This window comes from Dorea sp. MB18-49 (assembly GCF_023669465.1).
Lineage (GTDB): Bacteria > Bacillota > Clostridia > Lachnospirales > Lachnospiraceae > Dorea_A > Dorea_A longicatena.
Map to the genome: position 1 here is coordinate 1 of NZ_JAMOYX010000020.1, position 48,202 is coordinate 48,202.

A 48,202-nucleotide genomic window follows, 5' to 3' on the forward strand; every position below is an offset into this window, starting at 1 on the left:
CGTTCCATGCCTTTAACGGAGATTTGAACACCCTAAGTTTTTCTAAACATCACTCCATATACGCGACAAACAGAGCACCAAGTCTTTCTCATGTCGTGCTTGGCCAATGATAATGAATTCAATAGAGGGTTGTAACCTTTGTGTGCAGCCGGAAAGTTGAGGTGGAAGCCTTGATTTTCCGGATTTTTTGTACACTTTCGGTATCACGCCGGTTACGCTTCCACCATTGAATCATTACAGTATGCGATAACGTAAGGAAGAAAAGGAAGAGAGTCCAGCTGCGTGCATATGAGATCATGGTTAGTATTTCTTAAGCATCAAAATTGGCCGTTAGCAGTCAAAAAATCATTGTCTGAGCTTGCGAGTTATGTTTTTTTGACTGCTGCTTTTAGGACAATTTTTATGCTTTAGAAATACTCCATGATTGAATCAGCACGCAGCTGGACTCTCTTCCTTTTCTTCCGGCCGGGTATCAACCGCTTAATGCATTAAATAGAAAATTGCCCCTGTGGTTTCCACGAAAAAGATGGTATAATTGACATACGAATATACGCACACGGAGGAAGTATGCATGAGTGAATTTGTGACTTTGAAAGATGTTAAGAAGATATATCAGATGGGCGAAGTTGAGATCATGGCGGCCGCAGGAATTGATTTTGAGATTAAAAAGGGAGAATTTGCAGTTGTTGTTGGTCCGAGTGGAGCCGGGAAAACCACAGTTCTTAATATTCTTGGCGGCATGGATACGGCATCTGAGGGGCAGGTGCTGGTAGATGGGCAGGATATTGCTACGTATTCAACGAAGCAGCTGACTGCATATAGAAGAGACGATATCGGATTCGTGTTCCAGTTTTATAATCTGATACCGAATCTGACAGCACTGGAGAATGTGGAGCTTGCACTCCAGATATGTAAGAATCCGATGGATGCAAAAGAGGTATTGGAAGAAGTAGGACTTGGAGACCGTCTGGATAATTTTCCTGCTCAGTTATCAGGAGGAGAACAGCAGAGAGTGTCGATTGCAAGGGCACTTGCGAAGAATCCGAAATTATTACTCTGTGATGAACCAACGGGAGCGCTTGATTACAATACAGGCAAATCCATTTTGAAATTACTTCAGGATACATGCCGGAACAATGGTATGACAGTTATACTGATCACACATAACTCGGCAATAGCACCGATGGCAGACCGGGTGATCAAGATCAAGAACGGACGGGTTGATAAGATCATCGAAAATCCGCAGCCGGTTCCGGTTGAGACCATAGAATGGTAAGACAAAGAGGTGAGGATAACAGATGGCAAGAAAGATAACACGAAAGAATTTTTACATGGAGATCCGACGGAATTTTGGCCGTTTTATTTCAATTCTTTTTATTGTTGCTTTGGGTGTTGCGTTCTTTTCTGGAATCCGGGCATCGGAACCATCTATGAGAATTACGGGAGATGCGTATTTTGATGAATCGGATCTGATGGACATTAAGGCTGTCAGTACGCTTGGAATTACGAAAGAGGATGTAAGTGCGGTCGGAAACGTAAAGGGAGTGGGAAAGGCTGAAGGTGCCTACAGTGCAGATTTCCTGAATATAAAGAATAAGAAACAATATGTACTTCATGTGATGTCAGCGATGGAGGATATGAATAAGATCACGGTAAGGGAAGGACGTATGCCGGAAAAAGCAGGGGAATGTCTGGTTGATGACCAGATGAATTATAAAATCGGCGAGACGATAAAATTAAAGTCCGGAACAGATGACAAGGTGACAGATACATTGAAGACGGACGAATTAAAAGTAGTCGGAAAAGGAAATTCCCCATACTACATTTCACTGAGCCGAGGAAGCACAACCATTGGAACCGGTACGATAAGCGGATTCGTAGTGGTTCCGGAGAAAACCTTTGATCTGGATGTGTATACGGAAATGTACGTACAGGTGGCAGGTGCAAAAGATCTGACTGCTTATACGAAGGCATATAAAGAGAAAGTAAAGACCGTCCAAAAGAGAATCGAAGCAATCACAGAAGAAAGAGGAAAGATCCGGAAGTCGGAACTTGAAGATAAGGCAAATGAAAAACTTGCGAAAGCGCAGAAAAAGCTGGATGATGGCAAAGCGGAATCGAAGCAGAAGCTTGAGGATGCCAAAAAGCAGATTACCGATGGAGAGACGCAGGTTTCGCAGGCAAAAGAAAAGATCGCGAGTGGAAAGTCGCAGATTGCAGCAGCAAAGCAGACGATAGATACAAAACAAAAAGAATTGGATCAGGCGAAAAAGACGTATCAAAATGGACTGAAAGAGCTTTCCCAGGGAAAGAAACAGTACGAACAAGGAAAAGCTGCGTATGATTCCCAGTATGCAGAAGCGCAGGCAAAGATTCAGGCAGGAGAGGAAGGCCTGGTTACATACAGAGCCGAACTGGATAAAGGCTGGGCGGGATATCAGACTCTTCTGAATACGATTGAGGCACTAAAAGCACAGGCAGCAGGCGGTTCGGGACAGAATCCGGATCAGGAGAATCCCAACCAGGATCAGGAGAATCCCAACCAGGATCAGGAATTATTACAGAAGATCCAGGTAATGGAGCTGCAGGCGCAGGAGACCAAGAAGACACTGGATGCAAAAGAACAGGATTATCAGACCCAGAAGGCCGGACTTGATGCAGCAAAGCAAAAGCTCGCAAGTGGGAAAGCCGAGCTTGACCAGGCAAAAGCGAAGCTGGACGCCAGTGAAGCAAAGCTTACCAGTGCAGCCGCAAGTATAGAATCCGGACAGAAACAATTAGATGCCGGTAAAGCAGAGTTGAAAGCACAGGAACAGACATTGCAAAATGGCGAGACAGAAATTGCTCAAAATGAAGCCAAACTTGCCGATGCGAGAAAAGAATATGAGGACGGAAAAGAGACGTCTGAGGAAGAAATCGCAAAAGGTGAGAAAAAGCTTGCTGATGCAAAAGAACAGATTAAGAAGATAAAAAATCCAAAATGGTATGTATACAATAGAAGTACACTGGTAGAATATGATGGATTTGGGGAAAATGCAAACCGTATGCGTGCAATCGGAAAAGTATTTCCTGTGATGTTCTTCTTAGTTGCAGCTCTGATCAGTCTGACCGGTATGACCCGTATGGTGGAAGAGCAGAGAATTGAGATCGGTACAATGAAAGCACTGGGATACGGTAATTTTTCTATTGCTTCCAAGTATCTGGGATACGCGTTTCTTGCAACAGCGGGAGGAAGTATTCTGGGAGTGCTGACAGGAGAAAAGATCTTGCCGTATATTATCATTTATGCATATGAGATTATGTATCCGCATATTCCGAAGATTTATGTACCATATCATATGAGTTATGCGGTGATGGCATCGGCCGCTTCGATCGTGTGTACCATGGGAGCGACACTTGCATCCTGCTATAAAGAACTGGCTGCAGAACCGGCTGTGCTGATGCGTCCGCCGGCACCAAAAAAGGGAAGAAGAGTGTTCCTGGAAAGAATCGGATTTATCTGGAAACGAATGAATTTCACATGGAAATCAACAATCCGAAACCTGATGCGTTATAAAAAACGTTTCTTTATGACGATATTCGGAATTGGCGGCTGTATGGCACTGATGCTGGTTGGATATGGAGTAAAGGATTCGGTATATGAGATTGCAGATATTCAGTACGATGAGATCCAACTGTATGACGGGCACATTTTCTACAAGGATGATGTAACAAAGACAGAGAAAGAAGAGTTGAAGGAATATCTGAAAGAAGATACGGATATTCAGACTTATATGGATGCGAGGATGCAGAGCGTGACGGCATCAAAGGAAAATAAAAAACGCAGCGTTTATCAGTGCGTACTTGGCAATCCGGATATTGTCGGAAAATATGAAGATTTCCATGACAGGAAGACGAAAGAATCATACAAACTTACAGACAATGGTGCAATTGTCAGTGAGAAGACGGCAAAACTTCTGAATGTAAAAGAAGGAGATACGATAAATCTTAAGGACGGTATGGCAAAAGGTGTCACAGTAAAAATTGCGCATATCTGTGAGAACTATATGGGACATTACATATATTTTACGCCGCAGTATTATAAGAAAGTATATGGAAAGACAGCAGAATATAACTGTATCATGTTCCGGGCAAAGGATGGATATTCAGAAGAACAGGTGAAAAAAGCCGGAGAAAAAATCCTTGCGAAAGATCAGGTACTGACAATCTCTTATCTGCATGATATTAAGGATCAGCTGGATGATATGCTTGCCAGCCTGAATCTGGTGATCATAGTCCTGATCGTTTCGGCGGGAATGCTTGCATTCGTAGTACTTTATAATCTGAACAGTATTAACATTACAGAGCGTCAGAGAGAGCTTGCAACTTTGAAAGTGCTTGGCTTCTATGATGTTGAAGTAGCGGAATATGTATTCCGGGAAAATATCCTGCTGACGCTTATTGGAGCTTTCGTAGGTGTGATATTCGGTAAAGTCCTGCATCTGTTCGTAATTCAGACGGTGGAAGTGGATGCGGCGATGTTTGGACGAAGCATTTATCTTCCGAGTTATATCTACAGCTTTTTATTTACGATAGGATTTTCATTATTCGTAAACTGGGTAATGTATTTCAAGTTAAAGAAAATTGACATGGTAGAATCATTGAAAAGCATAGAGTAGCCGGGAAAATGGTACGGCACATATAATATTAATATAAGGATATTCGGCGAAAATATCATAAAAATATCAAAGTTTATAAATGGTTTATAAATTTCATAGAATTGTTAGCACTCTTTTTGAAAGAGTGCTAATTTTCTATTGACTTTTAAAATATGCAGTATTATCATATCTGTTAGATGAAAAATGTAACAAAAAGATGTGGGCCAGTCGGCAATACGGCATCTTTTGTCACTAATATGATAGAAATATAAAAGTAGAAATAGGAGTGATTTACAATGGCAGCAAAGAAAGGTAGTTTGTCAATCAGCAGTGAAAACATTTTCCCGATCATTAAAAAATGGGTATATTCCGATCACGATATTTTCGCACGTGAGTTGGTTTCCAATGGATGTGATGCGATCACAAAACTGAAGAAGCTGGATATGATGGGTGAATACCAGTTACCGGATGATTACAAACCGGCGATCAAAGTTGAGGTTAATCCAGAAGAAAAAACTCTGAAATTTACAGATAACGGTCTTGGAATGACAGCCGATGAAGTAGAAGAATATATTACACAGATTGCATTTTCAGGAGCTACACAGTTCCTTGAAAAATATAAAGATAAGACAACAGAAGATGATATGATCGGACATTTCGGTCTTGGATTCTATTCTGCATTTATGGTAGCAGATGAGGTGCATATCGATACACTCTCTTACAAAGAAGGCGCAAAACCGGTACACTGGGTAAGCAACGGCGGAACTGAGTATGAGATGGAAGAAGGCGACAAACAGGAAGTCGGATCTACAATGACCCTGTATCTGAATGAGGACAGCCTGGAGTTCGCTAATGAATACAGAATGAGAGAAGTTCTGGAGAAATATTGTTCATTTATGCCGGTAGAAATCTTCCTTTCCAAGGCAAATGCAGAGCCTGAATATGAGACGATCGACGAAGCAGATCTGAAAGATGATGATGAAGTAATCGAGCATATTCACGAAGATGCCAAGATGGAAGAAAAAGAGAATGAAAACGGCGAGAAAGAAATGGTAGAGACAGAACCTGCCAAAGAAAAAGTAAAGATCAAAAAACGTCCGGTTTCATTAAGTGATATCCACCCACTGTGGACAAAGCATCCGAATGAATGCAGTGATGAAGATTATCTGAACTTCTACCGCAAAGTATTCATGGATTACAAAGAGCCACTGTTCTGGATCCACCTGAATATGGATTATCCATTTAATTTAAAAGGAATTTTGTACTTCCCAAGAATCAACACAGAGTATGATTCTATTGAAGGAACAATTAAGTTATACAACAACCAGGTATTTATCGCGGACAATATCAAAGAAGTCATTCCGGAATATCTGATGGTATTAAAGGGAGTCATCGATTGTCCGGATCTGCCGCTTAACGTATCACGTAGCGCATTACAGAATGACGGATTTGTGAATAAGATCTCTGAATACATTTCCAAGAAGGTTGCAGACAAGCTTTCCGGAATGTGCAAGACAAAGAGAGAAGACTATGAGAAATACTGGGATAACATCAGTCCGTTCATCAAGTTCGGATGCCTGAAAGATGAAAAGTTCTGTGACAAGATGAAAGACGCGGTTCTGTTCAAGAATCTGGATCACAAGTATCTGACACTGAAAGACTGTATCGAGGCAAATGGTGGAACCGTAGAAGATCCGAATGCCAAGACAGAGGACAACAAAGCAGATGATCAGAACACAGAGAAGAAAGAAGAAGACAAGACGATCATCTACTATGTAACAGATGAGATCCAGCAGAGCCAGTACATCAATATGTTTAAGAAACAGGGCATGGATGCAGTAATCCTCGGCCACAATATTGATTCACCGTTTATTACACAGTTAGAGCAGCGCAATCAGAATATCAAGTTCCAGAGAATTGATGCAGATGTAACAGCAGGAGCAAAAGAAGAAGTTGCCGAAGAGGAAAAAGAAGCATTCCAGAAGACATCTGACAGCCTGGTAGAAATCTTCCGTAAAGAGCTTGGTGACGAGAAACTGGATGTTAAGATCGAAAAATTAAAAGATGAAAATATAGCTTCTATGATGACATTATCTGAAGAGAACCGCCGTATGCAGGAAATGATGAAGATGTACGGCATGAGCGGAATGGATATGGGTACAACAAGTACACTGATCCTGAATGCAAATCATCCGCTGGTTCAGTATGTAGTTGATCATAAGGACAGCGAGAATACAAGTATTATCTGCAAACAGTTGTATGATCTGGCAATGCTGGCACATAAGCCATTGAATCCTGAAGAGATGACAGCGTTTGTAAAGAGAAGTAATGAGATTATGATGCTGCTTACGAAGTAAGTCTGGCAGAGAGTTGAAGTAAAGAAGACCATGCAGCTGTGGAAAGAAAAATCCATAGCTGCATGGTTTTTGCTTGTATTCTAGTATTCGCCTTCGATATTTTTGGATTTTAAGATGGATTTTACTTCGGTATCCCATTCTCTTTCGATGGACTTATCCATAGAAAAGGTTTTGAGGGAAGTGCCGGTGATGCATTGGAGGGTGCTTCCATCGTAGTGGAAATTGAGGTAGAGTCCCTGAATGTCTTCCGGGCGGTAAGTGGTCAGGCCGTGGGCTGTCAGGAAGGCAGGAATCTGATCGTCCGGGAGAGCAAGGACAATCTTGAAGTTCAGAGGAGTGCGTTTGCCACGGATGATCTGGAAGCAGAAGTCACGGATCTTTTCCCAGCGGGAGTAAGTCTCTTCCAGTTTTTCGTCGAAGAAGTCTTCCTGGAGATAACCGCTTATGGTGAATTTGTTAAATGTAGTGAATTCTCCTTCGATAAAGAGAAATGTATCAAAAGTATCCTTTAAAAGAAGATGGGACATACAATTTTTGGCTGATAACTGGTATACGTTCATAAGGAATAACCTCCGGATAAAAATAAATGTAATCTGTATTATAGCACAAAAATTGATATAAATTGACATGGGAATGAAAAAACAGTAAAATAAGTTGAATATATATTTATCAACAAAAAGAAATGTAGAAGAGAGGAATTTTTTTGGAAATAGATAATAAAAATTCTGAGGAGAAGGAAGCTAAACAGCCGGCAGAGATTCCGGAAAAAGAAAAGGATCATGTGCTTAGGACTGCAGTAATTCTGGCAACAGTGATCATTGTGCTTGGAGGAATCGTTGTAGCAGTAAGGCTTAATAATCCAAAGCAGGACACAACGAAAGGCAGGAAGATCCTGAGTGAGATGGATCGTACGGATGTCGGAAAAGTAAATAAAAAAATCCAGAAACTTGAAGAGGAAGAACGTGTGAAGGAAGAAGCAGCAGATAACAGATCCGTAAGCGAAAAGTTTGCGGATTGTCTGATCCTTGGAGATTCGATCACACAGGGCTTATATGAGTACGGAGTGCTGGATGAGGCGAATGTACAGGCAGACCGCGGAACGGAAGTTTCGGAAGTCAGCAGTAAAAAGATTGAGGAACATATAAAAAAAGCCAAAGAGATGAAGCCGGAAGTGCTGTTTCTTGCCTATGGAATGAATGATATCGAAGCACAGAATGGAAATGCGTCCGGATTTGTGAAAGCATATAAAAATGTTATAGAGGATCTGAAAGAGTCCCTGCCGGATACGAAGATTTATGTCAATTGTATTCTTCCGGCGGCGCAGTCGGCGATTGAAACAAGACCTTTATTTGCCAATGTTCCAAAGTTCAATCAAAAACTGAAAAAATTATGTAAAAAAGAAAAAGTGACATTCATCGATAATACAGATCTGGTAAAACAGGAGTATTATGCCGATGATGGGATCCATATGTCACCATCTTATTATACGAAATGGGTAGATCATATGGCGGAGGCAGCAGGATTATAATGAGAAAAGGAAGACTGGATATTATTAATACATGTAAGTATCTGATGGTGATCGCACTGATTGCCTATGTGGTATTGCTGGTTTCCGGAGAGGGAGATAATACCGTATCCGTAGATACGATACAAAAGAATATTGAAAAATCTGTTTCTCTGAAAGGCATGAATAAGGGAAGTTCTCAGGACCTTAAGAAGTATTATGGTCTGAATGCCAACGATTATGCCGGAACAATGTTGTATATACCGGATGATGTCATGAGTGTAAATGAGATACTGGTAGTAAAAGTAAAAGATAAGAGCCAGGTAGAAGATGTGGAGAAGGCTGTAGAGGAGCGTTTGTCTACACAGAAGAAGAGTTTTGAGGGCTATGGTGTAAAACAGACCAGGCTTCTTCATTCTGCAATCGATGAAACCAGGGGGTATTACATATTATTAGCTGTTTCAAAAGATGCGGATCGCATAGAAGCCGCATTTAAGAATAGTATTTATTAGAAGGCAGAGGAATTAGAAAGATGTTATTTAGCAGTATTGTTTTTTTATTTACATTTTTACCGGCTGTGTTGGTGTTGTATTACCTGCTGCCGGAGAGATTCCACAATCCGGTTTTGCTGCTTGCAAGTCTGATTTTTTATGCATGGGGGGAACCGGTCTATATTTTCCTGATGCTGTTATCCATTTTGTTCAATTATTTCAGTGGACTTGATATAGCAAGAAATCTGACGGACAGAAGGCTGGCAAAAAGAAGCCTTATATTCAATATTGTGGTGAACATTGCAATCCTGGGATTTTTCAAATATGAAGGCTTTGTGCTGGATTCACTGAATGCGGTGCTGCCGGTGCATATTACATATCATCCGCTGGCACTGCCGATCGGTATCTCATTTTATACATTCCAGATATTGTCTTATATTATAGATGTTTATCGGGGAAATGTTAAAGTTCAGAAGAATATCCTGAACTTTGCATTATATGTAACAATGTTTCCGCAGCTTATCGCAGGACCGATCGTACAGTATGCAGATGTTGAAGAGCAGCTTGTAAACCGCAAATCATCATGGAACAAGTTCGGAGAAGGGTGCATGTATTTTATACGTGGACTTGCAAAAAAGGTATTGCTTGCGAATACTTCCGGTATGATATTTACGGAAGTAACCGGACTTGGAAAGGGCAATGTGTCGGTACTGAGTGCATGGTTTGGTGCTTTTGCCTATATGTTTCAGATTTATTTTGATTTCAGTGGTTATTCGGATATGGCAGTGGGACTTGGAAAGATGTTTGGATTTGAGTTCTGTATGAATTTTAATTATCCGTACATAGCGAAAAGTATTACTGAATTCTGGCGCAGATGGCATATTTCTCTGAGCAGCTGGTTCAGGGATTATGTATACATTCCGCTCGGGGGCAACAGAGTATCGAAGAGCCGGCATATCTTCAATCTAATGGTTGTGTGGTTTCTGACCGGATTATGGCACGGAGCTGCATGGAATTTCGTGGCATGGGGATTGTATTACGGGATCATACTGATCATTGAAAAATATATCCTGTCACCGGTACTGGATAAACTCCCTTCGGTTGTACGCCATATTTACAGTATTGTGCTGGTTGTGATCGGATGGGTATTATTCTTTAGTCCTTCACTTGGAGGGGCGGCCAGATATCTGGGAATGATGCTTGGAGCAGGAGCACACGGAGTGGCAGACAGGGAAAGCCTGTATCTGCTTACAACGAATCTGGTATTGTGGATCATTCTGATCATTGGTTCTACTCCGCTTACAGATGTCAGATATCAGCATATGCTGCGCCAGAAGAAGTGGAATACGACGCTTCTGAATGGAATCGTATATGCGGTACTGTTCATTTTGTGTATCGCATATCTGGTGACAGAGACATATAATCCGTTCCTGTATTTCAGATTTTAGGAGTAAAAATGAGACAGTCAAGAAAAAAATGGGAAAGAAGAAGAGAAGTGCATAGAAATAAATTAGCAGCGGTGATATTTGTCATAATGATGATCGCTTTCTGTGTTGTGAATTTGGCAACGGGTGACCGGGAATTCTCGGCGACAGAGAACCGGGCACTGGAACAGAGACCGGAACTTACAATTTCAGGAATAGAAAGCGGAAGATGGATGGAGCAGTACGAATCCTATGTATCAGATCAGTTCGCGGGAAGAGATTTCTGGGTAATGCTAAAAAGCAGGGTGGATCTGCTGGCAGGAAAGAGAAAAGCGAATGGCGTGTTCAAAGGAAAAGACCATTATCTTCTGGAGGATATTGCAAAACCGGATGAAGATCAGATGAAAGAAAATCTGTCTGCAATGAAAATGTTTCAAAAACAATATAAAGATATACCAATGTACATGATGCTGGTTCCGAATGCGGCTAATATCGAATCGGATAAACTTCCGGGATATGCAGTTACAGAGAATCAGGAGAAGCAATTTAAAGCAATTCACAGTACACTGGGATCTGTTTATACATGGGTGGATGTCAGTGATATTTTAAAAAAACACAGATCAGAAGAAATCTATTATCACACAGATCATCACTGGACAACACTTGGCGCGTATTACGGTTATCAGGCTCTTTCAAAAAGCATGAAGCTTGATACATCTAAAACCTCTGACATGAAGCCTTATGCGGTGACCAATGCATTTAACGGAACACTGGCTTCGACGAGCGGATATGAAACGGGATATGACGAACCGATATATATCTATGCACCCGACAATCTTAAGAATGCAACAGAGGCTGTAGTAAATAATGTAAATGAAAAAAAGAAGACGGCAACTCTTTATGATACTTCCAAGCTTAAAGGAAAAGACAAATATGCACTTTTTCTTGGCGGAAATTATCCGATCCTTGACATCAAGACGACGGCAGATTCGACAGACAGGCTTCTGATCATCAAGGATTCTTATGCCAATAGTCTGATTCCGTTTCTGATACCTTATTACAGGGAAATTGTGGTTGTCGATCCAAGGTATTATTATGATGATATTGAAAAGGTCATGAAGAAGGATAATATCACAAGTGTATTATTTTTATATAATGGAAATACTTTTGTAAAAGATAACAGTATCAGCGGGGTGTTACGGAATGATTAGGCTGAATAAATATTTAAGCGAAGCCGGTGTGTGCTCAAGAAGAGAGGCGGACCGGCTGATAGAATCCGGCGTTGTAACGGTGGATGGAAAAAATGCCGTACCCGGAATGAAGGTTGAAGACGGACAGGAAGTCTGTGTGGGGAAAAAACGGATAAAAAGCAAGACAAAAAAGACAGTCCTGGCGGTATATAAACCCGCTGGGATTGTTTGCACAGAAGATAAAAGGGAAAAGAAGAATATTATCAGATTCCTGAATTATCCGCTACGCGTGACCTATGCGGGAAGACTGGATAAAGATTCGGAAGGACTTCTGATCATGACCAATGATGGTGATCTGATCAATGGCATGATGCGTGCAAGATTCTCCCATGAGAAAGAATATAAGGTCACAGTTAATAAAGAAATCACACCGGAGTTCATAGAAAAAATGAGTCGCGGAGTACATATCAGAGACAGGGAGAAGAACCTGGATGCGGTGACCAGGCCGTGTAAAGTGAGAAAGAATGGAAAATACACATTTTCCATTATTCTGACGCAGGGCCTTAACAGACAGATCCGCAGGATGTGTGAGGCACTTGGCTATAAGGTGACAACACTGAAGAGAATCCGCATTATGAATGTAGAACTAGGTAATCTGAAACCGGGAGAGGTAAGAGGATTAACAGAACAGGAGTTAAAAGAATTATATGGGACAGTCAAAGAACGAGAGAATGAAAGAACTGGTCAGCCTTCTGAATAAAGCTTCCAGAGCATACTATCAGGAAGCACAGGAAATCATGAGTAATTATGAATATGACAGATTGTATGATGAACTTAAGGAGCTTGAGGATGAGCTTGGTATTACCTTGTCAAACAGTCCGACGGTAAATGTCGGATATGAAGTGGTAAGCGAACTGCCGAAAGAAAGACATGAAAGCCCGATGCTTTCTCTGGATAAGACGAAAGAAGTAGAAGAACTTAAGAACTTTGTGGGAGATCAGAAAGTTCTGATGTCATGGAAGATGGATGGTCTGACGGTTGTACTGACTTATCGTGATGGAAAGCTTTATAAGGCGGTCACCAGAGGTAACGGAGAAGTCGGAGAAGTGATCACGAACAATGCGAAAGTATTCAAAAATGTGCCGGTCCAGATTGCATATCAGGGAGAACTGATCTTAAGAGGAGAAGCAGTCATAGGATATAAGGATTTTGAAAAAATCAATCAGGAGATTGAAGATGTAGATGCCAGGTACAAGAATCCAAGAAATTTGTGCAGCGGTTCTGTCAGACAGCTGAATAACCAGATCACGGCTAAACGTAATGTAATGTTCTATGCATTTACACTGGTGCAGGCAGACGGAGTTGATTTTCAGAATTCTAGAGCCTGTCAGATGGAATGGCTGAAGTCACAGGGATTTACAACAGTGGAGTATTATATGGTGACCAGAGATACTGTTGAGGACGAAGTTGCTAAATTTTCGTCTAAGATCAGTGAAAATGATTTCCCGTCGGATGGACTTGTGTTAACATATGATGATATAGCGTATGGACGGTCGCTTGGAAGAACTGCAAAATTTCCGAGGGATTCTTTTGCGTTCAAATGGCAGGATGAGATCAGAGAGACAGTATTAAGAGAGATTGAGTGGAGTCCGTCGAGAACCGGACTGATCAATCCGGTTGCAATCTTTGATCCGGTAGAACTTGAGGGAACAACAGTAAGCCGTGCAAGTGTTCACAATATCAGTATTATGGAAGAACTGGAACTTGGGATCGGTGACAGGATTGAAGTATATAAGGCTAATATGATCATCCCGCAGATTGCAGAGAATCTGACAAGAAGCGGAGTAAAAGATATTCCGTGTAAATGTCCTGTCTGTCAGGGAGAGACAAAGATCCGGCAGGTCGGCAACGCAAAAGCATTGTACTGTATGAATCCGGAATGTCAGGCGAAACACGTCAAATCATTTGCACTGTTTGTCAGCAGGGATGCACTTAATATAGAAGGATTATCAGAAGCAACACTGGAAAAATTCATTTCCAGAGGATATATTCATACATTTGCAGACATCTTCCATCTGGCTCAATACAAAGAAAAAATTCAAAAGATGGAAGGATTCGGAGAAAAATCATATAAAAAACTGACAGAAAGTATAGAAAAGGCAAGAACGACGACCCTGCCGAGAGTCATTTATTCTCTGGGAATTGCAGGAATCGGACTTGCCAATGCAAAAGTTATTTGCAGAGAATTAAAATATGATGTAGAATCTCTTCTGAAGGTTTCGGAAGAAGAATTAAATGAGATTCAGGGAGTCGGAGAGGTTCTGGCAAAAGCGTTCGTCGGATATTTTGCAGATGCAAAACATGTGGAGAATTTCAGAAGGCTTTTAAATGAGCTGACCATTCCGGAAGAGACTGTAACAAAACAGCAGATTTTTGAAGGCGTTAATTTTGTAATTACCGGAAGCGTAAAGCATTTTGCCAATCGTGGAGAAGTAAAAGAGCTGATTGAAAGTCTGGGTGGAAAAGTGACTGGATCAGTCACATCAAAGACAAACTATCTGATCAATAATGATGTGACGAGTACGTCATCCAAGAATAAAAAAGCGAATGAGCTGGGAATACCGATTATTTCAGAAGAGACATTTCTGAAACTGGTAAATCAGGGGGAAGCATAAAAGCAGGATAAAAGTCAGAGTGAAATGCGTAAACTACGTTAAGAAGGAGAGAATAATGGCAAATCAGGATGATAACAACAATCAGGAAATTGAAAAAGTAGAAGATGTAGAGGTTGAGACAACAAAGAATACATCTGATACAGATAATAAGAAACAAAATAATGACGATGAATATGAAAAAGTCTGCTTTATCTGCAGACGTCCAGAGAGCGTTGCAGGAAAAATGATTGAACTTCCGAATCATATCTGTGTCTGCAATGACTGTATGCAGAAAAGCTTTGATGCAATGTCAAATGGCCCGATTGATTACAGTCAGCTGATGAATATTCCGGGAGTACAGGTATTTAATATGGCTGATATGGAACAGAGTATTCCAAAGCAGCAGAAGATCAAAAAGAAAAAAGAGGGCGAAGAATATAAACCATTAGTAGATATCAAGAATCTTCCGGCACCACATAAGATCAAGGCAAAACTGGATGAGTATGTGGTAGGTCAGGAATATGCAAAGAAAGTTATGTCTGTAGCTGTTTATAATCATTATAAACGTGTGGCTACTGATTCTATGGATGATATTGAGATTGAAAAGTCCAATATGCTCATGATCGGACCTACAGGTTCCGGTAAGACGTATCTGGTAAAAACACTGGCAAAGATTCTGGATGTACCGCTTGCGATCACAGATGCGACTTCACTTACGGAAGCCGGATATATCGGAGATGATATTGAGAGTGTGGTTTCCAAACTGCTTGCAGCTGCAGATAATGATGTAGAGAAGGCAGAACAGGGAATCATCTTTATCGATGAGATCGATAAGATCGCAAAGAAGAAGAATTCAAGTCAGAGAGACGTAAGCGGTGAGTCGGTACAGCAGGGAATGTTAAAACTTCTTGAAGGAAGCGATGTAGAAGTACCTGTCGGCGCAACCAGTAAAAATGCCATGGTTCCGCTTACAACCGTGAATACAAGAAATATTCTCTTCATCTGCGGCGGAGCGTTCCCGGATCTTAACGGAATCATCAAAGAGCGTCTGACCAAACAGGCAGCAATTGGTTTTGGAGCAGACTTAAGAGACAAGTATAATAACGATAAAGAGATACTGAAGAAAGTAACAACAGAAGATTTACGTGCATTTGGAATGATTCCTGAGTTCTTAGGACGTCTGCCGATCGTGTTCACTTTACAGGGGATGAGTGAAGAGATGCTGGTAGAGATTTTAAAAGAACCTAAGAATGCAATATTAAAACAGTATCAGAAACTGCTGGCATTGGATGAGGTAAAACTGGAATTCAATGACGATGCTCTTCATGCAATTGCGAAGAAGGCATTGAAGAAAGATACCGGAGCAAGAGCACTTCGTGCGATCATTGAAGAATTCATGCTGGATATCATGTATGAAATCCCGAAGGATGACAATATCGGAGAGGTTATCATCACGAAGGAATATATCGAAGGAACCGGAGGACCGGTAATTATGTTGAGAGGTCAGGAAGTACCAAGACTTCAATAATACATTTTACATATAAACAATTATATAATTTTTTTACTAGGAGAAGAATGGAGGAAAGACAGCGATGGGGGAATTATCAGCTATTCCAATCTGGCTCTGCATACCCTTTGCAGGGCTGTTGCTTAGTATTGCGGTAATGCCGCTGATCAAGCCAGACTGGTGGGAAAAACATCAGCCGCTGGCAGTTGCATTCTGGTCAATATTGTTTATTATTCCTTTTACAGCGAAATATGGAATATTTACAATGAGTGAGACTGTTCTGGAATGTGTGGTAAATGATTATCTGACATTTATCGTTTTACTGTTTGGATTATTCTGTGTAGCAGGTAACATTACGATTGACGGTGAATTTGCCGGATCACCGAGGATTAATACGGCGTTGTTTGTTTTTGGTACACTGCTTTCCAGTGTGATCGGAACTACAGGATCAAGTATGCTTCTTGTACGTCCGTTTATTAAGATGAATTCATGGAGAAAGAGAAAGAGTCATATCATGATCTTCTTTATCTTCCTGATTTCTAATATGGGAGGATGTCTGACACCGATCGGAGATCCGCCGCTTCTGATGGGATTCATGCGTGGGGTACCTTTTTTCTGGAGTATGAAGTTATTCCATATTCTGGTTTTTAATATGGTGATCCTTCTGGTGATATTCTATTTCCTGGACAGAAGAGCATACAGAAAAGATATTGCAGAAGGAAGAAAACCGGATATCAGAGAGCCGGGAACACATTTTAAAATTGTAGGACTTCATAATCTTATCTATGTAGCGATGATCGTCGGAGCCGTGATCTTAAGTGGAACACTTCCGGGAATGTCCGCATTCCAGAATGCAGACGGAACCGTAAAAGGACTTCATATCCTTGGAGAAGTTACACTTGGATTCCCGTCAATAATTGAGGTTGTGATCATCCTTCTGGCTGCATTCTTATCGTTTAAGACGACGAACGAAGAAGTCCGTATCCGTAACCACTTTACCTGGGGGGCGATCCAGGAAGTTGCGGTTCTGTTTATCGGAATCTTTATTACTATGCAGCCGGCACTTATGATCCTGAAAGCGAATGGAGCGGAGCTTGGAATCAGCAAACCATTCCAGATGTTCTGGGCTACAGGAGCTCTGTCAAGTTTTCTTGATAATACGCCGACATATCTTGTGTTCCTTACAACAGCAGGAGCACTTGGATTCAAGGGCGGTGTGGCAACAACGCTTGGTGCTGTTCCGGTTAAGATGCTGGAGGCAATCTCGTGCGGTGCTGTATTCATGGGAGCAAATACATATATAGGAAATGCACCGAACTTTATGGTAAAATCTATGTCGGATGAAAACGGTGTGCGTATGCCGTCGTTCTTCGGATATATGGCATGGTCACTGACATTTTTGATACCGGTATTTATTATCGATATGTTGATATTCTTTTTATAGAAGGGGGTGCGGAAAATGCAGGAGAATAAGAATAAATATTATGACATTGCAGAACGGATCTATGATCTGGACGGAGAAGTATATGAATGTGTAGGATCTTCTCTGGGCCGTACCTTTACAGGAGATAAACGTGCCTGTGTGGACAATTTGGTTATGCTGATGCGTACCAAGCCGCAGGGACATCTTCTTAGAAGTGAGCTGGCATTGATCAGTAACATGGCACGTACGATCCGAAAGGATGAAGACCGTTCCAGACTGATGAAAAAATACGATGAGATATTAAAGGAAATAGCAGAGCTTCCTGCAAGTTTCGGTAAGGTTGAAATTCTGGATGAAAACAGGGCGAAGTTGAATACAGCGAATCTGCGTCAGAAGTTTTCAAAAGACGATCATCTTATTATTTGTATCGGAAGAACGCAGGGGAGTGCCGGAAATGATATTGGATTTGCACTGGCAGATGCACTTAGAATCAACTACTATGATGCAGAAATCTTTAATGAAGTATTAAGAAGACTGGATGCGGAGAAGGATTCTGTGACAGATGTGGCGGATCTGGGAACGGATCTGATCGAGAACAAATATCAGGGATCTGGAAGGACGATCAAAGAGCGTCTGAAAGACTTTGACCGCTATCATGGATTGACAAGAGAAGACGCAATCTTCTTCAATCAGAGTGACCTGATCTGCAAAATGGCAAAAGAAGAAGATTTTATTGTAATGGGTAGATGTGCAGATGTGATACTTGCGAATAACCATATTCCACATATCAGTATTTTTATTACGGCACCGTTCGAACAGCGTGTGCATCGTATTATGGAGGTCAATGATCTGGATCAGAAGAAAGCGGTACGTCTGCTTAAAAAGCTGGATCGTCAACATGCAAGATATTACAATTATTATACCGGTCAGAAATGGGGAGATGCTATGAACTATGATATCTGTTTTAACAGTGCAAGTTATGGTATTGAAGAGTCGGTAGACATTATTGAACGTATGCTGAACCAGAATACGAATTCATAATAAAAGATTAATGAATGACAGGGAACCTTTCATATACATAAAACAAATGTATATGAAAGGTTTTTTTGATTTGGAAGAGAACTGTAAAGAAAAGATTATTTCCGAAGATTACTGGGATTTTATTATTCCATTATACAGAGATGAGGAACTTAAGGAAGTGAATCCGGAAAATGTGTGTATTCAGGAGATGGATTTTGGATATAAAAGTGTATCTGTAGACAGAAGGATTCTGCTTCCATTATCGTTCAGAGAATATTGGTACAGTACGATCCCAAAATGTTATGCACTTCTGGATATGCAGCCGTTAGATGCAGCAGGAATTATTACATTGCAGAACTATCCGACACTTCAGCTGATGGGGGATGGGATCATGATCGGCTTTTTAGATACCGGGATAGATTATCAGAATCGTGTGTTTCGCAATCTGGATGGGACGACACGGATTGTGGGAATCTGGGATCAGACGATTCAGACAGGAAGAACACCACAGGGGCTTTATTATGGAACGGAATATACGGAAGAAATGATCAATGCAGCACTTAGATCGGAGGATCCGCTTCAGATAGTACCGAGTGTGGATACAGACGGACATGGAACATTTGTTGCAAGTGCGGCTGCAGGAGGAGCAGAAGTTGGAAAACGGTTTCTCGGGGCCGCACCGGAGGCTTCTATTGCAATGGTCAAATTAAAGCCGGCAAAAAATTATCTGAAAGAATTTTTCGTGATAGCACAGGATGCCGTATGTTATCAGGAAAATGATATTATGCTGGGACTCCGCTATCTGAATGACCTGGCAAGAAAACAGGGAATGCCGTTAGTGATCTGTGTAGCCCTCGGAACAAGCTTTGGAGGACATAACGGAGATTCTCTTCTGGCAGATATATTGGACATTTATGCGACGGTAAGAAACAGGTGTGTTGTAGTCGGAACAGGCAATGAGGCGGCCAGAAGACATCACTATTTTAACCGTTTTACGGATGCACAGGATATGAGGACAGCAGAAATCCGGGTAGGAGAAGGGACACAGTCTTTTGCCGTTGAATTATGGAGTACACTTCCGAATATCGTAATGGTGTCGGTTACTTCGCCGTCTGGAGAGCGTACGGGGATGATTCCGATACGTCTGGGGTATCTGTTTGATTTTTTATTTACATTTGAACGGACAACGATTACTGTGGAATACAGATTATTACAGGAGAATAATGATGCACAGCTGGTATTTATAAGGTTTCAGAATGCGGTTCCCGGAATATGGAAAATAGATATAAAGCCGGCGATGCAGACAACCGGAGATTTTCACATATGGCTTCCGATGGAAGAATTCCTGGAGGGAGAGGTATATTTTCTGGAATCAAATCCGGACACTACATTTACAGAACCTTCAGGAGGAAGAAATACAATGACTGTGGCTTTTTATAACAGCAGGGAGAATGGAGTTGATATTAATTCGGGCAGGGGGTATACTAGAGATGAGAAAATAAAACCGGATTATGCTGCGCCGGGAGAAACGGTCACAGGAGCAGTACCTGGCGGGGGATTTAAGAATCGGACCGGTTCGAGCGCCGCAACAGCGATTGCAGCAGGCGGATGTGCCCTGATCATGGAATGGATCAGTGAGCAGCCGGGGGCAAGAGGAGTGTCGTCCAGTCAGGTCAGAAATATTATCGTGATGGGAACACAAAAGCTTTCGGGAATAGAATATCCGAATACACAATGGGGATATGGGACGATGAATTTGTACCGATCATTGGATATTTTAAGACAGCTGTAAAGAAGAACGAGATAAGGAGAGGATACTAATGGCAGATTTTTTTGAAGAATTCGGCAGAATGGTTTCAGATGTTGCTAGTGACATCACAAAGAAGACAGGAGATACTCTGGAAATCCAGAAGATTAAAAGCAATGTTCGTTCGTTAAAGAGAGCGAATGAAAGAGATCTTGCAGATATCGGACGTATGGTATATGAAAAATTCCAGAGTGGAGAAGTGTCAGACATGGATTATGTAACGCTCTGCGAAGAGATAGAAAAACGTGACGAAGAGATAGAAAAACAGGAAGAAGAGATCGTAAAGATCCAGGGAGAAGTATAAATGCGTACACGCATACCCGGTGCGGTCGGAACACTGTTCGCTCTTGATATGGCTGTAAAACAGTACATAGAAGAGAATGTAAGCGAGACGGAAGAAAAAAGTCTCTGTGGGACAGGGATTCTGATCAGAAAAGTATATAATAAAGGATTTGCATTTAACTCTATGGATTCCGAACCGGAAAAAGTAAAGAAAGCGTCGGTGATGACGACAGCAGCGATCGGACTTCTGACAATTATAGAAGCTTTTAGGGAAGGGCATATGCTTAGTAAGATAGCCCTGACATTCTTAAGCGCAGGAGCTTTAAGCAATACTTATGACCGTGTTGTCAGAGGAAAGGTAGTGGATTATATCGGTATTAAATCCAGTCACAAAATACTGGGCAATATAACCGCCAATCTGGCAGATATCTATATTTTGCTCGGTTCTGTATTTGCATTTTTGAAAAAGAAAATAGATTAGGGCTCAGGGAACAATCTGGACAAATAACGAACCCTGTCATCTTCCGGGTGTCTTCACTAACTTTATGTGAAGACACCTGAAAGATGACAGGGTTCGTTGTTTGTCGCCATGCGGTTCGAAAGAAGCCGCCAGATAAATCTAAAATAGAGCATGAAAAAAGCGGGTGATGGGAATCGAACCCACGTATCCAGCTTGGAAGGCTGGTGTTCTACCATTGAACTACACCCGCATAATACATTATAAATCGGGGTGACAGGATTCGAACCTGCGACCTCCTGGTCCCAAACCAGGCGCTCTAGCCAAGCTGAGCCACACCCCGTTATTTGACGTGTCCTTAAGACAAGTAGTATGATATCATGATAAAATATAAAAAGCAAGTAAAAAATGAAAAAAAATTGAAAAAAGTCATAATTATATAAAAAAACGACACAAATACGAAAAGTCAGAATCAATATTAAGGAAATGATAAGTTGTATCCGCTGGAATGCTGTTGTATAATTAAGAACGATGTCGAGAAAATAGATTATTATTAAGAGGACTGAATTGATAGATGAAGGAGACTAATAACGTAGAACAACGACCAAGCACTTCTCTTTCAAAAGGTGCAAGAAGAAATCAGATATTAAGGCGTATAACAGTAGTCGGTGTGATAGCAGCAGTAATAACTGCTGCTTTTGCTGGCTATTGTCTGCACCGTGAACGTGTAGAAGAAAAACAGAAAGCAGAAGAGCTCAGAAAAGAAAAGCAGGATAAAAAAGAGGCGGAAAAAGTAAAGTCAAAGCCGGAAACTGCCGAACAGAAATTGGAACGTGTACGAAAGCAGGCAACGGAACACGGATATCCGAAAAATGTGATCGAACTGTTGGATAAAAATGTGGAAACAGTAGATTTTGTGGCCGATTATGAAAAGAAAAAAGATAAGCCGTATGCAGATACGATAGGAAAAGATCTTTCGCAGGGAGGGATACCGGAACTTTTGCAGTGGGATGAACGATGGGGGTATGCTCCATACGGAACCAGTATAGTAGCGGCAAGTGGATGCGGACCGACCTGTATGGCGATGGTAGCAGCCGGACTGAATCAGGATGCGTCGATCACTCCGGCAAAGGTAGCTGCTTACGGAACGGAACATGGTTATGTGGACGAAGAGAATAACACGTACTGGAGATTCATGGATGAAGCCGGAGCAAACTGGAATCTTAACAGTACTGCAGGTCTTTTGTCAGAAGAGCAGGTAGCTTTAGAACTTTCGCAGGGACATCCGATCATATGCAGTGTCGGTCCGGGAGATTTTACCAAGATTGGACATTTTATCGTACTGACAGGTTATGAGAATGGCAATGTGAAAGTGAATGATCCGTTCAGCATAAAGAATTCGAAAGCAACATGGGTATTTGCCAATATCAAAGACCAGATAAAAGCGATGTGGGTATTTTCAAAAAAATAGCGATCAGACGGCAGGCGCCGGTGGAAGATCGTTTTCGGGAAACAGGAGAGAAAGATATGAGATATGATTTTACAAAGATTATAGACAGGCATGGAAAAGATGCGATTGCAGTAGACGGACTTGGAAAGAATCCGGGATTTGCACCGGAACCGCCAAAAGACGGATTTGATGTGATCCCGATGTGGGTGGCAGACATGAACTTTGAAACTGTCCCAACGATTCCAAAAGCGATCATGGACAGGGCAGCACATCCGGCATATGGATATTTCAATCCGGTGGAAGAGTATTATGATTCGATCATACGCTGGCATAAGATCCGCAATAATGTAGAAGGACTGATGCCGGAATATATCGGATATGAGAACGGAGTATTAGGCGGAGTAATCTCTGCTCTGACAGCTTTTGCCGCACCGGGAGATGCTGTACTTCTTCACAGCCCGACTTACATCGGATTCACCAAATGCATTACAGAGAATGGATACAAGATTGTACACAGTCCGCTCAAAAAAGACGAAAAAGGAATCTGGCGGATGGATTATGAAGACATGGATGCCAAGTTAAAGGCAAATAACATCCATGTAGCAATCTTCTGTAGTCCGCATAATCCGACCGGACGTGTATGGGAGCGCCGAGAGATTGAAGAGGCGATGGAAGTATATAAGAACAATGAATGTGTAGTGATCGCAGATGAGATCTGGTCAGATCTGATCTTAAAAGGCAGCCAGCACATTCCGACACAGTCGATCAGTCCGGATGCAAGAAACCGTACGATTGCATTGTATGCACCGAGTAAGACATTTAACCTGGCAGGTCTGGTAGGAAGTTATCATATAATCTTCAACAAAATGCTGCGTGACCGGGTGGAGGCAAAATCAAGAAAATCACATTATAATACAATGAATGTATTATCTATGCATGCGCTGATCGGGGCTTACGAGGCAGAAGGATATACCTGGGTCAATGAGCTTTGCCAAGTATTATCTGAAAATGTTGATTATGCAGTGAATCATATCCGTGACTACTACAGAGGAATTGAAGTAAGTAAGCCGCAGGGAACTTATATGTTGTTCCTGGACTGCGAAGACTGGTGTGAGGAAAATTATAAGTCACTGGATGAGCTGTTAAAAGCAGGATGGGACGTAGGCGTTGCTTGGCAGGACGGAAGACCGTTCCACCAGAAATATGGAATCCGTATGAATCTTGCATTACCGCTTGGCAGAGTAAAAGAAGCATTCGAGCGTCTGGATGAGTACGTATTTCATGTGTAAATATCTGGAAAATATACAGAAATAAAAAGTATAATGCTGTAGATTCCAAAGGAAAATACAGCATTTATTAAGAATGAGAGAAGTGAGAAAATTTGGATAATATAATTGTATCGTTTAATGTAATTGCACCGGTATTTTTTCTTATGGTATTAGGATATTTTCTGGTCAATTATACATCTCTGGCGGACGGAAAGCTTACAAAACAGGCAAATGCCATTGTGTTTAAGATATTTTTACCATGTATGTTATTCTACAATGTCTACCAGAGTGATATCGGTTCTGAGATACATAGCAGGATCAGGCTGTGCATCTGGGCAGCAGGGGGACTTCTGATACTGTTCGTATTGTTGTGTCTGATCGTTCCAAGGATCGTAACACAGGAAAATCAACAGGGTGTAGTTATCCAGGGAATTTTCCGGAGCAATTATGTGATCTTCGGAGTTGCAGTCGTACAGAATATGTATGGACCGAAAAGTACGACGACAGCGGCAATTTTAAGTGCCATCCTGGTACCGATGTATAATTTCCTTGCAGTAGTCGCGCTGTCAATCTTCGGTGAAAAAAGGGAAAATGACTGGAAAAAGATCATTCTGGATATTATAAAGAATCCACTGATCATATCTTCGGTATTAGGGATTATATTTTCACTTCTTGGGATCAGACTTCCGACAGCTGTCGATACAACGGTTCAGGATCTGGCCAAATTATCAACACCGATTGCGTTTATGATTCTGGGTGGTGATCTGGACTTTTCAAAAGTAAAAGGAAACTTAAAAACAGCATTTGTGGTATTGACGATCAAGCTGGTAATCTTGCCGCTTATCATGATTCCGATGGTGGTTATGATGGGTTACCGGGATGCGGACCTGTTGTCCGGGGTGCTGGCATATCAGACGCCGGTTGCAGTATCCAGCTATATCATGGCGCAGCAGGCGGGAGCGGATGGACAGCTTGCCGGGCAGCTGGTTGTGTTCTCATCGGTGCTTTCGATATTTACGTTGTTTGTGACGATATTCATATTGCGGACGATGGGGCTCCTTGCGGTTTAGTACCATAAAAGTAATCACTCTCTTTCAAAAAAATCTTCCTGAAAAGTTGATTTACCAGGTTAATAGGAATAGAATTATAAAATGAGTATTTCTAAAGACAAGGACGTTACAACATGGAGAGAGATTTAACAACAGGAAGTGTATTTAAGACAGTCATTTATTTTTCACTGCCATATCTGTTATCGTACTTTTTACAGACGTTATATGGTATGGCAGATTTATTTATTGTCGGTCAGTTTGGCGGGGTCAGCAGTACGACGGCGGTATCGATCGGAAGCCAGATCATGCATATGCTGACAGTTATGATTGTAGGGCTTGCGATGGGAGCGACGGTTATGATCGGGCGCTGCATCGGTGCAAAAGATTATAAGAAAGCATCGGAGACAATTGGAAACACGGCAACGATGTTCATGGGAATTGCGATCATACTTATGATCGTATTACTGGCGGCAGTCAGACCGATCGTCAGTGTGATGTCGACACCGGCCGAGGCAGTAGAAGGAACGATCCGTTATCTGACAATCTGCTTTATCGGGATTCCTTTTATTACAGCTTATAATATTATCAGTGCAATCTTCCGTGGAATCGGTGATTCCAAAAGTCCAATGTACTTTATTGCAGTAGCATGCGCAGCGAATATCGGTCTGGATTATCTGTTCATCGGAGTCATGGGACTGGATGCGGCCGGAGCAGCACTTGGAACGACCATCGCACAGGCAGTCAGTGTCATTGTTTCACTTACCGTGGTCATAAAAAAGGGCACAGGGATCAAATTAAGAAAATCGGATCTTCGTCCGAAGAAACATACGATGAAAAACATATTGAAAGTCGGTGTGCCGGTTGCACTGCAGGATGGATTTATCCAGATATCGTTTATTGCAATCACAATATTTGCCAACCAGCGTGGATTAAATGATGCGGCGGCGGTAGGTATTGTGGAAAAGATCATAGGGATTCTGTTCCTGGTACCGTCTTCTATGTTGTCAACGATATCGGCACTGGCATCGCAGAATATTGGTGCAGGCAAGCATGACCGTGCACGCCTGACATTGCGGTATGTATTATGTATGACAGTAGGATATGGATTAGTTGCGGCAACGATTGTGCAGTTTGTATCTGTTCCGTTTGTTGGACTATTCACGAATGACGGGGCAGTACAGATACTTGGAGGACAGTATTTACGAAGTTATGCATGGGACTGCGTATTTGCAGGAGTACATTTCTGCTTAAGCGGATATTTTTATGCATATGGCTTGTCTATCGTATCATTTGTCCACAATTCCATATCTATCGTATGTGCCAGAATTCCATTGTCTTATTATGCGGCAACGCATTTTCCGGATACATTATTTCCGATGGGATGTGCGGCACCGGCAGGATCGATCATCTCAATCATTATCTGTGTTGGCGTACTGATATGGATGAATAAACACACGGAAAAATATATGGAAAGAACGTAGTGATCGGAGAGAAAATATATGACGATCGGAATTATAGAAGACGACACATTATTACATCAGGCACTCAAAACAGCACTGCAAAACGCAGGCTATCAGACCGTATCCGCATATACAAAACGAGAGGCTCTTACTACAATTACAGGCAGTGAGAGCCTTCTTCTCATTGACATTGGACTTCCGGACGGCAATGGACTTGCATGTTACAAAAAGATCCGGGAAAAGGCAGAGATACCGGCCATTTTCCTGACAGCAAGAGACGAAGAAACGGATATGTTGACAGCATTTGACACAGGAGCAGACGATTATGTGGTAAAACCATTTTCCATGAAAGTGCTTCTAAAGCGCATAGAGGCAGTGATCGGACGGAACAACAGAGAAAAACAACTGGCATGCGGAGAAATAATATTATTTCCTGATAAGAAGCAAGTATACAAGAACGAAAAGGAAATTATCCTTACAGCCAGAGAATATCAGTTACTGGAATATCTGATGTACAATCAGGGAAATGTACTGACGAAAGAAAATATCCTGGAATATGTATGGGGACTGGATGGCCAGTTTGTAGTGGATAATACCGTCAGTGTTACGATCAACCGGCTGCGGAAAAAGATAGAAACAGATGCAGGATCACCGATATATCTGAAAAATGTATTTGGATTGGGATACAAGCTGGAGTGCGTCTGAAAAAGTAATGGCAGATACAAAAAGGAAGAGAAAAGAATGAATATCATAATAATCGTAGTGGCAGTAACGGCAGGAGTAATTCTGGGTGGAACTGCCATATATGTTTATCAGGGAAAATGCAGACAGAAAGAACTTAAGTTATTGGCAGAATGTATGGAAAAGATATTGCGAGAGGAAAAGATCCGGGAAACAAAAGCAGGAGAAGAGACATTATATGCAAGACTGGAATCCAGACTGGTAAGGATCCAGGAAATGTTAAATGGACGGACAGAAGCTGCGGAGAAGAGTAAAGATGAGATCCAGAAGCTGATTTCAGAGATTGCACACCAGATGCGGACACCCCTTGCCAATATCAGGACATATCAGGAATTATTAGAGGAAGAATGGAGTAAAACCGGGACAAAGACGGATGAAAATGTGGATAACTATCTAAATGCAATGAGATCCGGAGAACAACAACTGGAATTCCTGACAGAAGGATTCGTGAAGATGTCCAGACTTGAGCAGAATATGATTCAGATACGGAAAGAAGAGACAGATCTGTTAAAGACCGTGAGAAACTGTCTTGGAAGAATTCAAAAGCAGGCAGAAGAAAAACGGATTGCATTCCGAATAGAGCTGCCGCAGGAAGTCAACTGTCCGCATGATGCCAACTGGCTCGGAGAAGCAATCGATAATATTCTGGATAATGCCGTGAAATACAGTCAGATTGGCGGAACCATAGAAATGATAGTCCAGAAGAATGAAATGTGTGCAAAGATTCTTGTAAAAGACAACGGACTTGGAATTGAAAAAGGAGAAGAGCATAAGGTATTCCAGAGATTCTACAGAGGCAAGAACGTGACGACACAGAAAGGCTATGGAATCGGGCTTTATCTGGCGAGAAAAATTATCGGCCTTCATGGCGGATTTATGATTGCAAAAAACAGATATTCGGAAAAAGGTCTGATGATCGAGATAAATCTTCCAGTCTGTTAGAAGTTTGTTAGATTTGTCCTGTATGCTGTATGAGACAAGTGAAAGTTCCGATACGAAACGGACACAATTATAAGCAAGGAGAAAAAATCTTATGGAAATGATAAAAGCAGCAGGATTAAAGAAATATTATGTGACAGATAATTACGAAGTCCATGCGCTGGACGGAGTGAGTCTGTCCGTAGAAGAAGGGGAATTCCTGGCAATCATCGGTACATCAGGAAGCGGGAAGACGACATTACTTCAGATCCTGGGCGGCCTGGATGAACCCACTGCAGGTGGCGTCTGGATACGCGGCAACAGTCTGAAAGATATGACGGAAGATGAACGCACGATATTCAGGAGAAGGAATATCGGATTCGTATTTCAACAGTATAATCTGATCCCTGTTATCAATGTATATGAGAATATCGTACTTCCGCTCAGACTGGACGGTGCAGAGATTGATGAAAAATTGCTGGAAGATATTGTCAGAACGTTAAAGATTGGAGAAAAGTTAGAGAATCTCCCGGAAGAACTGTCCGGCGGACAACAACAACGAGTGGCAATTGCAAGGGCGTTAATGGTAAAGCCGGCAGTACTTTTGTGTGACGAGCCAACAGGAAATCTGGACTCTGTCACAAGTATGGAAGTAATTTCATTGTTGAAGACTTGTGCAGCAAGATTCCACCAGACGGTGATTGTTGTGACCCATCAGGAAGCGATCGCACAGATGGCAGACCGTATCCTGCGCGTAGAAGACGGGAAATTATACAATGCGGAGGTGTAATGAAATGAATGGATTTACACCGAACAATAATACGAACGTGATCCGGCTGCTTTCGGAAGCTATCAGAAAATGTAATAAAAGCAGAAACCGGATTCTTATGGGAGCAGTCGTTTTATGTATTCTTACACTGACATTTGTCTTTGGAACGGCTTACGGAAAAATAAATGCAGAATATACGAAAAATATTCGGATGGATGGAACAACGGCATCCACTTACATAGAAGAGGGAACAAAGCAGCAATATGAAAAAGCACGTTCCTTAGGATATGTAAGAGAAACCGGAAGAAGAATGAAAATGGGTGAAGCCACAGAATCCGGAAAGAAAGAATCTATCTGTTCCATACAAGTGCTGGATCAGACTGCATGGGAAAAGATGATGAAGCCCGCCTATACCGGTGTCCATGGAACCTATCCCAAAAAGCAGCAGGAAATCATGCTTCCGGTAAAGACATTAAAAAAGCTTGGAATTGATAATCCGAAAAGAGGGATGAAGATAGCACTTGATATATTGATCAGCTTTTTTCAGACAGAAAAAGAAGAGTTCAAATTATCAGGCTGGTACAGTGCTTATACAGAAGATAATGGAAGAAGCAAAGCAATCGGATATGTGTCAGAAAAGAAACTGAAGGACTGGGGTTATGATATTAAAGATGGTTCGGATATTCTGATCTGTCCGTCGAATGACATGGACTGGAAAGATACAGAAGAAAAATTATATGAAGATGTACCGATGAAAGACAATTCCCAACAGATCATTGCGACAGATACAGCGAAGAACCGGGCTGTAAAAGAGGTGACAGGAAGTTACGGGATGGCAGCAGTGGAGGCAGTTGTGATTATCTGCGGAATGTTTTTGCTTGTCTACAATGTGATGCAGATCTCCATGGCAGGCGATATCCGTCAGATGGCGCTGCTCCATACGATCGGTACAACGAAAAAGCAGCTCCGTAAGATCTATATCCGGCAGATCATGCGGACGATAGTGCCGGGAGGTATTGCAGGTATAGGTTTGTCGGTTGTGTTATTGCGATATCTGATACCGCAACTATTGGGCAGACAGTATCTGAATGGATATGGAGGCGCAGAAGAACTGCAGATCTTTCGGGTGGAAATCTTGTTGTTAGCGGTAGTCTTCACGTTGTTGGTAATCTTGGGTGCATCGGAACAGGTGATCTGGCAGACTGTAAACAGAACCTGTATAGAGGGAATGCATTACACGGAGCAGAAGGGAAGCAAGAAACAACAGCATGGAAAAGCAGGTCATGCAGATAAAGGAGCAGTCTTAAACAAGAAAAAAAGAAGCGAAACACAGGAACTGTGCTTTATGGCATGGAAGAACGTCACAAGATACAGGCAGGGATTTGTCATTACAGTTAGTTCATTGTTCCTCGGAATAGAAATGTTCCTGATTGTCATGGTGATCACAGATGGAAGTGATTATGCGAATATCATTAATCAGAGACCGGATTTCCTGATCGCAGGGGAATTCAGTGAGTCTGCACAAAAAGATGGAAGCGGGACAGAATATCAGACACAGTCGCCGGATCAAGATCCACTGAGATCAGAAGGAAATAATTTCGAATTATTATATGACAATGACTACGATGAGTTTTCACCGATATCAAAAAAAGTGCGGAAACAATTATGGAATCTTGACGGTGTGAAGAAGAAGGAATCCTACATAACCGAAGGAGCATACGTGCTTTCTGTCATATCCAGAGATGGAATACGCCCGCTGGAAGAGGATACTTATCTGGGAAACAATGTAGAATATGCGGAAGAAATCAGTATTGATTATGCTTCCGGGGCAAAGATGATCAAAGGCCTGGATGCTGATACCGTTCAGATTGTCAGCGAAAATGAGATAAAAGCATTAGAAACATATGTAGAGGAAAACAAGCTGAAAGTCGATATGGACAGTCTGAAAAACGGAACAGGAGTAATGATCATCCATGATCATAAGCTGTCACAAAAGCAGGAAAAACAGGCAGAAAAAGCAGTGGGAGAAACGGTATGTTTATCTCCGTTAAAGAACAAAGAAGCATGCATCCGGTGGAATTCCATGACGGACAAAGAAAGGGATAAGGAAGATGAGAAAATAAAGGCAGAAACGCCGTCTACAGAATATACGTTAAGCGGCTATCTGGATAATCAGGCAGATGGCTTCCCGGAGATTCACCAGACCTGGCATGGTGCAGAAGGAGATATCTATTATCTGGTCAGTGAAAAAGGATTTAACCGTTTATCTACGAAGAGAAAGACATTTTGCATGGAATTAAACGTAGAGAAAAAGAAAGAAAAAAAGATTATGCATGAAATCCAGAAGATTCTTTCGGCAGAAAACCAGCGGCGGAAAAGCAATACACAGACAAGCCCGGACGGCGAAGGAGAAGCAGGCATTTTCTACATTGCAAGATCAGATCTTATGCAGAAAAATGCAGACTACATCCGGGGAAACAGAATTATGTTCGGAAGTATCAGTGTAATATTATTGTGTGTCGGACTGGTTAATTATTTTAATATTATGTTTACGGGAATTGTGGGCAGGAAAAAAGAACTGGAGATTATGAGAAAGATTGGAATGACACGCCGGCAGGAAAGAAAGCTGTTATTGCTGGAAGGCAGCTATTATGTACTGCTTGTCGCAGGCCTTGTAGCGTCAGTTGGATCAATCATACTAAAAGGAATCAACGTTTATATGAGAAAACAGCTTTCTTATTTTACCTTTCATTATCCGGTAGGAGCGATTGCAGGAAGTATTGTAATTATGGAAATAGTGTGCGTTATAATTTGTAACTTACTTATATTGAAAAAAAATGAAAAAGTAGGTTAAATAAATAATTTCACCAACCGCGTTTTATCCAGCACAAAAATCGATACATCCATAAAAAGATGCGCCAGTAGCGTACTAAGGATCACACCGTTGGAAGTCAACAGGAATCCACAGTGGAATCCATACCAGCATACGATGGCGGAATAACTTCCCATCAGTACCAGAAGCGGCAGATTTCTTGCGACACCCTGCAGTGTTTCTTTGATATCTTCCAGTGTAGAATCAAAGTACAGGAAACGGCCGACTGCCAGTGTGATAAAATACATGATCAGTGAATCATAGTTCGAATCATGGTAGATGAACTTGATATATAATAAGATCAGAATAATATAAAAGGCAGAGATCAGCCGCACGGACGCCTTTTGTCTGGTCGGAATTGCAGTTAACGGAACGAACAGGATATCGAACCAGTTTGTCATAAATACAGAAAATACCAGAAATAAAAGTAAGATAATGTTCTGGTATTTCTGCCAGTAAAAGGCAGCCTGTGGGATCCGCTCATCGATAATATAATAAAGAGACAGGAACAACAGTACCGAAGTACTGGAAAATACCATCTCATAAAAGCTTTCAATAAGCGAGATTTCTTTTACTTTGTGGATATGGTTCAGTTTCCGGATCTGTTTTGGCGTCAGATCCTGTGTATTAAGTTTATAGTGTTTCTTAAGCTTTGCTGCCAGAATAACGATCGCAAGCACTGCGATCAGGCAGAGCAGGGAGACAAGCATGAAGCCTCCGGCATTCTTAAAGTTAAAATAATGAATCAGATAATATTGGAACATATCATATACCTTCTTTGATGTAATATTTTTTCGGTTACATATTGTAGCACTTTGAAAAAATATTGCAAATAGGAGAATTGCCAGTGGCATGTCCTGTAGATGTGAAATTGAGTTAAGTGTCAAAAAAATTAAAAAAATTTAAAAAAGTGCTTGCATTTTAGAAAACATCATGCTATTATAAATGAGCATTGTTGATGCGGGTGTAGTTCAATGGTAGAACACCAGCCTTCCAAGCTGGATACGTGGGTTCGATTCCCATCACCCGCTTTTTTGCTACCCTTTTTTATGAAGGGAGATATGTTGGCATTTACGGCTATGATTTCCTGGGGCTTCTATTCCGCAATCATCAAGAAAATCGGTGAATGGATGTGACAGTATTTAAAAAGCCGGAGATTATACTTAATTTTCTGTTCCTTGGAGTCGGAGCAAGTGCTTTGGGTTTCTTCTTATGGAATCTTTCTACCAAATGGATCGGTGCGATCAAGACGAGTGTATATATTTATGTGTCACCGGTTGTGACGGTTGTGCTATCTGTGGTGATACTGCATGAGAAGATGACGTTCGTATCTGTGACGGGAGCTCTGTTAATTCTGCTGGGACTGATCGTATCGCAGAAGAAAATTAATCAGAAAAAATAAGAGATTATAAGAAGCTTTGAATCCGGTGGATTATTGTGCCGGATCCAAGGCTTTTTTGCCGTTGATCGCTTGAAAGAAGCTGCAAAAGAAGATGCCGGTAAGAAATTCTGCAGATAATAAGCTGGATAAGAAATGAAAATGTGGATATCGGGTTCTGCGGTCAGCTGGAAATATACAGATATATATGAAAAAATATACAATAAAATATGGAAATATTCCTGTGACAAAACAGAAAGTTTGTTGTAAAATAACCGGTACAGTTCAAAAAACAATAATTAAGAAATGGAATATTTCAGATGAAATCATAGTGGAGGTTTACAGATATATGGAAAACGAACTTTTTGAAAAAGCGCCGGTACATAAGGCATATTTTAATATGGCATTACCGCTGGTATTCAGTATGGTCATTTCACTGGTCTATAATATGGTAGATACATTCTTCATTGCAAGAACGGGAAATACGAATCTGGTAGCAGGTGTGTCACTTGGAGCACCGATGTTCACGGCTATGATCGCACTTGGAGATATCTTCGGACTGGGTGGAAGTTCTGTGATCGCAAGATTATTCGGACAGAGGAAAGATGAGGATGCAAAACGCATCAGTTCCTTCTGTTTTTATGGAGCAATTATCTGCGGAGTGATCGTAACAGTATTACTTCTGATCTTCCGTGCACCGATGCTGCATTTATTAGGAGCGGATGCAAATACTTACAAATATGCATCACAGTACTATACATATCTGGTGCTGGGTTCTGTATTTATTATTGTATCATTTACACCGAACAACCAGCTCAGGTCAGAAGGATTTTCGAAAGCATCCATGGAAGGTTCCGTCCTTGGTGCAGTAGTGAATATTATATTAGATCCTATTTTTATTTCGGTACTGGGTATGGGAGCCGGTGGAGCCGCGATTGCAACAATCATAGGGTATATTGCGACGGACGTTTATTATGTGTGGATATATTTGAAAAAGAGTAAAAAGCTGTCGATTGATCCGGGACATATGCATATTAACATGCAAGAATTCAGACAGATTCTGGCAATCGGAATTCCTGCATCGATCACGAACTTTATGCAGAGCTTTGCAGTTACTGTTACAAACAGGAGTCTGCTTGTATATGGAAACAATAAAGTTGCGGCGATGGGAATCGTGATGAAAGTAAATATGATCGCGGCGTTGATTCTGGTTGGATTTGCGTTCGGATGTCAACCGTTGGTTGGTTATAATTATGGGGCAAGGAATAAGAAACGTCTGAAAGAGATTCTCGCATTCTGTTATAAATTCGAATGTGGTCTGGCAGTTATACTGGCAGTAATCTTATCCGCCGGTGCAAGACCCTTGATCTGTGTATTCATGAAGACACCGGAGATTGTAGATTCGGGTGTGCTGATGTTACGTCTACAGCAAGCAGGAATGATGTTTATGGCAGTCGTTCTGGTTACGACCTGTGTATTCCAGTCGGCGGGAAAAGCAATGGGAGCATTCTTGTTATCAGTCAGCCGTCAGGGTGTGATCTATGGAATTGTGATCGTTATTGCTTCGCATATGATCGGATATCATGGTGTGTTGGCCGCACAGGCTGTTTCTGATTTCCTGACAGCATTGATGGCTGCTATCCTGCTGAAACATGAGTTGTGGAGTGAATTAACCGATATAAAAAGGAATGAAGAAGCAGTATAGAAGTAGTATAATAAAAAGAAAATATAGATGCAGGAAGGAAGATATGGATCATGTCATTAGAAAAAGCAAAGAAATATCTGGAAGAAAAAGGTTATGCAGATCACGTGATTGAACTGGAAGAATCAAGTGCGACGGTACAGCTTGCAGCAGAAGCTCTCGGTGTAGAGCAGGGAATGATCGCAAAGACGATGTCATTTCTGGTTGATGGAGAACCAATCCTGATCCTGACAGAGGGAACGGCGAAGGTTGATAACCGTAAATATAAGGATCAGTTTCATGTGAAGGCGAAGATGATTCCATTCGATGAAGTAGAAGAATATATCGGACATGCCCCGGGCGGTGTGTGTCCATTTGGAATTAAAGATGGAATTAAAGTTTATCTAGATGAATCTCTGAAACGTTTTGAGACGGTATATCCTGCAGCTGGTAATGACCACAGTGCAGTCAGACTTACGATTGCAGAACTGGAAGACGTTGCCGGGGCATGTGGATGGATTGATGTATGTAAAGAAATGTAAAGAAAGAGAGAAAGTGGATTGTCGGTAGATGATTCGCTTTTTTCTATGCATTTGCAAGGAACTGCCAGTGGAAGGTTATGTAGGTGCCGGATTCGCTGTATCTTTGAAAGAAGTATTGACATGATGTCAGAAAAGAATTACACTACAGGTAGTGACAACGTGTCAGAATGAAAGAAGGGATAGATTTGAAGACAGGTTACCGCCTGTATCATATCCGGTTTGAACAGTGATAAGTTCGAAGATGAACAGTCTGAATGTCAGAAAACATAAACATGGAGGAAAGAGGCATATGGAATATACGAAACTTGGAAATACAGATATCGAAGTATCAAAATTATGTGTAGGCTGCATGAGCTTTGGAAAAGCCGGAACGATGCATGACTGGACACTGGATGAGAAGCAGACGGATGAGATGGTGGCACATGCACTGGATCTTGGAATCAATTTTTTTGATACAGCAAATGGATATTCGGCAGGAACAAGTGAAGAATACCTTGGAAAAGCATTAAAGAATCATACAACAAGAGACAAAGTAGTGATTGCATCGAAAGTATATTTTAATGAAGGAAGACTTTCCAAAGGAGCTATCTTCCGGGAAATCGATGGAACATTAAAACGTCTCGGAACCGATTATCTGGACATTTATATCATTCACAGATTTGACTATGAGACGCCGATTGAAGAGACGATGGAAGCGCTTCATGATCTGGTGAAGATGGGGAAGGTACGTGCGATCGGAGCATCTGCCATGTATGGATATCAGTTCCATAATATGCAGCTTGCGGCAAAAGAACACGGTTGGACACCATTTTCTGTAATGGAGAATCATTATAATCTACTGTACCGTGAAGATGAAAGAGAATTGATTCCTATCTGTAAACAGATGAATGTCTCACTGATGCCATATAGCCCGCTTGCAGCAGGACACCTTGCAAGAACGACATGGAAATCCGAATCTTTAAGAGGAAGAACGGACAGAGTTGCGGTTGGCAAATATGACCGTATGGAAGACGCAGATATGAAGATTGTCACCCGCGTACACGAACTTGCAGAAAAGTATCAGTGTAAGATGTCGCAGATCGCAATCGCATGGCAGTGGGCAAAAGGTGTTACTTCGCCGATCATCGGTGCAACGAAGATGCAGTATCTGGATGATGCGGCAGGTGCATTGAACGTTCGACTGACAGCAGAAGGCATTGCATATCTGGAAGAGTGTTATGTACCACATCCGATTGTTGGTGCGATTGATAAGAATCCGGCGCAGGGTGTGATGTTGTTGGATGAGAAGAAATAGAGAAAATTATGAATAGACAGTAAAGCAGATGGAGAATATCTGGTTGATAAAATTAATATTTCAGAAAGGCAAGTATCACAAAAAAAGATACTTGCCTTTTTCGTAACTATGCGATCAGAAGAAACTATCAATGATGGGTACTGTCGCGCTAGATTATATTTTTACTGGAATGGAAGGAGAAAAAGTGCTGCATACCCGGAGCCGGGAATATGTTGTGAATGAAATATGGAAGTAGATTTTTCATTTTACGGGTACACAAATTTTTTGAAAAAATTAGCACTCACCTCTTGACAGTGCTAATAATGCGTGCTATAGTACAGATAGAACAAAGGAAGAGAGATAAAGAATCAAAGATATGAAGCCGACAGCATTCATACAAGATTCAAACATCCGGAATCCCGAAGTTCCAGCAAACAACACCTCGGAATTCTCCGATCGTGCTAATTATAAATTTTTATCATTTGGAAGGAGATATGACTTATGATGATGCCTAGTATTTTTGGAGAAAACTTATTTGATGACTTTATGAACGATTTTTCATTCCCAACATTCCCGAATGTTGACAAAGAACTGTATGGAAAACACGCAAAGAACTTAATGAAGACAGATGTAAAAGAGACAGAGAATGCATATGAGATAGACATTGACTTGCCGGGATTTAAGAAAGATGAGATCCAGATGGAACTGAAAGACGGCGTACTTACCGTCAGTGCAGCCAAAGGACTGGACAAAGATGAGGAAGACAAGAAAGGTAATTACATTAGAAAAGAGCGTTATGCAGGCAGCATGAGCAGAAGCTTCTATGTAGGAAAACATGTAACCGTAGAGGATGTACATCCGAAATATGAAAGTGGAATCCTTTCCTTCAGTGTTCCGAAAGCAGAAGCAAAACCGGTAGAAGAGAAGAAACATTACATTTCAATCGAAGGTTAATGACAGGCAGATGCGGGAAACGATAAGTGACGGTATAGCCTGTATGGCAAAAGAGTAAACGTACCCCACAGGTGTTAAGCCTGTGGGGTACAATATCATAAAGAGAAAATAATCAGGATAACGTAAGAAACTCACATATTCCACGAAATCCTGTTCACATAGATGAAGATAATAGAAAATAATATAGAATAAATGACGGGAGGGAGAACTATGGCGGCAAAAAGAGATTATTATGATGTTCTTGGAATCAGCAGGAGTGCGGACAAGAGTACAATAAAAAGAGCATATCGTAAACTGGCCAAGAAATACCACCCGGATACCAATGCCGGAAATGCACAGGCAGAAGAAAAGTTCAAGGAAGCGACAGAAGCCTATAATGTGCTGAGTAATCCGGAGAAAAAGAAATTATATGATCAGTTTGGCCATGCAGCTTTTGATGGCAGTGCAGGCGGCAGTGGAGCATATGGCTATGGAAGCGGACCTGGCGGCGGTACTTACAGTTATACCGGACCGAATGGAAGCTTCCAGGAATATCATTTCGAAGGCGGCGATATGGACGATATCCTGAAGAATATATTTGGCGGCGGATTCTCGGAAGGCAGTGGAAGCGAGTTCCATGGATTTGGCGGATTTGGAAATAGTGGATCAGGAAGGACACGTACGTCCGGAAGAAGTTATGAAAGCAGCGGATTCGGAAATGGATTTGGAAATCATGGATTCGGCGGAGGAGGAAATTTCCGTCAGGATGGTTCCGATGTGACCGCTGAGATAGATGTGACATTTGACGAGGCTGCATTTGGAGGAGATAAAGTCATCCGGCTGTCAGACGCACAGGGCAGTAATGCAGCAGGAAAATCACTGAAAGTGCATATCCCGGCCGGCATCAGTGACGGAAAAAGTATCCGTCTGCGTGGCAAAGGAATGCCTGGACTTTCAGGAGGCAAGGCAGGAGATCTGTTGCTGAAAGTGAGAGTTGGTAAACGACCGGGATTTGAGCGAAAAGATATGGATGTATATTCAACTGTCATGATTCCGTTTACTACAGCAGTATTAGGTGGTGAAGCAGTTGTACAGACGCTTACCGGAAGGGTAGTGTGCAAGATTAATCCGGGAACACAGTCCGGAACAAAGATTCGGTTAAAAGGTAAAGGAATCGTGTCTATGAAGGATGCAGGAAGATATGGAGATCAGTATGTGACTGTTCAGATAGATGTACCAAAGAATCTAAGCAATGAGGCAAAAAGAAAATTGAAAGAATTCGAAGCTGCGTGTAAGAACGGAAGCAGAGGGGCAGCATAATTTATAAATTGTTATGCATCATTTTATCCAAAAGGATTTAGATAAAAATTCAGGAAAGGTAAAATGATGCATTTTTTCTGTATTGACGCTCACTTTAGAAAGAATTATAATAAAATAATTAGAGACAATGAATTTGTATACCCATACAGGTTATTGAAATATATGCTAAGGAGATAAGTAAGATGAGCAAGATTATTTTAACTGGTGACCGACCGACAGGACGTCTTCACGTCGGTCATTATGTAGGTTCTTTGAAAGAACGTGTAAAATTACAGAATTCAGGAGAATATGACGAGATTTATATTATGATCGCAGATGCGCAGGCATTGACTGATAATGCCGAACATCCGGAGAAGGTACGTCAGAATATTATGAACGTAGCATTGGATTATCTGGCATGCGGAATCGATCCTGAGAAATGTCACATTTTTATTCAGTCCATGGTTCCGGAACTGACAGAGTTAACATTCTATTATATGAATCTGGTAACCGTATCCAGAGTACAGAGAAATCCTACGGTAAAAGCTGAGATCCAGCAGAGAAACTTTGAGGCAAGTATCCCGGTTGGTTTCTTCTGCTATCCGATCAGTCAGGCTGCAGATATCACGGCATTCCGTGCGACAACAGTTCCGGTTGGAGAAGATCAGATGCCTATGATCGAGCAGTGTAAAGAGATTGTTCACAAGTTTAACAGTGTATATGGAGAGACTCTGACTGAGCCTGAGATCGTACTCCCATCTAACAAGTCATGCTTAAGACTTCCGGGTATCGATGGAAAGGCCAAGATGAGCAAATCACTTGGAAACTGTATTTATCTTTCTGATGAAGAAGATGTTGTTAAGAAGAAAGTAATGTCCATGTTCACAGATCCGAACCACCTGCGCGTGGAAGATCCTGGACAGGTAGAAGGCAATCCGGTATTCATTTATCTGGATGCATTCTGCAAGGATGAATATTTCGAAGAATTCTGGCCGGAATATAAGAATCTGGATGAACTGAAAACACACTATCAGCGTGGAGGTCTGGGTGATGTCAAAGTGAAGAAATTCCTGAACAAGGTTCTTCAGGCAGAGCTGGCACCAATCCGTGCAAGAAGAAAAGAATGGGAGCAGAAGCTTCCGGAAGTATTCGAAATCCTGAAAGAAGGAAGCAGGGTAGCTGAGGCGAAAGCAGCAGAGACATTGAAAGATGTAAAGACTGCTATGAGAATCAACTATTTTGATGATGAAGATTTCCTGAACTAGGAATCTGCGGACAGCTGAAAAATCATTATATTGCATTTGTTAATATGAAAATAAAATCCTCAAAATACCGGATGATATGGTATTTTGGGGATTTCTTTTGTTAAGAATTGCGGTATAATAAAACTATCAGTAAAAAAAGCAAATTGTATAGATAATACGGAAGTGAAGGGGTGTAATGCTATGAAAGAGATAACGAAAGAGACACTTCTGAAAGCTATGAAATCGCGAGATGCGGGAGAGCATCCGGTATTTCGTGAATGTGAATTCAAAGACATGGATCTAAGCGGAATGAATCTGCATAATATGGACTTCACATTGAGTTCCTTTCAAAATGTAAATCTGGAACGTGTGAATTTTGAAAACTGCAGTGTGGAAAATGCATTATTCGACGGCAATTCCCTGCATGGTGCAAATTTTCAGAATGCAAATATGAAGACGGCAGCATTCCGAGGATGTGATATGCGGGAATGCAACATTAAAGGAGCCAACCTTTACGGGGCTGTATTGGAGCACGCGAAGCTGGATGACATTCAGTCAGACGAAGCAACGCAGTGGTTCCGCATGCACTGTCCGGAGACCGGACCGATCCTTGGCTATAAGAAATGTGTGAATGACAGAGTGGTACAGCTTCTGATCCCGGCAGATGCTAAACGGACTTCGGCAACACGTCCTTCTTGCCGGTGCAGCAAGGCAAAGGTACTTTCGATAAAAAATTTTGATGAAACGGAAGAATTCGAAGAAGCCTGGTCGCTGGTCGATGAGAATTTTGTATACAGAAAAGGACAGTGGGTGGAGGTCAAAGATTTTAACGAGGACAGATGGATGGATTCCACGACGGGGATTCATTTCTGGATGAACAGAAATGAAGCACTCGGGTATTAAATCCCCTGCATTGGAAAAAGTTTACTGATAGATGAGAAAGAAAAATAAATGGAGGTGCAAAAGGCAAATGAAAGCAGACATCAGATGGTTAGATGATCCGCAGGTATTTCGTGTGAATCGTCTGGATGCACACAGTGATCATAAGTTTTATGAGAATAAAGAAGATTATAAGAAGCAGAATCAGCGGTTAAAACAATCGTTAAATGGAATCTGGAAGTTCCACTATTCAGTGAATGCATTGGAACGTCCGGCTGATTTTTATCAGAAATGGTTTAACTGTAAAAATTTTGATGAAATGAAAGTGCCACAGCATATAGAACTGGCGGGATACGATAAGATTCATTATATCAATACGATGTATCCGTGGGAAGGACATATTTACAGAAGACCGGCAGGATATGGAAAAGAAAAAGGGAAAGGTATGTTCAGCCAGGCCGAATATAATCCGGTAGGTTCTTATATCCGGAAGTTTGATCTGAATGACGGACTGAGAGGAAAGAGGATCATCTTAAGTTTTGAAGGTGTGGAACAGGCATTCTATGTATGGGTGAACGGAGAGTTCGTGGGGTATGCAGAAGACAGCTTTACGGTTTCGGAATTTGATATTACACCATATGTAAAAGATAAAGATAATCTGCTGGCAGTGGAAGTACATAAGCGCAGTACGGCGGCATTTCTGGAAGACCAGGATTTCTTCCGGTTTTTTGGTATTTTCAGAGATGTGAACCTGTACGGAATACCGGCGGTTCATGTTGAAGATCTGTGGATCCGTCCGAAGTATCATCCGGAAGATGGAAAGGCAGAACTGGAGCTGGATATCCGATTATCACAGAAAAAGAAAGAAAATAATATCCAGGGTAAAATAAAAGTTTCTTTGCAAGATATCTATAGTGATGAAAATCATGTATTACTGGATGAAACGGAGAATCTGAACAACCCGGTGATCCAGAAGAATCTTCCGGTAGAAGGATCAGTGAACAATGAGATCCAGTTCCGTTATGAATTAGAAGAATCCGTACATGCATGGAGCAATGAAGATCCGTATCTGTATGAGCTTCTGATAGAAGTTCAGAATGAAAAAGGCGAGACAGTAGAAGTGGTTCCATATCAGATTGGATTCCGTAAGATAGAATTAAAAGGCAGAAAGATGCTGCTGAATGGAAAACGTCTGATCATCAATGGTGTAAACCGGCATGAATGGAATGCCAGAAGCGGAAGATGTATTACCGAAGCTGATGAGAAATGGGATATCGAATGTATCAGACGCAATCATATCAATGCAGTCAGAACCTGCCATTATCCGGATCATATTTCATGGTATTACAGATGTGATCAGGCGGGGATCTATCTGATGGCAGAGACAAATCTGGAGACACATGGATCGTGGCTGAAACAAGGTGTGATTGAACCGTCGTGGAATGTTCCGGGAAGTATCGGATGCTGGAGAGGATGTACATTAGACAGGGCAGTATCGAACTTTGAATCATTTAAGAATCATGTGTCGGTACTCTTCTGGTCACTTGGAAATGAATCGTATGCCGGTGATATCCTGGTGGAGATGAACCGTTACTATAAAGAAAAAGATCCGGACAGACTTGTGCATTACGAGGGCGTGGCAGAGAACCGGCCTTATGAGGATTTAATTTCTGATATGGAGAGCCAGATGTATGCTTCGCCGGAGAAGATAAAAGAATATCTGGAAAATAATCCGAAGAAACCATTTATCTTATGTGAATATATGCATGATATGGGAAATTCTCTGGGAGGAATGGAATCTTATATCAGATTACTGGATCAGTATGAGGAGTATCAGGGAGGCTTCATCTGGGATTATATCGATCAGGCACTGTTCGTGAAGGATGAAGTGACAGGACGTGATGTATTGCGTTATGGTGGTGACTTTGATGACAGGCCATCGGATTATGAATTTTCGGGAAATGGAATTTTATTTGCGGACAGAACGGAAAAGCCGGCAATGCAGGAGGTGAGACATTACTATGGATTACGCAGATAGAGGAAAATTAGGAATTGTGTATGGAGATGTAACACTTGGAGTACACGGAGGAGACTTTCATCTGATCTTTTCTTATCAGACAGGCGGTCTGGAATCCATGGTAAAGCATGGAAAGGAATGGCTGTATCGCACACCGAAGCCGACATTCTGGAGAGCAACCACAGACAATGATCGTGGAAATGGATTCCCGTTTAGAGCCGGTATGTGGATGACTGCCGATATGTTCCAGAAATATGTGGATATCCAGGTACGGATAGACGGAACCAAGATAGAAAAACCGAGCGCACCGGTAAATAATAAATATTCGGATAAAGAAACTGCGGAACGTGTGGAAGTTATATTTACATATGAGACATTAACTGTTCCGTCAACACAGGTAAAGGTATCGTATCTGGTATTTGCTGATGGAAATGTCAGAGTAAGAGCGCACTATTACGGGAAAGAGGGAATGCCGGAGCTCCCTGCATTCGGTATGCGCTTTGTCATGCCGACAAAGGCAGACGGATTCGTTTATGAAGGATTATCGGGTGAGACATATCCGGATAGAAAAGCCGGGGGTATTCACGGAATTTATGAAGTAGAGGGTCTTCCGGTTACACCGTATCTGGTTCCGCAGGAATGTGGCATGCATATGGATACCGAGTGGGTGACAGTGAAGAGAAGTACGGTTTTGGATAACCGGAATCGTCATATAGAACAAAGTGGACTTACATTCCGGGCGGGCAGTGAGATCAATCATTCCACGTTTGCATTTTCATGTCTTCCTTATACTGCAGAAGAACTTGAGAATGCAACGCATCAGGAAGAGCTGCCACCGGAAAGAAGAACGGTACTTTGTATCTATGGAGCGGTCCGTGGTGTAGGCGGAATCGACAGCTGGGGATCTGACGTGGAAGAGCAGTACCGGATTCCTGGAAATAAGGATATTGAAGTAGAATTTATAATGTAGATCTGCTTTTGCATAACCGGATACAGTTCTTTAGCCAGTCACACATCGCTTCCTCGCGGGCAATACCCCGCTTAAGACGAGAATTCAGACGGTAATGAAAAGAGATGGTCTGGATGAAAAAGCGGCAAAACGCAGGATTGAACAGACTGACAGAAGACGTGCAGACAATTATAGATACTATACAAGAAGAATATGGGGGATGTCCGGTAATTATCAGATGTGTATCGATACTTCGCTTGGTGAAGACTATGTGTTCAATACCGTACTGGATCTGGTGAAGAATGTAAATCGCCGTGTATCCGAAAGCAGAGCAGAATAAGAATTATCTCCTGAAAACTTGACATGAATATATGGATGCGATAGATTAATTTATGGATTTGAGAGTATGAAGGAGAGAAACATATGAATTTACATGAATTCCTTATTGTGTGTCCACTGGTATTTCTTGCCGGATTTGTCGATGCGATTGCCGGAGGTGGCGGATTGATCTCATTACCGGCATATATGTTCGCAGGGATTCCGGTACACCATGCGATTGCGACAAATAAATTATCATCAGCGACTGGAACAGCGGTGTCGACATGGCACTTGGTGAAGAGCAAATGTGTTGACATATGTTTAGTCCCGGGTACGGTAGCCTGTGCATTTGTGGGTTCAATTGCGGGGGCGAACCTGGCGCTGATCATCAGTGACAAAGTACTTAAGACGGTACTGGTATTTGTGCTTCCTGTTGTTGCATTCTGTGTATTGCGGGACAAGGATCTGAAACCGGTGATACCGGAAGGATTTACCAGAAAAAAACAGTATCTGATCATGGCAGCATGTTCTTTTGTGATCGGTATCTATGATGGATTCTACGGACCGGGAACCGGAACATTTTTACTGCTTGCATTTACCAAATTAGGAAAGCTTGATATGGAGAAAGCAACCGGTAATGTGAAGGTCGTCAATCTGACATCGAATATATCGGCATTGATCACATTTATTCTTGCAGGAAAGATTCTTTGGGTGCTGGGACTTTCGGCGTCGGTATTCAGCATTGCCGGACATTATCTTGGCGCACATATGGTTGTGAAGAACGGTGTGAAGATCATTAAGCCGATCATCCTGCTGGTGTTGGCGTTATTGCTGATCAAGATTGTCCTGGGAATATAAAAATGAATGAAATCCTTAAAGTGGAGTGATATGAAAAATCTTTTGCTTTAGGGATTTTTTATTGTTATATGTTTGAAAGGAACTGTCAGTTTTTTGAGATTCTGTATATGAAGATAATTGTGCCAAGTGCATGAAAATAGAGTATAATAAAAGAAAATGTATAACGAATACAAGGAGGATTCTATCATGACAGAAGACACAAGAAAATTCGTAGAAGAGAAGACAAAGGAAATATTAAATGCAGGTTCATGCTGTCCGGAATTAAAAGAGATGGCAGAAAAATGGCTGGCAGCAGAAGAAACTACAGATGAAAAGGCCGTGACAGAAGCATATCTTCAGGAATTATCTGAGGATGTACTGCCAATTGATGCACTGATCAGCTTTGCTTCATCTGAAAAAGGAGCAGAGGTATTTGGAGCAGAACAGGCAAAATCTATGGCAGAAGCCGGAAAGGCATCTAAAGCGAACGGCGGTAAATATTGTATCTGCCCGGCGTGCAGTGCAGGCGGAGCAATCCTGGATAAGAAAAATGAAATACTTTAAATTGTCATGTATTTGAAAGAAACTGTCGGCGGCAGGGTATGTGTTTGGAAAGAAGCTTTTGAGTTGGGAGGGAGAATTTTTTAATTTTCCCTCCCAAATTTAGTGTATTGCAGTAAAAGAGTTCACAGTGTATAATGTACCCATGATTTTTAGAAATGAGGTACAACATGGAAAATCCAAATAGAAACTTTAAATCCCAGACCTGTGAAGATTTCATAGAAGTCCTTGCAAGTAAAGCAGCTGTTCCGGGCGGCGGCGGGGCATCGGCGTTAGCCGGAGCCATCGGGATCGCACTTGGTAATATGGTCGGAAGTCTGACTGTAGGAAAGAAGACCTATGCAGATGTAGAAGAAGAGATCATCGAATGCAAAAAACAGGCAGATGAGATTGCAAAAGAATTTTTAGAACTGATGGATAAGGATGCGGAAGCATTCGAGCCGCTCAGTAAGGCGTATGGACTTCCGAAGTCTACGCCGGAAGAGCTTGCCAAAAAGGAAGAGATTATGGAAGAGGCGCTGAATACGGCATGTAGTGTTCCGATTGAGATTATGAAGACCTGTGCCAGAGGCATTGATCTGGTAGAAGTATTCGCTGCAAAAGGAAGCCGGATTGCATTAAGTGATGCGGGAGTCGGAGCAACACTTTTAAAATCCGCAATGCAGGGGGCTTCACTGAATGTATATATTAATACAAAATCAATGAAAGACAGAAGAAAAGCAGAAGAGCTCAATCATCTGGCAGATTCCCTGCGGGAAGAATACGAAGCAAAAGCAGACCGGATATTTGCGGAAGTAAACAGCCGTATCCGGTAAAATCCAGTGAGATAAAGACGGATAAACCGGAAATGTCCGGAGAAAATACAAAATAAAAGGAAAGCAGCAGGAAAAATGGCAAAATTACTATTAGGAAAAGAAGTAAATGCTTCTATCAATGAAGAAATCAAAGCAAAAGTAGAAACTTTAAAAGCACAGAATATTACACCGACACTTGGAATTATCCGTATCGGTGAAAGAGAAGATGACATCGCATACGAAAGAGGCGCAACAAAACGCTGTGAGACACTGGGAGTAGCATATGAGAAATTCCTTCTTCCTGCAGATGTAGAAGAAGAAGAGGTATTAAAGACGATCGACCAGGTAAATAAAAGTGAAAAAATCCACGGAGTTCTGTTATTCAGACCGCTTCCGAAGCATCTGAATGAAGACAAGATCGTGAATGCACTGGCCGTAGAAAAGGATGTAGACGGAATTACCGATCTTTCCATGGCAGGTGTGTTCATGGGAAAAGATATGGGATATGCACCGTGTACGCCGAGTGCCTGCATGAAGGTACTGGATCATTATGGAATTGACTGTACCGGTAAGAAAGTGGTAGTTATCGGAAGAAGTCTTGTAGTCGGAAAACCTGCAGCGATGATGCTGATCAAGAAGAATGCGACCGTAACCGTCTGCCATACCAGGACGGTGGACATGCCATCTGTAGTAAAGGAAGCAGATATCGTAGTTGTAGCGGCCGGAAAAGCAGGAGTGATCGATGGAAGCTATCTGCGAGAAGGACAGATCGTGATTGATGTAGGAATCAATGTGAATGAAGAAGGAAAGCTCTGCGGAGATGTGAATTTTGAAGAAGCAGAGAAGATTGTGGAGGCAATCACACCGGTCCCAAGAGGCGTCGGCGGAGTGACGACTTCAATTTTGCTGGAACATGTGGTAGATGCCGCGATTGCACAGAACAGGTAAAGAGAAGCCGGGGATTATATCGCTGGTCTGAAAAATGACAATAAAAGGATGGTAACCTTTATGTGTAGCCGGAAAGTTATGGCAGAAGCCTTGATTTTCCGGCTTTTATTCCAGTCCGGGTAGCCAGCTTAGTGAATTAAGTAGAAAAAAATTACCAGATCCCCATTACATGCTGCATTCCAAGGCTCACAATTGTAATTCCAACCCAACAGCAGGCACCCAGCAGAAGTGGTTTTCCTCCGGATTTAATAAGCTTCACAACATTACTGTTAAGCCCGATTGCGGCCATAGCCATAATGATAAAGAACTTCGATAATTCTTTTAACGGAGCAAATACGTCAGCGCTGACACCCATACTCATACATACTGTTGTGATGATAGCTGCAATGATGAAGTATAAGATGAACATAGGAAATGCTCTCTTCAGGCTGAATTTGTTTGCGGAAGAATCAGCAGTTCCGGCTTTTGAGGCAGATCTTGCACGGATCAGGGATAATACCAGTGTGATCGGAATAATTGCCAGTGTACGTGTAAGCTTTACCGTAACAGCAGTATTCAGTGTCTCGCTTCCAAGGTTCCACATACTGTCCCAGGTAGAGGCGGCAGCCGTTACGGAAGAGGTATCATTGATCGCAGTTCCTGCGAATAATCCGAAAGATCCACCGCCTGTTGTGTCAAAACCAAGTGCGCTTCCAAGTACCGGGAAAAGTACGGCTGCAATGACGTTGAAGAAGAAGATAACGGAAATTGCCTGTGCAACTTCGGTATCATCTGCATCAATGACCGGTGCGGTGGCAGCGATCGCAGATCCTCCGCAGATGGAAGAACCGACACCAACCAGGATGGAAGTGTTAGAAGGTACTTTGATAATTTTACGGAGCAGCCATGCGATGATCAGGGAAGTACTGATGGTACATACGATGATCGGGAGTGACTGTTTTCCGGTCTGTAAGATGACGCCAAGGTTCATTCCGAATCCAAGCAGGACAACTGCTGTCTGCAGAATAATCTTAGAAGTCCATTTGATTCCTGATTCGGCTTTTCCTTTGTTCGTCCACACTAAAGTGATCAGCATTCCGGCAAGGATTGCGATGACAGGGCCGCCAACAACTGGGAATGTCTTTCCAAGAAGCCAGGAAGGTACGGCAATCACAAAACAAACCAGTATACCGTTTAGGTTTTTTTTCAAAAAATTCATGTTTTTTCCTCTTTCTCATTTTTTTGTTAGTTCATACAGGTTTCCAATTAGAGATTATAACACTGGTAAAC

General features: G+C 41.8%; 40 protein-coding genes, 3 tRNA genes and 1 pseudogene. 39 read left to right on the forward strand and 5 right to left on the reverse strand.

Annotated features, from left to right (window positions below):
* The first annotated feature begins 571 nt into the window (after nt 1–571).
* The 3 genes from NCY30_RS07665 (at nt 572) to htpG (ending at nt 6,994) form a co-directional block, all read left to right on the forward strand.
* Nucleotides 572–1,276 (forward strand): ABC transporter ATP-binding protein, encoded by a 705-nt coding sequence (locus NCY30_RS07665; RefSeq protein ID WP_022416285.1) that lies wholly within the window; start codon nt 572–574, stop codon nt 1,274–1,276.
* Nucleotides 1,277–1,298: 22 nt separating this feature from the next.
* Nucleotides 1,299–4,658: an FtsX-like permease family protein gene (locus tag NCY30_RS07670; protein ID WP_250818603.1), complete on the forward strand. Its 3,360-nt coding sequence runs from the start codon at nt 1,299–1,301 to the stop codon at nt 4,656–4,658.
* A gap of 275 nt (nt 4,659–4,933) precedes the next feature.
* Nucleotides 4,934–6,994 carry a molecular chaperone HtpG gene (htpG, locus tag NCY30_RS07675; protein WP_246944840.1) on the forward strand — a complete coding sequence of 687 codons (2,061 nt, stop codon included), beginning with the start codon at nt 4,934–4,936 and terminating at the stop codon, nt 6,992–6,994.
* 80 nt (nt 6,995–7,074) lie between these two features.
* Here the strand turns inward: htpG and NCY30_RS07680 are convergent, their stop codons facing one another.
* Nucleotides 7,075–7,554: a DUF5721 family protein gene (locus NCY30_RS07680; protein ID WP_246944843.1), complete on the reverse strand. Its 480-nt coding sequence runs from the start codon at nt 7,552–7,554 to the stop codon at nt 7,075–7,077.
* A 143-nt stretch (nt 7,555–7,697) separates the two neighbouring features.
* Here NCY30_RS07680 and NCY30_RS07685 point away from each other — a divergent pair, with 143 nt between their 5' ends.
* The 12 genes from NCY30_RS07685 to NCY30_RS07740 all read left to right on the forward strand — a co-directional run bounded on the left by NCY30_RS07685 (nt 7,698) and on the right by NCY30_RS07740 (nt 20,777).
* Nucleotides 7,698–8,522, forward strand: a complete 825-nt coding sequence (locus NCY30_RS07685; protein WP_022416289.1) for a GDSL-type esterase/lipase family protein — start codon at nt 7,698–7,700, stop codon at nt 8,520–8,522.
* A complete protein-coding gene (locus tag NCY30_RS07690; RefSeq protein WP_237999154.1) occupies nt 8,522–9,010 on the forward strand; it encodes a DUF4358 domain-containing protein in 489 nt (162 codons plus the stop codon). Before NCY30_RS07685 ends, NCY30_RS07690 begins: the two co-directional genes overlap by 1 nt.
* A 20-nt stretch (nt 9,011–9,030) precedes the next feature.
* A complete protein-coding gene (locus tag NCY30_RS07695; protein ID WP_161170489.1) occupies nt 9,031–10,437 on the forward strand; it encodes an MBOAT family O-acyltransferase in 1,407 nt (468 codons plus the stop codon).
* An 8-nt stretch (nt 10,438–10,445) separates the two neighbouring features.
* Nucleotides 10,446–11,624: a DHHW family protein gene (locus NCY30_RS07700; RefSeq protein ID WP_250818604.1), complete on the forward strand. Its 1,179-nt coding sequence runs from the start codon at nt 10,446–10,448 to the stop codon at nt 11,622–11,624.
* Nucleotides 11,617–12,363, forward strand: a complete 747-nt coding sequence (locus NCY30_RS07705) for a pseudouridine synthase (RefSeq protein ID WP_006427915.1) — start codon at nt 11,617–11,619, stop codon at nt 12,361–12,363. The genes NCY30_RS07700 and NCY30_RS07705 overlap by 8 nt, the downstream gene beginning before the upstream one ends.
* The gene (ligA, locus tag NCY30_RS07710) at nt 12,335–14,278 is read left to right on the forward strand and encodes an NAD-dependent DNA ligase LigA (protein ID WP_250818612.1); all 1,944 of its coding nucleotides are present in this window, start codon (nt 12,335–12,337) and stop codon (nt 14,276–14,278) included. The genes NCY30_RS07705 and ligA overlap by 29 nt, the downstream gene beginning before the upstream one ends.
* Before the next feature lie 55 nt (nt 14,279–14,333).
* Nucleotides 14,334–15,785: an ATP-dependent Clp protease ATP-binding subunit ClpX gene (gene clpX / locus NCY30_RS07715; protein ID WP_161170491.1), complete on the forward strand. Its 1,452-nt coding sequence runs from the start codon at nt 14,334–14,336 to the stop codon at nt 15,783–15,785.
* Between the two features lie 64 nt (nt 15,786–15,849).
* Nucleotides 15,850–17,208 (forward strand): sodium:proton antiporter, encoded by a 1,359-nt coding sequence (locus NCY30_RS07720; RefSeq protein ID WP_130096931.1) that lies wholly within the window; start codon nt 15,850–15,852, stop codon nt 17,206–17,208.
* A 15-nt stretch (nt 17,209–17,223) separates the two neighbouring features.
* A complete protein-coding gene (locus tag NCY30_RS07725; RefSeq protein ID WP_130096930.1) occupies nt 17,224–18,228 on the forward strand; it encodes a cytidylate kinase-like family protein in 1,005 nt (334 codons plus the stop codon).
* Between the two features lie 187 nt (nt 18,229–18,415).
* Complete coding sequence (locus NCY30_RS07730; RefSeq protein WP_243857050.1) at nt 18,416–19,999, forward strand: S8 family peptidase; 1,584 nt, start codon at nt 18,416–18,418, stop codon at nt 19,997–19,999.
* 28 nt (nt 20,000–20,027) lie between these two features.
* Nucleotides 20,028–20,318 carry a hypothetical protein gene (locus NCY30_RS07735; protein ID WP_006427909.1) on the forward strand — a complete coding sequence of 97 codons (291 nt, stop codon included), beginning with the start codon at nt 20,028–20,030 and terminating at the stop codon, nt 20,316–20,318.
* Entirely contained in the window at nt 20,319–20,777 is a 459-nt protein-coding gene (locus NCY30_RS07740) for a signal peptidase II (protein ID WP_006427908.1), read from the forward strand.
* Between the two features lie 158 nt (nt 20,778–20,935).
* Here the strand turns inward: NCY30_RS07740 and NCY30_RS07745 are convergent.
* Both NCY30_RS07745 and NCY30_RS07750 read right to left on the reverse strand, forming a co-directional pair.
* A tRNA-Gly gene (locus tag NCY30_RS07745) sits at nt 20,936–21,006 on the reverse strand.
* A gap of 15 nt (nt 21,007–21,021) precedes the next feature.
* Nucleotides 21,022–21,096: transfer RNA gene (locus NCY30_RS07750), tRNA-Pro, on the reverse strand.
* 231 nt (nt 21,097–21,327) lie between these two features.
* Between NCY30_RS07750 and NCY30_RS07755 the strand changes: the two genes are divergently transcribed.
* The 8 genes from NCY30_RS07755 to NCY30_RS07790 all read left to right on the forward strand — a co-directional run bounded on the left by NCY30_RS07755 (nt 21,328) and on the right by NCY30_RS07790 (nt 31,262).
* Nucleotides 21,328–22,224 carry a C39 family peptidase gene (locus NCY30_RS07755; RefSeq protein WP_055181949.1) on the forward strand — a complete coding sequence of 299 codons (897 nt, stop codon included), beginning with the start codon at nt 21,328–21,330 and terminating at the stop codon, nt 22,222–22,224.
* A gap of 56 nt (nt 22,225–22,280) precedes the next feature.
* Nucleotides 22,281–23,492 (forward strand): MalY/PatB family protein, encoded by a 1,212-nt coding sequence (locus tag NCY30_RS07760; protein ID WP_055181948.1) that lies wholly within the window; start codon nt 22,281–22,283, stop codon nt 23,490–23,492.
* Between the two features lie 92 nt (nt 23,493–23,584).
* Nucleotides 23,585–24,541 (forward strand): AEC family transporter, encoded by a 957-nt coding sequence (locus NCY30_RS07765; protein WP_070097802.1) that lies wholly within the window; start codon nt 23,585–23,587, stop codon nt 24,539–24,541.
* 113 nt (nt 24,542–24,654) lie between these two features.
* Entirely contained in the window at nt 24,655–26,001 is a 1,347-nt protein-coding gene (locus tag NCY30_RS07770; protein WP_139009407.1) for an MATE family efflux transporter, read from the forward strand.
* Between the two features lie 18 nt (nt 26,002–26,019).
* Nucleotides 26,020–26,685 carry a response regulator transcription factor gene (locus NCY30_RS07775; RefSeq protein WP_139009408.1) on the forward strand — a complete coding sequence of 222 codons (666 nt, stop codon included), beginning with the start codon at nt 26,020–26,022 and terminating at the stop codon, nt 26,683–26,685.
* A gap of 36 nt (nt 26,686–26,721) precedes the next feature.
* Nucleotides 26,722–27,663: a sensor histidine kinase gene (locus tag NCY30_RS07780; protein ID WP_139009409.1), complete on the forward strand. Its 942-nt coding sequence runs from the start codon at nt 26,722–26,724 to the stop codon at nt 27,661–27,663.
* Between the two features lie 91 nt (nt 27,664–27,754).
* Complete coding sequence (locus tag NCY30_RS07785) at nt 27,755–28,429, forward strand: ABC transporter ATP-binding protein (protein ID WP_006427901.1); 675 nt, start codon at nt 27,755–27,757, stop codon at nt 28,427–28,429.
* A 4-nt stretch (nt 28,430–28,433) separates the two neighbouring features.
* Complete coding sequence (locus NCY30_RS07790) at nt 28,434–31,262, forward strand: ABC transporter permease (protein WP_250818605.1); 2,829 nt, start codon at nt 28,434–28,436, stop codon at nt 31,260–31,262.
* Here NCY30_RS07790 and NCY30_RS07795 read toward each other — a convergent pair.
* The gene (locus NCY30_RS07795; protein ID WP_055194390.1) at nt 31,259–32,044 is read right to left on the reverse strand and encodes a hypothetical protein; all 786 of its coding nucleotides are present in this window, start codon (nt 32,042–32,044) and stop codon (nt 31,259–31,261) included. The genes NCY30_RS07790 and NCY30_RS07795 overlap by 4 nt on opposite strands.
* A gap of 196 nt (nt 32,045–32,240) precedes the next feature.
* Here NCY30_RS07795 and NCY30_RS07800 point away from each other — a divergent pair.
* From NCY30_RS07800 to NCY30_RS07875, 16 genes and pseudogenes are all read left to right on the forward strand, one after another.
* A tRNA-Gly gene (locus NCY30_RS07800) sits at nt 32,241–32,311 on the forward strand.
* Between the two features lie 101 nt (nt 32,312–32,412).
* A complete protein-coding gene (locus NCY30_RS07805; protein ID WP_173819816.1) occupies nt 32,413–32,682 on the forward strand; it encodes an EamA family transporter in 270 nt (89 codons plus the stop codon).
* Between the two features lie 325 nt (nt 32,683–33,007).
* Nucleotides 33,008–34,363 carry an MATE family efflux transporter gene (locus tag NCY30_RS07810; protein ID WP_250818606.1) on the forward strand — a complete coding sequence of 452 codons (1,356 nt, stop codon included), beginning with the start codon at nt 33,008–33,010 and terminating at the stop codon, nt 34,361–34,363.
* A 50-nt stretch (nt 34,364–34,413) separates the two neighbouring features.
* Complete coding sequence (locus NCY30_RS07815; protein ID WP_173733534.1) at nt 34,414–34,881, forward strand: YbaK/EbsC family protein; 468 nt, start codon at nt 34,414–34,416, stop codon at nt 34,879–34,881.
* A 289-nt stretch (nt 34,882–35,170) separates the two neighbouring features.
* The gene (locus NCY30_RS07820) at nt 35,171–36,175 is read left to right on the forward strand and encodes an aldo/keto reductase (protein ID WP_250818607.1); all 1,005 of its coding nucleotides are present in this window, start codon (nt 35,171–35,173) and stop codon (nt 36,173–36,175) included.
* Nucleotides 36,176–36,655: 480 nt separating this feature from the next.
* A complete protein-coding gene (locus NCY30_RS07825; RefSeq protein WP_006427892.1) occupies nt 36,656–37,108 on the forward strand; it encodes an Hsp20/alpha crystallin family protein in 453 nt (150 codons plus the stop codon).
* A gap of 210 nt (nt 37,109–37,318) precedes the next feature.
* Nucleotides 37,319–38,407 (forward strand): DnaJ C-terminal domain-containing protein, encoded by a 1,089-nt coding sequence (locus NCY30_RS07830; protein ID WP_250818608.1) that lies wholly within the window; start codon nt 37,319–37,321, stop codon nt 38,405–38,407.
* 182 nt (nt 38,408–38,589) lie between these two features.
* Nucleotides 38,590–39,651, forward strand: coding sequence for a tryptophan--tRNA ligase (trpS, locus tag NCY30_RS07835; protein ID WP_250818609.1), 1,062 nt, complete (start codon nt 38,590–38,592; stop codon nt 39,649–39,651).
* Between the two features lie 180 nt (nt 39,652–39,831).
* Nucleotides 39,832–40,533, forward strand: coding sequence for a pentapeptide repeat-containing protein (locus tag NCY30_RS07840; protein ID WP_195389387.1), 702 nt, complete (start codon nt 39,832–39,834; stop codon nt 40,531–40,533).
* Between the two features lie 67 nt (nt 40,534–40,600).
* Nucleotides 40,601–42,547 carry a glycoside hydrolase family 2 TIM barrel-domain containing protein gene (locus NCY30_RS07845; RefSeq protein WP_250818610.1) on the forward strand — a complete coding sequence of 649 codons (1,947 nt, stop codon included), beginning with the start codon at nt 40,601–40,603 and terminating at the stop codon, nt 42,545–42,547.
* Entirely contained in the window at nt 42,531–43,496 is a 966-nt protein-coding gene (locus NCY30_RS07850) for a beta-galactosidase small subunit (protein ID WP_250818611.1), read from the forward strand. Before NCY30_RS07845 ends, NCY30_RS07850 begins: the two co-directional genes overlap by 17 nt.
* A gap of 79 nt (nt 43,497–43,575) precedes the next feature.
* A pseudogene (locus tag NCY30_RS07855) lies at nt 43,576–43,815 on the forward strand (cytidylate kinase family protein); the annotation flags it as partial.
* Nucleotides 43,816–43,898: 83 nt separating this feature from the next.
* Nucleotides 43,899–44,651 carry a TSUP family transporter gene (locus tag NCY30_RS07860; RefSeq protein ID WP_055194408.1) on the forward strand — a complete coding sequence of 251 codons (753 nt, stop codon included), beginning with the start codon at nt 43,899–43,901 and terminating at the stop codon, nt 44,649–44,651.
* A gap of 186 nt (nt 44,652–44,837) precedes the next feature.
* Complete coding sequence (locus tag NCY30_RS07865) at nt 44,838–45,194, forward strand: hypothetical protein (protein ID WP_055194410.1); 357 nt, start codon at nt 44,838–44,840, stop codon at nt 45,192–45,194.
* Between the two features lie 167 nt (nt 45,195–45,361).
* Nucleotides 45,362–46,006, forward strand: a complete 645-nt coding sequence (locus NCY30_RS07870) for a cyclodeaminase/cyclohydrolase family protein (RefSeq protein ID WP_006427740.1) — start codon at nt 45,362–45,364, stop codon at nt 46,004–46,006.
* A 75-nt stretch (nt 46,007–46,081) separates the two neighbouring features.
* Nucleotides 46,082–46,933 carry a bifunctional 5,10-methylenetetrahydrofolate dehydrogenase/5,10-methenyltetrahydrofolate cyclohydrolase gene (locus NCY30_RS07875; protein ID WP_006427741.1) on the forward strand — a complete coding sequence of 284 codons (852 nt, stop codon included), beginning with the start codon at nt 46,082–46,084 and terminating at the stop codon, nt 46,931–46,933.
* Nucleotides 46,934–47,084: 151 nt separating this feature from the next.
* Here NCY30_RS07875 and NCY30_RS07880 read toward each other — a convergent pair whose 3' ends face one another.
* Nucleotides 47,085–48,131 (reverse strand): YeiH family protein, encoded by a 1,047-nt coding sequence (locus NCY30_RS07880; protein WP_006427742.1) that lies wholly within the window; start codon nt 48,129–48,131, stop codon nt 47,085–47,087.
* Nucleotides 48,132–48,202: the final 71 nt, after the last annotated feature.

Coding starts and splice junctions, on each gene's coding strand:
- NCY30_RS07665 (WP_022416285.1), top strand. CDS start 572: ATGAGTGAATTTGTGACTTTGAAAGATGTTAAGAAGATATATCAGATG.
- NCY30_RS07670 (WP_250818603.1), top strand. CDS start 1,299: ATGGCAAGAAAGATAACACGAAAGAATTTTTACATGGAGATCCGACGG.
- htpG (WP_246944840.1), top strand. CDS start 4,934: ATGGCAGCAAAGAAAGGTAGTTTGTCAATCAGCAGTGAAAACATTTTC.
- NCY30_RS07680 (WP_246944843.1), bottom strand. CDS start 7,554: ATGAACGTATACCAGTTATCAGCCAAAAATTGTATGTCCCATCTTCTT.
- NCY30_RS07690 (WP_237999154.1), top strand. CDS start 8,522: ATGAGAAAAGGAAGACTGGATATTATTAATACATGTAAGTATCTGATG.
- NCY30_RS07695 (WP_161170489.1), top strand. CDS start 9,031: ATGTTATTTAGCAGTATTGTTTTTTTATTTACATTTTTACCGGCTGTG.
- NCY30_RS07700 (WP_250818604.1), top strand. CDS start 10,446: ATGAGACAGTCAAGAAAAAAATGGGAAAGAAGAAGAGAAGTGCATAGA.
- NCY30_RS07705 (WP_006427915.1), top strand. CDS start 11,617: ATGATTAGGCTGAATAAATATTTAAGCGAAGCCGGTGTGTGCTCAAGA.
- ligA (WP_250818612.1), top strand. CDS start 12,335: ATGAAAGAACTGGTCAGCCTTCTGAATAAAGCTTCCAGAGCATACTAT.
- clpX (WP_161170491.1), top strand. CDS start 14,334: ATGGCAAATCAGGATGATAACAACAATCAGGAAATTGAAAAAGTAGAA.
- NCY30_RS07720 (WP_130096931.1), top strand. CDS start 15,850: ATGGGGGAATTATCAGCTATTCCAATCTGGCTCTGCATACCCTTTGCA.
- NCY30_RS07725 (WP_130096930.1), top strand. CDS start 17,224: ATGCAGGAGAATAAGAATAAATATTATGACATTGCAGAACGGATCTAT.
- NCY30_RS07730 (WP_243857050.1), top strand. CDS start 18,416: ATGGATTTTGGATATAAAAGTGTATCTGTAGACAGAAGGATTCTGCTT.
- NCY30_RS07735 (WP_006427909.1), top strand. CDS start 20,028: ATGGCAGATTTTTTTGAAGAATTCGGCAGAATGGTTTCAGATGTTGCT.
- NCY30_RS07740 (WP_006427908.1), top strand. CDS start 20,319: ATGCGTACACGCATACCCGGTGCGGTCGGAACACTGTTCGCTCTTGAT.
- NCY30_RS07755 (WP_055181949.1), top strand. CDS start 21,328: ATGAAGGAGACTAATAACGTAGAACAACGACCAAGCACTTCTCTTTCA.
- NCY30_RS07760 (WP_055181948.1), top strand. CDS start 22,281: ATGAGATATGATTTTACAAAGATTATAGACAGGCATGGAAAAGATGCG.
- NCY30_RS07770 (WP_139009407.1), top strand. CDS start 24,655: ATGGAGAGAGATTTAACAACAGGAAGTGTATTTAAGACAGTCATTTAT.
- NCY30_RS07775 (WP_139009408.1), top strand. CDS start 26,020: ATGACGATCGGAATTATAGAAGACGACACATTATTACATCAGGCACTC.
- NCY30_RS07780 (WP_139009409.1), top strand. CDS start 26,722: ATGAATATCATAATAATCGTAGTGGCAGTAACGGCAGGAGTAATTCTG.
- NCY30_RS07785 (WP_006427901.1), top strand. CDS start 27,755: ATGGAAATGATAAAAGCAGCAGGATTAAAGAAATATTATGTGACAGAT.
- NCY30_RS07790 (WP_250818605.1), top strand. CDS start 28,434: ATGAATGGATTTACACCGAACAATAATACGAACGTGATCCGGCTGCTT.
- NCY30_RS07795 (WP_055194390.1), bottom strand. CDS start 32,044: ATGTTCCAATATTATCTGATTCATTATTTTAACTTTAAGAATGCCGGA.
- NCY30_RS07810 (WP_250818606.1), top strand. CDS start 33,008: ATGGAAAACGAACTTTTTGAAAAAGCGCCGGTACATAAGGCATATTTT.
- NCY30_RS07815 (WP_173733534.1), top strand. CDS start 34,414: ATGTCATTAGAAAAAGCAAAGAAATATCTGGAAGAAAAAGGTTATGCA.
- NCY30_RS07820 (WP_250818607.1), top strand. CDS start 35,171: ATGGAATATACGAAACTTGGAAATACAGATATCGAAGTATCAAAATTA.
- NCY30_RS07825 (WP_006427892.1), top strand. CDS start 36,656: ATGATGATGCCTAGTATTTTTGGAGAAAACTTATTTGATGACTTTATG.
- NCY30_RS07830 (WP_250818608.1), top strand. CDS start 37,319: ATGGCGGCAAAAAGAGATTATTATGATGTTCTTGGAATCAGCAGGAGT.
- trpS (WP_250818609.1), top strand. CDS start 38,590: ATGAGCAAGATTATTTTAACTGGTGACCGACCGACAGGACGTCTTCAC.
- NCY30_RS07840 (WP_195389387.1), top strand. CDS start 39,832: ATGAAAGAGATAACGAAAGAGACACTTCTGAAAGCTATGAAATCGCGA.
- NCY30_RS07845 (WP_250818610.1), top strand. CDS start 40,601: ATGAAAGCAGACATCAGATGGTTAGATGATCCGCAGGTATTTCGTGTG.
- NCY30_RS07850 (WP_250818611.1), top strand. CDS start 42,531: ATGGATTACGCAGATAGAGGAAAATTAGGAATTGTGTATGGAGATGTA.
- NCY30_RS07860 (WP_055194408.1), top strand. CDS start 43,899: ATGAATTTACATGAATTCCTTATTGTGTGTCCACTGGTATTTCTTGCC.
- NCY30_RS07865 (WP_055194410.1), top strand. CDS start 44,838: ATGACAGAAGACACAAGAAAATTCGTAGAAGAGAAGACAAAGGAAATA.
- NCY30_RS07870 (WP_006427740.1), top strand. CDS start 45,362: ATGGAAAATCCAAATAGAAACTTTAAATCCCAGACCTGTGAAGATTTC.
- NCY30_RS07875 (WP_006427741.1), top strand. CDS start 46,082: ATGGCAAAATTACTATTAGGAAAAGAAGTAAATGCTTCTATCAATGAA.
- NCY30_RS07880 (WP_006427742.1), bottom strand. CDS start 48,131: ATGAATTTTTTGAAAAAAAACCTAAACGGTATACTGGTTTGTTTTGTG.